General features: G+C 66.3%; 48 protein-coding genes, 1 other RNA gene and 1 pseudogene. 23 read left to right on the top strand and 27 right to left on the bottom strand.

The features are described from left to right. On the bottom strand, positions 1 to 1,554 hold a 1,554-nt coding region (gene dnaX, locus BDO18943_RS34255; RefSeq protein WP_175025755.1), incomplete at its 3' end, for a DNA polymerase III subunit gamma/tau. 127 nt (positions 1,555 to 1,681) lie between these two features. Then, positions 1,682 to 1,780: signal recognition particle sRNA small type (ffs, locus tag BDO18943_RS34250), an RNA gene on the bottom strand. A 405-nt stretch (positions 1,781 to 2,185) separates the two neighbouring features. Here ffs and trxA point away from each other — a divergent pair. The 8 genes from trxA (at position 2,186) to BDO18943_RS34210 (ending at position 10,781) form a co-directional block, all read left to right on the top strand. Beyond that, positions 2,186 to 2,512, top strand: a complete 327-nt coding sequence (gene trxA / locus BDO18943_RS34245; RefSeq protein ID WP_006402348.1) for a thioredoxin TrxA — start codon at positions 2,186 to 2,188, stop codon at positions 2,510 to 2,512. Between the two features lie 193 nt (positions 2,513 to 2,705). Further along, positions 2,706 to 3,968 carry a transcription termination factor Rho gene (rho, locus tag BDO18943_RS34240; RefSeq protein ID WP_006478662.1) on the top strand — a complete coding sequence of 421 codons (1,263 nt, stop codon included), beginning with the start codon at positions 2,706 to 2,708 and terminating at the stop codon, positions 3,966 to 3,968. Positions 3,969 to 4,102: 134 nt separating this feature from the next. Next, a complete protein-coding gene (locus BDO18943_RS34235; RefSeq protein ID WP_175025754.1) occupies positions 4,103 to 4,603 on the top strand; it encodes a MerR family transcriptional regulator in 501 nt (166 codons plus the stop codon). Then, positions 4,600 to 6,156 (top strand): MFS transporter, encoded by a 1,557-nt coding sequence (locus tag BDO18943_RS34230; protein WP_175025753.1) that lies wholly within the window; start codon positions 4,600 to 4,602, stop codon positions 6,154 to 6,156. The genes BDO18943_RS34235 and BDO18943_RS34230 overlap by 4 nt, the downstream gene beginning before the upstream one ends. Before the next feature lie 38 nt (positions 6,157 to 6,194). Continuing rightward, positions 6,195 to 7,028, top strand: coding sequence for a M90 family metallopeptidase (locus tag BDO18943_RS34225; RefSeq protein ID WP_175025752.1), 834 nt, complete (start codon positions 6,195 to 6,197; stop codon positions 7,026 to 7,028). Positions 7,029 to 7,185: 157 nt separating this feature from the next. Next, entirely contained in the window at positions 7,186 to 7,446 is a 261-nt protein-coding gene (locus tag BDO18943_RS34220; RefSeq protein ID WP_006753671.1) for a type B 50S ribosomal protein L31, read from the top strand. 144 nt (positions 7,447 to 7,590) lie between these two features. Further along, a complete protein-coding gene (locus BDO18943_RS34215; protein ID WP_089450618.1) occupies positions 7,591 to 9,423 on the top strand; it encodes an ArnT family glycosyltransferase in 1,833 nt (610 codons plus the stop codon). Between the two features lie 2 nt (positions 9,424 to 9,425). After that, positions 9,426 to 10,781 (top strand): MATE family efflux transporter, encoded by a 1,356-nt coding sequence (locus tag BDO18943_RS34210; protein WP_175025751.1) that lies wholly within the window; start codon positions 9,426 to 9,428, stop codon positions 10,779 to 10,781. Positions 10,782 to 10,792: 11 nt separating this feature from the next. Here the strand turns inward: BDO18943_RS34210 and lipA are convergent, their stop codons facing one another. The 6 genes from lipA to BDO18943_RS34180 form a co-directional block, all read right to left on the bottom strand. Beyond that, positions 10,793 to 11,758: a lipoyl synthase gene (lipA, locus tag BDO18943_RS34205; protein ID WP_175025750.1), complete on the bottom strand. Its 966-nt coding sequence runs from the start codon at positions 11,756 to 11,758 to the stop codon at positions 10,793 to 10,795. Positions 11,759 to 11,760: 2 nt separating this feature from the next. Next, the gene (locus tag BDO18943_RS34200) at positions 11,761 to 12,876 is read right to left on the bottom strand and encodes an acetoin dehydrogenase dihydrolipoyllysine-residue acetyltransferase subunit (RefSeq protein ID WP_175025749.1); all 1,116 of its coding nucleotides are present in this window, start codon (positions 12,874 to 12,876) and stop codon (positions 11,761 to 11,763) included. Between the two features lie 4 nt (positions 12,877 to 12,880). Beyond that, a complete protein-coding gene (locus BDO18943_RS34195; protein WP_175025748.1) occupies positions 12,881 to 13,885 on the bottom strand; it encodes an alpha-ketoacid dehydrogenase subunit beta in 1,005 nt (334 codons plus the stop codon). A gap of 54 nt (positions 13,886 to 13,939) precedes the next feature. Beyond that, positions 13,940 to 14,923 (bottom strand): thiamine pyrophosphate-dependent dehydrogenase E1 component subunit alpha, encoded by a 984-nt coding sequence (locus BDO18943_RS34190; protein WP_175025747.1) that lies wholly within the window; start codon positions 14,921 to 14,923, stop codon positions 13,940 to 13,942. 77 nt (positions 14,924 to 15,000) lie between these two features. Next, positions 15,001 to 15,777, bottom strand: coding sequence for an SDR family NAD(P)-dependent oxidoreductase (locus BDO18943_RS34185; RefSeq protein WP_043188226.1), 777 nt, complete (start codon positions 15,775 to 15,777; stop codon positions 15,001 to 15,003). Between the two features lie 59 nt (positions 15,778 to 15,836). Next, positions 15,837 to 16,895 (bottom strand): ATP-NAD kinase family protein, encoded by a 1,059-nt coding sequence (locus BDO18943_RS34180; RefSeq protein ID WP_175025746.1) that lies wholly within the window; start codon positions 16,893 to 16,895, stop codon positions 15,837 to 15,839. A 536-nt stretch (positions 16,896 to 17,431) separates the two neighbouring features. On the opposite strand from BDO18943_RS34180, the gene BDO18943_RS34175 reads away from it, so the two are divergent. Further along, positions 17,432 to 19,348, top strand: coding sequence for a sigma-54-dependent Fis family transcriptional regulator (locus tag BDO18943_RS34175; RefSeq protein WP_175025745.1), 1,917 nt, complete (start codon positions 17,432 to 17,434; stop codon positions 19,346 to 19,348). 23 nt (positions 19,349 to 19,371) lie between these two features. Here BDO18943_RS34175 and BDO18943_RS34170 read toward each other — a convergent pair whose 3' ends face one another. Continuing rightward, a complete protein-coding gene (locus tag BDO18943_RS34170; RefSeq protein WP_175025744.1) occupies positions 19,372 to 19,821 on the bottom strand; it encodes a carboxymuconolactone decarboxylase family protein in 450 nt (149 codons plus the stop codon). Continuing rightward, entirely contained in the window at positions 19,805 to 20,266 is a 462-nt protein-coding gene (locus BDO18943_RS34165) for a MerR family transcriptional regulator (protein WP_175025743.1), read from the bottom strand. The genes BDO18943_RS34170 and BDO18943_RS34165 overlap by 17 nt, the downstream gene beginning before the upstream one ends. A 286-nt stretch (positions 20,267 to 20,552) precedes the next feature. Between BDO18943_RS34165 and BDO18943_RS34160 the strand changes: the two genes are divergently transcribed. Both BDO18943_RS34160 and BDO18943_RS34155 read left to right on the top strand, forming a co-directional pair. Then, entirely contained in the window at positions 20,553 to 21,164 is a 612-nt protein-coding gene (locus BDO18943_RS34160; RefSeq protein WP_175025742.1) for a ComEA family DNA-binding protein, read from the top strand. Positions 21,165 to 21,252: 88 nt separating this feature from the next. Next, positions 21,253 to 21,690, top strand: coding sequence for a YidB family protein (locus BDO18943_RS34155; protein ID WP_043188214.1), 438 nt, complete (start codon positions 21,253 to 21,255; stop codon positions 21,688 to 21,690). A 103-nt stretch (positions 21,691 to 21,793) separates the two neighbouring features. Here BDO18943_RS34155 and clpB read toward each other — a convergent pair whose 3' ends face one another. Continuing rightward, on the bottom strand, positions 21,794 to 24,391 hold the full coding sequence (gene clpB / locus BDO18943_RS34150) for an ATP-dependent chaperone ClpB (RefSeq protein ID WP_043188212.1): 2,598 nt from the start codon (positions 24,389 to 24,391) through the stop codon (positions 21,794 to 21,796). A 157-nt stretch (positions 24,392 to 24,548) separates the two neighbouring features. Then, complete coding sequence (locus tag BDO18943_RS34145) at positions 24,549 to 25,058, bottom strand: Rrf2 family transcriptional regulator (protein WP_175025741.1); 510 nt, start codon at positions 25,056 to 25,058, stop codon at positions 24,549 to 24,551. Between the two features lie 251 nt (positions 25,059 to 25,309). On the opposite strand from BDO18943_RS34145, the gene BDO18943_RS34140 reads away from it, so the two are divergent. Continuing rightward, entirely contained in the window at positions 25,310 to 25,870 is a 561-nt protein-coding gene (locus tag BDO18943_RS34140) for a group III truncated hemoglobin (RefSeq protein ID WP_175025740.1), read from the top strand. Positions 25,871 to 25,936: 66 nt separating this feature from the next. Here BDO18943_RS34140 and BDO18943_RS34135 read toward each other — a convergent pair whose 3' ends face one another. The 6 genes from BDO18943_RS34135 to BDO18943_RS34110 all read right to left on the bottom strand — a co-directional run bounded on the left by BDO18943_RS34135 (position 25,937) and on the right by BDO18943_RS34110 (position 32,273). Next, positions 25,937 to 26,413, bottom strand: a complete 477-nt coding sequence (locus tag BDO18943_RS34135; protein ID WP_175025739.1) for a molybdenum cofactor biosynthesis protein MoaE — start codon at positions 26,411 to 26,413, stop codon at positions 25,937 to 25,939. 10 nt (positions 26,414 to 26,423) lie between these two features. Next, positions 26,424 to 26,681, bottom strand: a complete 258-nt coding sequence (moaD, locus tag BDO18943_RS34130; RefSeq protein WP_175025738.1) for a molybdopterin converting factor subunit 1 — start codon at positions 26,679 to 26,681, stop codon at positions 26,424 to 26,426. 19 nt (positions 26,682 to 26,700) lie between these two features. Then, entirely contained in the window at positions 26,701 to 27,948 is a 1,248-nt protein-coding gene (locus BDO18943_RS34125) for a molybdopterin molybdotransferase MoeA (protein ID WP_043188201.1), read from the bottom strand. Positions 27,949 to 28,191: 243 nt separating this feature from the next. After that, positions 28,192 to 29,643 (bottom strand): threonine synthase, encoded by a 1,452-nt coding sequence (gene thrC / locus BDO18943_RS34120; RefSeq protein ID WP_175025737.1) that lies wholly within the window; start codon positions 29,641 to 29,643, stop codon positions 28,192 to 28,194. Positions 29,644 to 29,655: 12 nt separating this feature from the next. Continuing rightward, positions 29,656 to 30,984: a homoserine dehydrogenase gene (locus BDO18943_RS34115; RefSeq protein ID WP_043188196.1), complete on the bottom strand. Its 1,329-nt coding sequence runs from the start codon at positions 30,982 to 30,984 to the stop codon at positions 29,656 to 29,658. A 50-nt stretch (positions 30,985 to 31,034) separates the two neighbouring features. Next, positions 31,035 to 32,273: a pyridoxal phosphate-dependent aminotransferase gene (locus BDO18943_RS34110; RefSeq protein WP_043188194.1), complete on the bottom strand. Its 1,239-nt coding sequence runs from the start codon at positions 32,271 to 32,273 to the stop codon at positions 31,035 to 31,037. Positions 32,274 to 32,588: 315 nt separating this feature from the next. Here BDO18943_RS34110 and BDO18943_RS34105 point away from each other — a divergent pair, with 315 nt between their 5' ends. The 9 genes from BDO18943_RS34105 (at position 32,589) to BDO18943_RS34065 (ending at position 40,941) form a co-directional block, all read left to right on the top strand. Then, complete coding sequence (locus BDO18943_RS34105) at positions 32,589 to 32,963, top strand: Mth938-like domain-containing protein (RefSeq protein WP_043188192.1); 375 nt, start codon at positions 32,589 to 32,591, stop codon at positions 32,961 to 32,963. A gap of 124 nt (positions 32,964 to 33,087) precedes the next feature. Next, positions 33,088 to 34,764: a glycosyltransferase family 39 protein gene (locus BDO18943_RS34100; protein WP_175025736.1), complete on the top strand. Its 1,677-nt coding sequence runs from the start codon at positions 33,088 to 33,090 to the stop codon at positions 34,762 to 34,764. A gap of 13 nt (positions 34,765 to 34,777) precedes the next feature. Further along, entirely contained in the window at positions 34,778 to 35,149 is a 372-nt protein-coding gene (locus BDO18943_RS34095) for an SMR family transporter (protein ID WP_059464372.1), read from the top strand. Between the two features lie 129 nt (positions 35,150 to 35,278). After that, complete coding sequence (locus BDO18943_RS34090) at positions 35,279 to 36,430, top strand: DegT/DnrJ/EryC1/StrS family aminotransferase (protein WP_043188188.1); 1,152 nt, start codon at positions 35,279 to 35,281, stop codon at positions 36,428 to 36,430. A gap of 6 nt (positions 36,431 to 36,436) precedes the next feature. After that, positions 36,437 to 37,459, top strand: a complete 1,023-nt coding sequence (locus BDO18943_RS34085) for a glycosyltransferase (RefSeq protein WP_175025735.1) — start codon at positions 36,437 to 36,439, stop codon at positions 37,457 to 37,459. Further along, on the top strand, positions 37,456 to 38,403 hold the full coding sequence (locus tag BDO18943_RS34080; RefSeq protein ID WP_175025734.1) for a formyltransferase: 948 nt from the start codon (positions 37,456 to 37,458) through the stop codon (positions 38,401 to 38,403). The genes BDO18943_RS34085 and BDO18943_RS34080 overlap by 4 nt, the downstream gene beginning before the upstream one ends. Further along, on the top strand, positions 38,400 to 39,455 hold the full coding sequence (locus BDO18943_RS34075; protein ID WP_051890217.1) for a bifunctional UDP-4-keto-pentose/UDP-xylose synthase: 1,056 nt from the start codon (positions 38,400 to 38,402) through the stop codon (positions 39,453 to 39,455). The genes BDO18943_RS34080 and BDO18943_RS34075 overlap by 4 nt, the downstream gene beginning before the upstream one ends. Positions 39,456 to 39,468: 13 nt before the next feature. After that, the gene (locus BDO18943_RS34070; RefSeq protein ID WP_043188182.1) at positions 39,469 to 40,365 is read left to right on the top strand and encodes a polysaccharide deacetylase family protein; all 897 of its coding nucleotides are present in this window, start codon (positions 39,469 to 39,471) and stop codon (positions 40,363 to 40,365) included. 114 nt (positions 40,366 to 40,479) lie between these two features. Then, complete coding sequence (locus tag BDO18943_RS34065; protein ID WP_006756046.1) at positions 40,480 to 40,941, top strand: peroxiredoxin; 462 nt, start codon at positions 40,480 to 40,482, stop codon at positions 40,939 to 40,941. A 192-nt stretch (positions 40,942 to 41,133) separates the two neighbouring features. Here the strand turns inward: BDO18943_RS34065 and BDO18943_RS42820 are convergent. After that, positions 41,134 to 41,378 (bottom strand): annotated as a pseudogene (locus tag BDO18943_RS42820) (hypothetical protein); the annotation flags it as partial. On the opposite strand from BDO18943_RS42820, the gene BDO18943_RS34060 reads away from it, so the two are divergent. Together BDO18943_RS34060 and BDO18943_RS34055 are read left to right on the top strand one after the other, a co-directional pair. Further along, entirely contained in the window at positions 41,274 to 43,076 is a 1,803-nt protein-coding gene (locus tag BDO18943_RS34060) for a PhoH family protein (protein WP_089425590.1), read from the top strand. The pseudogene BDO18943_RS42820 and the gene BDO18943_RS34060 sit on opposite strands and share 105 nt — an antisense overlap. 240 nt (positions 43,077 to 43,316) lie before the next feature. Then, positions 43,317 to 44,411, top strand: coding sequence for an NlpC/P60 family protein (locus BDO18943_RS34055; protein WP_175025733.1), 1,095 nt, complete (start codon positions 43,317 to 43,319; stop codon positions 44,409 to 44,411). A gap of 139 nt (positions 44,412 to 44,550) precedes the next feature. Here the strand turns inward: BDO18943_RS34055 and BDO18943_RS34050 are convergent, their stop codons facing one another. The 8 genes from BDO18943_RS34050 to BDO18943_RS34015 all read right to left on the bottom strand — a co-directional run. After that, positions 44,551 to 45,561: an inorganic phosphate transporter gene (locus BDO18943_RS34050; protein ID WP_044847235.1), complete on the bottom strand. Its 1,011-nt coding sequence runs from the start codon at positions 45,559 to 45,561 to the stop codon at positions 44,551 to 44,553. A 10-nt stretch (positions 45,562 to 45,571) separates the two neighbouring features. After that, positions 45,572 to 46,198, bottom strand: a complete 627-nt coding sequence (locus BDO18943_RS34045; protein WP_175025732.1) for a DUF47 domain-containing protein — start codon at positions 46,196 to 46,198, stop codon at positions 45,572 to 45,574. 139 nt (positions 46,199 to 46,337) lie between these two features. Beyond that, positions 46,338 to 47,720, bottom strand: a complete 1,383-nt coding sequence (locus tag BDO18943_RS34040) for a replicative DNA helicase (protein ID WP_011352313.1) — start codon at positions 47,718 to 47,720, stop codon at positions 46,338 to 46,340. Between the two features lie 144 nt (positions 47,721 to 47,864). Next, positions 47,865 to 48,317: a 50S ribosomal protein L9 gene (rplI, locus tag BDO18943_RS34035; RefSeq protein ID WP_039366989.1), complete on the bottom strand. Its 453-nt coding sequence runs from the start codon at positions 48,315 to 48,317 to the stop codon at positions 47,865 to 47,867. Between the two features lie 27 nt (positions 48,318 to 48,344). Next, positions 48,345 to 48,620 carry a 30S ribosomal protein S18 gene (rpsR, locus tag BDO18943_RS34030; RefSeq protein ID WP_004193360.1) on the bottom strand — a complete coding sequence of 92 codons (276 nt, stop codon included), beginning with the start codon at positions 48,618 to 48,620 and terminating at the stop codon, positions 48,345 to 48,347. Between the two features lie 2 nt (positions 48,621 to 48,622). Continuing rightward, positions 48,623 to 48,922 carry a primosomal replication protein N gene (priB, locus tag BDO18943_RS34025; RefSeq protein WP_069745192.1) on the bottom strand — a complete coding sequence of 100 codons (300 nt, stop codon included), beginning with the start codon at positions 48,920 to 48,922 and terminating at the stop codon, positions 48,623 to 48,625. A 40-nt stretch (positions 48,923 to 48,962) separates the two neighbouring features. After that, positions 48,963 to 49,337: a 30S ribosomal protein S6 gene (rpsF, locus tag BDO18943_RS34020; RefSeq protein ID WP_006402295.1), complete on the bottom strand. Its 375-nt coding sequence runs from the start codon at positions 49,335 to 49,337 to the stop codon at positions 48,963 to 48,965. 308 nt (positions 49,338 to 49,645) lie between these two features. Then, the coding region (locus tag BDO18943_RS34015) for an anti-sigma factor family protein (RefSeq protein WP_407649952.1) at positions 49,646 to 50,199 on the bottom strand (554 nt) is incomplete at its 5' end.

Raw genomic sequence — 50,199 nt, 5'->3', positions numbered from 1 at the left:
GGCGGCACCGCCGGAACGCGCTGCCGGACGCGCGGCGGGCTCGGGCGGCGCAGCGCGCGGCACCGGTTCGGCCGGCACGGCCGGTTCGTCGCTTCGCTGCGCAACGGCAGCAGGCGGCTCGGGTTCCTTGTGGACGGGTGCCGGCCTGTCGCCGGCCGGCTCTGCTTGCGGTGCTGCGGCCGCCTGCGGCTGCGGCGTCTCGATGACGGGCGCGTCAACCGGGGCCGGCGCAGATGCCTGCACGGCAGCCGGCTTCACGGGCGGCTTGCCTGCTTCGTCGCCGGACTGCACCGGCGCTACACGCACAACCGGCGCCGCGGGTGCAGCCGGTGCAGCAGCTTGCGGCCGCGCTGCTTCGACAGGTGCGGCCGATACCGGCTTCGCCGAAGCGGCCGATGCCGCCACCACGCGCGGCCCCGGCACCGCACGCGGCACCGCCGGCTGGCCACCCGGCGCACTGCCGGCGGCAACCGCCGGCTCGAACGCGAGCATCCGCAGCAGCGTCATCGTGAAACCGGCGTATTCGTCCGGCGCCAGGCCGAGCTCGGCGCGACCGACTGTCGCGATCTGATAGAACAGCTGGACCTGCTCGGGGCTCAGCGTCTCGGCGAAGCGGCGCAGGTCGCTCGCTTCGGGCCATTCGTCGAGCACCGAACCCGGCGCGAACTGCGCCCACGCGATCCGGTGCAGCAGGCTCGCGAGGTCCTGAAGCGCGGTCGAGAACGACAGGCTGCGCAGCGACATCTCGTCGGCAATCGCGAGGATTTCCGGGCCGCTGGCCGCGGCAAGCGCGTCGAGCAGACGCACCATGTAAGTCTGGTCGAGCGCGCCGAGCATGCCCGACACGGCCGACTCGGTCACCTCGTTCGCCGAATACGCGATCGCCTGGTCGGTAAGCGACAGCGCGTCGCGCATGCTGCCCTGCGCGGCACGCGCGAGCAGGCGCAATGCTTGCGGCTCGAACGTGATCTGCTCTTCGCCGAGAATCCGTTCGAGATGCGACACGATGTGCCCGGCCGGCATCTGCTTCAGGTTGAACTGCAGGCAGCGCGACAGCACGGTGACGGGAATTTTCTGCGGATCGGTCGTCGCGAGGATGAACTTGACGTGCGGCGGCGGCTCCTCGAGCGTCTTCAGCATCGCGTTGAACGCGTGATTCGTCAGCATGTGCACTTCGTCGATCATGTAGACCTTGAAGCGCGCATCGACGGGCGCGTACACCGCGCGCTCGAGCAGCGCGGCCATTTCATCGACGCCGCGGTTGCTCGCGGCATCCATCTCGACGTAATCGACGAAACGCCCTTCGTCGATCTCGCGACAGGCGCGGCACACGCCGCACGGCTGCGACGTGACGCCGGTTTCACAGTTGAGTGCCTTGGCGAAGATCCGCGACAGCGTCGTCTTGCCGACACCGCGGGTTCCGGTAAACAGATAGGCGTGATGGAGACGCCCGCCGTCGAGCGCGTGCGTAAGCGCCCTGACAACGTGCTCCTGGCCGACGAGCGAAGCGAAATCCTTCGGACGCCACTTGCGTGCGAGAACTTGATAGGTCATCGGGAAATTGTATCAGTAACGCTGCGTCGCGCCGACACGCGAAACGGTACGGAAGACAGGCAACGCGCAGGTAAAAACGGAGTGTGATGCAGAAATAAAAACGCCCGGCGAACGGGGCGAGAAGGAAGGTGACGAGCCCAACCCTCGGCACTGGCGGGAAACGATTGTGGCTGCTTCGTTCCCGACCTGACCAGGTTCACCGCCCCACCATGCGAGGAGGCCCGTCACGACATATTCTATCACCGCTTCCGAACGAATGCGACCGTTTGTTCGCACCAATGCGAATTTGACCAGACAAACCGTCGTGCATCGGGCTGCACGATGGCTGCCCGAATCGAATCGCCTGCGCGCCCACCTCTTGTAATTTGCGGGCCGGCCTCCATCTGCTGGACACAACGGTCGAACGTCGCGTCGTACCCCTACTCGCGTAGCGGCTACTATCGCCGCCCGCAGCAGATAGCAATTTAGGCTAATATGACGCCCGAACGACCCGCGAGCCGCGGCATGCAGCGCTTACACCCCTCCTTTCCGGAGAGCGGAGTGACCTGCCGCAGCGGCCGGCAGCCCACGGCGGCCGGCGCGCCGCAACGCGCAAGCAGGCAGTCCCCGAACCGTAAGAGGTATTGACCCAATGAGCGAACAGATCAAACACATCAGCGACGCATCGTTCGAACAGGACGTCGTCAAGTCCGACAAGCCCGTGCTCGTCGATTTCTGGGCCGAATGGTGCGGCCCGTGCAAGATGATCGCCCCGATCCTCGACGAAGTCGCGAAGGACTACGGCGACAAGCTGCAGATCGCGAAGATCAACGTCGACGACAACCAGGCAACGCCCGCGAAGTTCGGCGTGCGCGGCATCCCGACGCTGATCCTGTTCAAGAACGGCGCAGCCGCTGCGCAGAAGGTCGGCGCGCTGTCGAAGTCGCAGCTCACCGCATTCCTGGACAGCCACCTGTAATACAGGCAGTTCCGCGGACGTGTTGTCAACCGGCAACACGTCCGGCATCAAGCCGCCGATCGCTCGCTCAAGCGCGAATCGGCCTATGCTAGAATTAAAAAACGTCTACAAGACGCATTTAAGTCTCTGAGCGCTTCCGCTCGCCCTCCTCCCTTTATTTCTTTCGTCGTCTCCTCCCTGGCGGGTTCTCCGTATGCATTTATCCGAGCTCAAGTCTCTGCACGTCTCCGAACTGATCGAAATGGCCAATGGCCTGGAGATCGAAAACGCGAACCGCCTGCGCAAGCAGGAGTTGATGTTCGCCATTCTCAAAAAGCGCGCCAAGACGGGTGAGACGATCTTCGGCGACGGTACGCTCGAAGTGCTGCCGGACGGCTTCGGCTTCCTGCGCTCGCCGGAAATGTCGTACCTCGCGAGCACCGACGACATCTACATCAGTCCGTCGCAGATCCGCCGCTTCAACCTGCATACCGGCGACACCATCGAAGGTGAAGTCCGCACGCCGAAGGACGGCGAGCGCTACTTCGCGCTGGTGAAGGTCGACAAAGTCAATGGGCAGCCGCCCGAGGCCTCGAAACACAAGATCATGTTCGAGAACCTCACGCCGCTGCACCCGAACAAGCCGCTGTCGCTCGAACGCGAAATGCGCGGCGAGGAAAACGTCACGGGCCGCATCATCGACATGATCGCGCCGATCGGCAAAGGCCAGCGCGGCCTGCTCGTCGCGTCGCCGAAGTCCGGCAAGACCGTGATGCTCCAGCACATCGCGCACGCGATCAAGCAGAACCACCCGGACGTGATCCTGTTCGTGCTGCTGATCGACGAGCGCCCTGAAGAAGTGACCGAAATGCAGCGCTCGGTCGCTGGCGAAGTGATCGCATCGACGTTCGACGAACCGGCCACGCGCCACGTCCAGGTCGCCGAAATGGTGATCGAGAAGGCCAAGCGCCTCGTCGAAATGAAGCACGACGTCGTGATTCTGCTCGACTCGATCACGCGTCTCGCTCGCGCGTACAACACCGTGATCCCGGCATCGGGCAAGGTGCTGACGGGTGGTGTCGACGCGAACGCACTGCAGCGTCCGAAGCGCTTCTTCGGCGCGGCGCGCAACATCGAGGAAGGCGGTTCGCTGACGATCATCGGCACCGCGCTGATCGAAACCGGCAGCCGCATGGACGACGTGATCTACGAAGAGTTCAAGGGCACCGGCAACATGGAAGTGCACCTCGAGCGCCGTCTCGCGGAAAAGCGCGTGTATCCGTCGATCAACCTGAACAAGTCGGGCACGCGTCGCGAAGAAATGCTGATCAAGCCCGAGATCCTTCAAAAGATCTGGGTGCTGCGCAAGTTCATCCACGACATGGACGAAGTCGAGGCAATGGAATTCCTGCTCGACAAGATCCGCCAGACGAAGAGCAACTCCGAGTTCTTCGACCTGATGCGTCGCGGCGGCTGATCCCCCCGCCCCGCACCAAAAAAACGGCCGCCCGCGCATTCTGCCCGGCGGCCGTTTTTCGGTGCCAACCTGAACGTGAACGTACAGGTTGATCTATAATCGCGTCATCGTCCAGACCAGATCCCCATCGCCCGATGCCGAACGACGCCTCCGCCCCGCTGCTGACCGTGAGCGATGCCGCATCGCGGCTCGGCGTCACGCCACGCACGCTGAAGTATTACGAAGAGCGCGGGCTCGTCACGCCGACGCGCAGCGAAGGCCGCTACCGTCTCTACGACGAAGCCGACCTCGAGCGCTTCGCGCGCATCCTGCGGCTGCGCGCACTCGGCTTCTCGCTGCACGGCATCACCGAGATGCTGAAGCGCCCGCTGGAAGAAACGGGCGACGGCCGGCGCCGCTATTCGGACGCGTCGCTGCGCGACATCCGTACCGGCCTGGCCGAGCAGGTCGACACGCTCGACCGGCGGATCGCGGCCGTCCAGCGCGAACTGAAGGAAGCCGTCGCACTGCGCAAGGAACTGCAGCACGACATCGACTACGTCGAACGGCGTCTTGCCGGCGAAAACGCCGATGCGTTGATCGCGCAGCGGCAGGCCGAAGCCGGCACGCGGCGCACGCGCAAGGATCGCGAATGAACGCGATGCCCGGTCGCCCGCCGCTATGGAGCCGCGCGAACCTGCGTGCGGACCTGTTCCCGTGGGCGCTCGCGCTCGTCACCGGCATCGACTACTTCGACAACGCGATCTTCTCGTTCTTCGCGAGCTACATCGCGGGCGGCATCAACGCGTCGCCCGACGAACTCGTGTGGTCGTCGAGCGCCTACGCGGTCACGGCCGTGCTCGGCATCCTGCAACAGCAATGGTGGGTCGACCGGCTCGGCCATCGCCGCTACGTCGCCGGCTGCATGCTGATGTTCTCGTTCGGCGCGATCGCGGCCGCGCTCGCCGATACGTCGCTCGAACTCGCATTCGCGCGCGGCTTCCAGGGGTATTTCATCGGCCCGATGATGGGTGCGTGCCGGATTCTGATCCAGATCAGTTTCAAGCCGCAGGAACGGCCGCCCGCGACGCGCGCGTTCCTGATCATGATCCTGCTCGGCAGTGCGCTCGCGCCCATCGTGGGCGGCCTGCTCGTCGCGCATTCGACGTGGCGCGCGCTGTTCGCGTGCTCGGCGCCCGCCGGCATCGCGTTCGCGATCCTCGCGCTGCTCACGCTGCCCGATTCGGGCCGGACACCCGACGACGAACGCGGCTCCGGACACTTCTGGCCGTATGTCGTGTTCGCGCTCGCGCAAGGCGCGCTGCAGATCGTGCTGCAGCAGGTGCATTACCAGCTCTACAGCGGCTCGCCGGTGCTCATCCTGCTGACGATCGCGGGGATCGGCGCGCTTGCGTGGTTTGCGTATCACCAGTGGAACCATCCGACGCCGCTCGTGCGGCTGCACGCGTTCCGCGAACGGACATTCCAGGTCGGGCTGCTGCTGTACATGTTCTATTACTACGAGTCGACGGGCTTCAGCTACCTGACGTCACGGTTTCTCGAGGGCGGGCTCGGCTACCCGGTCGAGAATTCCGGGCGGCTGGTGGGCACGATGTCGCTGATCTCGGCCACCGCGCTGTTCGCATACCTGCGCTACGCGAAATTCGTCACGCACAAGAAATGGTTCGTCGTACCGGGGTTCGCGATCGCCGTCACGGCCGCGCTATGGATGACGCGGATGACGCCGCAGGTCGGTGAAGCCGCGCTGATCGTCCCGCTGTTGCTGCGCGGGCTGCTGCTGCTCTTCATCGTGCTGCCGGTGGCCAACCTGACGTTCCGGATCTTCGCGATCGACGAATATACGCACGGCTACCGGCTGAAGAACATCGTGCGGCAACTGACGATCTCGTTCGCGACGTCGTCGGTGATCATCGTCGAGCAGCACCGGCTCGCCGTGCACCAGACGCGGCTCGTCGAGCGCGCGAACGTGTTCGATCCGCTGTTCCAGCAGACCGTCGACACGCTCACGCGCAGCTACGCGGCCGCCGGTCACGCACTGAACGAAGCGCACGCGCTCGCGATCGCATCGATCGCGCGGATGGTCGCGCAGCAGGCGTCGTTCCTCGCGTCGCTCGACGGCTTTTACTTCCTGGCGGGCGTGGCGCTCGTCGGCGGCCTCTTCGCGGCATGGCAAAAAGAGATCGATTGAGTTAAAAGACAGGCTTTGGATTTCCGCGAGCCGCCTTCATGCTCTCGAAACTGACCCGCTGGTTCGACGACCGCCGCCGCGACCGCGCGCTGCGCAGCCACCCGATCCCCGACGCGCTGTGGCAGGACACCGTCGAGCGCCTGCCGTTCCTCGCGGCGCTGGCGCCCGACGCGCTCGGCCAGCTGCGCGAACTGACGAGCCTGTTCATCGCGAAGAAATCGTTCTCGACCGCGCACGGGCTCGAACTGACCGACGCGATGATCGTCGCGATCGCCGCGCAGGCCTGCCTGCCCGTGCTGAATCTCGACCTGTCGCTGTACGACGGCTGGGTCGGCGTCGTCGTGTATCCGGGCGAATTCGTGATCCGCAAGACGGTGCAGGACGAGGACGGTGTCGTCCACGAAGTCGAGCAGGATGCGAGCGGCGAAGCCTGGGAAGGCGGCCCCGTGATCCTGTCCTGGGAAGACGCGCAGATGACGGACGGCCGCGACGCGTACAACGTCGTAATCCACGAGTTCGCACACAAGATCGACATGCTCAACGGCGCGGCCGACGGCTATCCGCCCCTTTTTCGCCGCTGGCACGCGCCGCACCTCGACGCGCAGGCCTGGGCCGACGTGTTCGAGCACGCGTACGACCAGTTCTGCGCGCGCGTCGACGCGGTGCCGGACCGCGCGTGGGCGCGCTTCGAGCGGGACTCGCTGATCGATCCGTATGCGGCCGACCATCCGTCGGAATTCTTCGCGGTATGCAGCGAAGCGCTGTTCGTGCGGCCAAAAGCATTCGAGTCCGAATTTCCGGAGCTGTACCGGCTGCTCGCGCGCTACTACCGGCAGGATCCGGCCGGCACCGGCGCGCTCGACGCACCCTGAAAATTATTCGTCAACCATCTGATTTTCTGGCATAATCGCCGTTTTTCGACCTTAGGCAAGTGGCTCGCGCCGGGCTTGGCGTCGTCTGGTTTGCGCAATCTGCGCGTTCCGGCACGGCAAGCGGCGGGTTGGCTACCGCTCTCACCAAGGAAAGACCATGAAAGAAGGCATCCACCCGAACTACCGCGAAGTCGTCTTCCAAGACATGTCGAACGGCTTCAAGTTCATCACGCGCTCGACGATCCAGACGCGCGAAAACATCGAACTCGACGGCAAGACCTACCCGCTCGCCAAGATCGAAGTGTCGTCGGAATCGCACTCGTTCTACACGGGTCAGCAAAAGATCATGGACACGGCAGGCCGTGTCGAGAAGTTCAAGAACAAGTTCGGCGTTCGCGCCAGCGGCAAGGCGAAGTAAGCTTCGCATTGCATCCGGTGGTTGCAACCCACCGGTGTCGCACAAAAGGGCAGCCCAGGCTGCCCTTTTTTGTCTCTGCTCGCCCGGCAGGCGCCAGCCGGCGCCCGGGCAACGACCTGACGCGCAACAGCGGGCGCGTCTACAATGCCGGATGCTCGAAACCGGCTCGACCGCGCGCATCCGCGCCGGCCACCCGCCCATAACAAATCGCTCATCTGCATGAAGCCTGTCGTCCGTCTCACCGCCTCCGCCACGCGCGCGCTGCCGCGCTGGCTGCTGCTCACGCTCTGCTTCGTCTACGCAGCGTTCGGCCTGTTCGGCCGCGACCCGTGGAAGAACGAGGACGCGGCGGGCTTCGGCGTGATGTGGACGATGGCCAAAGGCGGCTGGCACGACTGGCTGCTGCCGAACCTGGTCGGCAAGTACATCACGACCGACGGGCCGCTCAGCTACTGGCTCGGTGCGCTGTCGATCCGCGGCCTCGGCCCGTGGGTCGACGCGAGCAACGCGTCGCGTGTCGATACCGGCGTGCTGTTCTGCGTCGCGTGTGCATTCGTCTGGTACGCGGCCTACCTGCTCGGCCGGCGCGCCGAGGTCCAGCCGTTCAAATACGCATTCGGCGGCGAACCCGAGCCGCGCGACTACGGCCGCACGCTCGCCGACGGCGCGCTGCTGGTGCTCGTCGCCTGCTTCGGCCTCGCGGAGCGCGGCCACGAAACGACACCTCAGCTTGCGCAATTCGCGTGGATCGCGATGCTCGTCTACGGGATCGTGCGCGGCATCGACAAGCCGATGCAGGGCGCGCTGTGGTGGGGCCTCGCAATCGGCCTCGTCGCGCTGTCCGGCAACCCGGTGCTGGTCGTCGCCCTGCTCGCCGGTACGGCCGTCCTGTGGCTCGTTACGCCCGAGATGCGCAACCTGCGCCTGCCGCTCATCGGCGTGCCGCTCGCGGCCGCGATCTTCGCGCTGTGGCCGCTGGCAGCGTTCGTCGCGGCGCCCGACGACGCCGCATGGTTCTTCAACCAGTGGATCCACGGCAGCCTGATGCGCTTTTCGGGCCCGCCGACCACGGTGCTCGGCTATGCGGCGAAGAACCTGCCGCTGTTCACGTGGCCTGCCTGGCCGCTCGCGATCTGGGCGTGGTGGAGCTGGGCCGGCATGCGCCGCCGGGCGCACATCGCGATTCCGCTGTCGGTCGCCGTGCCGCTCGTCGCACTCGTGATCCTGCAGAGCCAGCAGTCGAACCGCATGTACATGCTGCTGCTGCCGCCGCTCGCAGTGCTCGCGACGTTCGCGCTGCCGACCCTCAAGCGCGGCGCGATCAACGCGATCGACTGGTTCGCGGTGCTGAGCTTCACGATCCTCGGCACCTTCGTGTGGCTCGTGTGGCTCGCGTCGCTCACGGGCTTCCCGCATCCGCTCGCGCGCAACCTCGCCCGCCTCGTGCCCGGCTACGAGCCCCACTTCAAGATCCTGTCGTTCATCTGCGCGGTGATCGCCACCGTGTGCTGGTGCTTCCTCGTGCGCTGGCGCATCTCGCGGCATCCGAAGGTGCTGTGGCGCAGCGTCGTGCTGTCGGGCGCCGGTACCACGCTGATGTGGGTGCTGCTGATGACGCTGTGGCTGCCGATCGTCAACTACGGCCGGACCTATCGCGATGTCGCCCAGCAGATCGCCGTGCACCTGCCGTCCGACTACGAGTGCATCTCGCCCGTGCGGCTCGGTGACGCGCAGATCGCGACCTTCGCGTATTTCGGCAACATGCGCTTCGATTTCTCCGGCGACTGCGACTTGATCCTGCGCCAGGACCATGCGGACTTCGGCGAGCCGAGCTCGATGTCGCAATACGTGTGGCGTCTCGTGTGGGAAGGCCGCCGCGTCGCCGACCGCGACGAGCGCTTCCGCCTGTACGAGCGCATCGAACGGCCGAAGACTCCCGTCAAGCGACGTCCGCCGCGCCGCCAGCCGGCCGATTGACGATGTTCGGCGACATCCGCCGGATCGTCGGTCTCGCGTGGCCGGTGCTCGTCGGCCAGCTCGCGATCATCGCGTTCGGCGTGATCGACACCGCGATGGTCGGGCGCTACTCGGCCGTCGACCTGGCCGCGCTCGGGCTCGGCTCGTCGATCTACATATCGATCTATATCGGCCTGACGGGCATCCTGTCCGCGCTGCAGCCGATCACCGGACAACTGTACGGCGCGCGGCGCTATGCCGAGATCGGCGAGGAAGTGCGCCAGGCGCTGTGGCTCGCGCTGCTGCTCGCGGTGCCCGGCTTTCTCCTGCTGCATTTTCCCGAGCCGCTGCTGCGCGTCGCGCACACGCCCGCCGCGCTGCACGACCGCACCGTCGACTACCTGCGCATCCTGTCGTACGGGCTGCCCGCCAGCCTCGTGTTCCGCATCTACAACGCGCTGACCAACGCGGCCGGCAAGCCGCGCCTCGCGATGATCCTGCAGATCGGCGCGCTGCTGCTCAAGTTTCCGCTCAACGTGTGGTTCATCTTCGGCGGGTTCGGCGTGCCCGCTCTCGGCGGCCCGGGCTGCGGGCTCGCGAGCACGCTGATCAACTGGGCGCTCGCGCTGATCGGCTACACGCTGCTCGCGAAGCTCGACGTGTTCGCGCCGCTCGCGATCTTCTCGCGCTTCTGCTGGCCGGTCTGGGAACGCCAGAAGGCAATCCTGAAACTCGGCGTGCCGATGGGCCTGTCGTACCTGATCGAGGTCACGTCGTACACGTGCATGGCGCTGTTCATCGCGCAATTCGGCACGACGACGCTCGCCGGCCACCAGATCGCCGGCAACATCGGCGCGGTGCTGTACATGACGCCGCTGTCGATCGGCGTGGCGGCGTCGACGCTGGTCGCGCGTGCGCTCGGCGCCGGACGGCCCGAGGAAGCCCGGCTGCTCGGCCGGCACAGCGTGATCTTCGCGTGCGGCATTGCCGCAACCTACGGCCTGCTCGTGTTCGTGCTGCGACCGCTGATCATCGGCGGCTATACGCCGAACCCGGCCGTCGCCGCGGCCGCGATGCCCCTCGTCGCGATCGTCGCGTGCTACCACGTCTTCGACGCGGTGCAGGTCACGTCGGCGTTCGTGCTGCGCGCCTACAAGGTCGCGGTCGTGCCGACCGTGATCTATGCGGTCGCGCTGTGGGGCGTCGGGCTCAGCGGCGGCTACGCGCTCGGCTTCGACGTGGGCGGCATCGCGCCCGCGTGGCTGACCGGCGCGCGCGGCTTCTGGTTTGCGAACACGATCAGCCTGGTGCTCGCGGGCGCCGGGCTCGTGCTGTATCTGCGCCACGTCAGTCGTGCGCATGCCTCCGCATCCGCCTGACGCGCCGCCCGTTACGTCTCCTCCAGCACGTCGGCCGCGTGATACGACGACCGCACGAGCGGGCCGGCGACGACTTCCCTGAAGCCGAGCAACAGCGCCTCGTCGCGCCACGCGGCGAATGCGTCCGGGCTCACGTAGCGCCGCACGGGCAGATGGTGCGCGGACGGCGCGAGATACTGGCCGAGCGTCAGCACGTCGACGTCATGCGCACGCAGGTCGCGCAGCGTGTCGCGCACTTCGTCGTCGCACTCGCCCAGCCCGAGCATCAACCCCGATTTCGTCACCAGCCCCGGCCGCACCCGCTTCGCCTGCGCGAGCAGTTCGAGCGAGCCGCGATAGTCGGCGCCCGGCCGCGCCGCACGATACAGCGATGGCACCGTCTCGATGTTGTGGTTGAACACGTCGGGCCACGCCGTCGACAGCGCCTCCAGCGCGCGGGCCACGCGGCCGCGGAAGTCCGGCGTCAGCACTTCGACGCCGATGCCCGGCACGCTCGCGCGCACCGCTGCGATACACGCGGCGAAATGCGCGGCGCCGCCGTCGCGCAGATCGTCACGGTCGACCGACGTGATCACGACGTAGCGCAGCCCGAGCGCTGCGGCCGCATCGGCCAGCCGCGCCGGCTCGTCGGGATCGAGCGGCTCGGGACGGCCGTGCGCGACGTCGCAGAACGGGCAGCGCCGCGTGCACAACCCGCCCATGATCATGAAGGTCGCGGTGCGCTGCGCGAAGCATTCGCCGATGTTCGGGCACATCGCCTCCTCGCAGACGGAATGCAGCCGATGGTCGCGCAGCACGGCCGCCATGTCGGCGACCGCCGCGCTCATCATCGGCCGCGCGCGCAGCCACGGCGGCTTCGGCAACGCCGCGCCGGTCGCGGGCTCGACGCGCACCGGAATGCGCGCGAGCTTGTCGCGGCTTCGCGCGCCCGGTTGGCCGAGCGCCGTGAGGCTGGGTCGTTCGAGCGCGGCGGCCATCGTCAGCCTCCGAGAAACGCGACGATCAGGCGGTTCACGTCAGCGGCCGCCTCCATCTGCACCATGTGCCCGCTGCCGGCGATCACCTCGGCACGCACGCCGTCCGGCAGGCCCTGCGCGTGCTGCGCGGGGATCACCTGGTCGCGCTCGCCCCAGATCACGAGCGTGCGCGGCGCAAGTGCCGCGAGCCGGTCGCGGAACACACGCCGCTGTGCGGCGCCATCGAACGCGGCATGCGCGATCTTCTCAAGCGCGGCCTGCACGCCTTCGAGCCGCTTGTACTTGACCAGATCCTCGACGAGTTGCCGCGTGACCAGCGCGTTGTCCGCGAACAGCGCGCCGAGGTGCGGCTTCAGCGTGTTGCGGCTGTTGCCGGCGACGAAGCCGTCGATGTAAGCGCGGTTGATGTCGGTGCCGAGCCCCGCGCTCGCAATCAGCGTCAGCGACGCGACGCGTTGCGGTGCGCGCTCGGCCGCCGCCATCGCGACCGCGCCGCCCATCGAATGGCCGATCAGGTGGGCTTGGTCGATGCCCTTCGCATCGAGCAGCGCGAGCACCGCGTCGGCCAGTTCGTCGAGGCTGCCCGTCTCGACCACCTTGCCCGATTCGCCGTGACCGGGCAGGTCGAGCGCCCACACCGGCCGGTGCGCGGCGAGATCCGCGTGATTGAACAGCCAGTTGTTCAGGTCGCCGCCGAAGCCGTGGATCAGCACGGCGGGCATGCCGTTGCCTTCGCCAAGCTTCAGGAAACGCACCGTCCGGCCGCCGATCTGCGCCTTTTCGGGCTGCGGGCCTGCCGCTTCGTCAGTGGCCGCGCTCGGCACGAAATCGCGCTGGAAATCGGCGATTGCCGCATCGATGTCCGCATCGCTCGCGTCGGTGGCCGCGACGACGCCGAGCAGCGCGCCGACCGGCAGCGTCTCACCTTCCTGCGCGACCTGCCGGCGCAGCGTGCCGTCGAACGCGCATTCGACGCCCGACGAGATCTTGTCGGTCTCGACGTCGAGCACTTCGTCGCCCTTCGTCACGCGTTCGCCGATCGCCTTCAGCCAGCCGTTGACCTGCCCCTGCTCCATCGACAGCCCCCACTTGGGCATCGTGATCATGTGAATCGACATCGTGTCAGCTCCTCGTCTTCAGGACCGCCTGCGCAATCGCATCGGCGGACGGGATATACAGGTCTTCCAGCACGCTCGCGAACGGCGTGGGCGTATGCGGCGCGGTCACCAGCTCGATCGGCGCCTTCAGCGCATGGAACGCGCGTTGTGCGACGAGCGCGGCGATGTCGGTCGCGATCGAGCAGCGCGGGTTCGCTTCGTCGACGACCACCACACGCCCGGTGCGCTCCGCGCTTTCGAGGATCGTTTCCTCGTCGAGCGGCGACGTCGTGCGCAGGTCGATCACGTCGACCTGGATGCCGTCCTTCGCGAGCTTCACGGCCGCGTCCATCGCGAGGTGCACCATGCGGCCGTAGGTGACGATCGTCGCGTCGTCGCCGTCGCGCATCACGTTCGCTTCACCGAACGGAATCGCATAGGACTCCTCCGGCACATCGCCTTCGCGGGTATAGAGCAGCTTGTGTTCGAGGAAGATCACCGGATCGTTGTCGCGGATCGCCTGGATCAGCAGCCCCTTCGCGTCGTACGGCGTCGACGGGCACACGACCTTCAGCCCCGGAATGTGCGTGAACAGCGACGTGAGCATCTGCGAATGCTGCGCGGCCGCGCGCAAGCCGGCGCCGTACATCGCGCGGATCACGACCGGCGTCACGGCCTTGCCGCCGAACATGTAGCGGAACTTGGCGGCCTGGTTGAAGATCTGGTCGAAGCACACGCCCATGAAATCGATGAACATCAGCTCCGCGACGGGCCGCATCCCGCACGCGGCCGCGCCGACCGCCGCGCCGATGTAGCCGCCTTCGGACAGCGGCGTATCGAGCACGCGGCCCGGAAATTTGTGGAACAGCCCCTTCGTCACGCCGAGCACGCCGCCCCACGCGTCGTCCTCGCCCGGCGCGCCCGCGCCGCCTGCATTGTCTTCGCCCATCACGATCACGCTGTCGTCGCGTGCCATTTCCTGCGCGAGCGCCTCGTTGATCGCCTGCGAATAAGTGATCTTCCTTGCCATGTCTGTCTCCTGGAATGTTCGGTTCGCCGTGTCGGCCGCGGTGTCAGACCGCGCTCACGGGTACGACACGTAGACGTCGGCCAGCAGGTCGGCCGCGTCGGGCAGCGGCGCAGCCTTGGCCTGCGCGACCGCATCGTCGATCAGCGACTTCACCTGCGCATCGACCGCGCGCAGATCGGCGGTCGTCAGCGCTTCGGCACGCACGACGCGCGTTTCGAAATGCTTCAGGCAGTCCTTCTCGTCGCGCAGCCTCTGCACCTCGCCGGGTGCACGATACGTTTGCGCATCGCCTTCGAAGTGGCCGAAATAGCGCGTGAGCTTCACCTCGACGAGCGTCGGGCCGCCGCCGTTGCGCGCGCGCTCGACGGCCTCGCCGAGCGCTTCGTGCACCGCGAAGAAGTCGAAGCCGTCGACGATCACGCCCGGCATCCCGAACCCGTTCGCGCGATCGGCGATGTTGTCGGTCGCGACCGACCAGCTCGACGACGTCGCTTCCGCGTAGCCGTTGTTTTCGGCAACGAAGATCGCGGGCAGCCGCCACACCGACGCGAGGTTCATCGATTCGAAGATCACGCCCTGGTTCGACGCGCCGTCGCCGAAGAAGCACACGCCGACCCCGCCGGTCTTCTTGTGCTTCGCCGCGAGCGCCGCGCCGCAGACGAGCGGGCCGCCCGCACCGACGATCCCGTTGGCGCCGAGCATCCCCATCGACAGGTCGGCGATGTGCATCGAGCCGCCCTTGCCGTGGCAGACGCCCGTCTTCTTGCCGTAGATCTCGGCCATCATCCCGTGCACGTCCACGCCCTTCGCGATGCAATGGCCGTGGCCGCGGTGGGTGGTCGCGACGTAGTCGTCGAGGCCGAGGTGCAGCATCGTGCCGACCGCGGACGCCTCCTCGCCCGCGTATAGGTGAACGAAACCGGGGATCTCGCCGGTCGCGAATTCGACGTGCAGGCGTTCCTCGAATTCGCGGATCGTGCGCATCAGCCGGTAGGCGTCCAGCAGCTTGTCCCTGCTGAGCTGTGTCGAAGCTGTCATGTGTGTCTCCTGGGTAGGTCTGACTGCGAATGCCGCCTCGGCCGGGCCGCGGCGACGGATTGTTCGGCCCGCGGCCGTCAGTGGAACGTGAAGCCGCCGTCGACGTTCACGGCCTGGCCCGTCACGTTGTCCATCGTCGCGAAGAACAGCGCGAGCCGGCCCATGTCTTCCGGCGTCTGCGCGCGGCCCTGCGGGATCAGCGTCAATTGGTGCCGCTGCCACGACTCCTCGACCGATTCGCCGTCGGTCTTCCATTCGTCGGACAGCCGGTCCCACATGTAGGTGCGCACGATGCCGGGGCAGATCGCGTTGACGGTCACGCCGTCGCGCGCGAGCTCCTTCGCGAGCGCGTTCGTGAAGCCGACGACCGCGAATTTCGACGCGCTGTAATGCGCGAGATTCGGAAAGCCTTCCTTGCCGGCGATCGACGCGACGTTGATGATCCGGCCGCGACCCTGCGCCTTCAGATGCGTGAGCGCCGCGCGGCAGCCGAGGAACGTGCCCTTCGCGTTCACGTCCATCACGAAATCCCAGTCGCGCTCGGTCAGCTCGGCAACCGGATGAATGCTGATCACGCCCGCGCAGTTCACTAGGATGTCGAGCCGGCCGAGGTCGGCGAGCGCCTGTGCGACCATCGCGTCGACCTGTGCGGCTTGCGTGACGTCGACTTTCGCGACCGTCGCCCGGCGGCCGAGCGCACGTATCTCGCGCGCGGTGGCGTCGAGTGCGTCGTCGAGCAGATCGGCCAGCAGGATGTCGGCGCCCGCGCCGGCGAGCGTCAGTGCAATGCCTCGGCCGATACCGCGCGCGCCGCCCGTGACGATGGCGACCTGTCCTTCGAGTGAAGCTGTCATGGCGATGTCTCCTTGATGATCGTTATGGATGCCGAAATTCCTCTCGGCAAAATGGTGTCTCAATAGCGCCACTCGCCGGCCTCGCGCAGCAATTGGCGTGACGACGCGTAGCGCAGCGTGCGGCCGACGTCGACCGTCAGCGGCCCACGCCAGTCGAGCGAGATCTCGTAGCGATCGCCACGCGCGACTTCGATCTCGCGTTCGCCGTCGAACGCGAGCGTGCCGCGCTCGAACGGGATCGTCTGCCACGCGCCAGGCTCGAGCCGCTCGCAACTGCGCATCACGACGCGATCGACACGGCCCGGCGCAATCGGCGCGACGAGCGGCGTGCCGGCCGTCTTGCCTTCGGCCGCGAAGCGCATCGCGAGCCCGTGCGGCGCGCTGCGTTCGAGCGGCGCCCACGCGCCGCCGAGCGCGGACAGGCCGATCCCGTCCGGTTCCGCAAACGTCAGGTAGAGCGAATCGATGTCGTCGGATCCCGAGATCGCGCGGGCACCGATGAAGCGCTGTCGCGCGGCGCACACGTCGACGAGCGCGATCTCCTCGCGCCCCGGCTGCGCGCCCGCCACGCAGCGCACGACGAGCCGCTTGTTGCGCGTGAACGCGACTTCGGCCGGCACGGCGCCGGTCGCGGCGAGCCCTGCCGCGACGCCCGCGACGGTGGCTTCGCGATGTTCGGGAAACGCGTTGTTGGTGCCGGTGGACAGTGCGACGAGCGGCGTCGCGCCGCAGTGCGCGGCAACCGCGCGATGGGTGCCGTCGCCGCCGAGCACGACGATCAGCGCGACTTCCATCCGGTGCAGGTACGCGGCGCCGGCCTGTGTATCGGCGACGGTATCGGTGATCGGCAGGTCGACGAATTCGACCTCGGGCCAACGCTCGTGCGGCGCGACCGCACGATGCGTGTCGATCGCGCGCAGCAGCAGCGTCGCGATGCCCGTGCGGTCGCGCAGCGTCAGCACGCGCTCGACGCCCATCGCGCCGAGGCCGGCCAGCAGGCGCACGATCATGTTCGCCTTCTCCGCCGTGGGAAACACGGAGGCATGCGTCGTGAGGCGGCGGATGTCGCGCCCCGATGCGGGGTTCGCGATCACACCGACGGTAACGGGCGTCGTCACGGGTTCGTCTCCATCCAGTTGGCCGGCCGCGGTGCATAGGCGTGCGCCGCGGCCCTGCCTGTCTCGTCCGCTGCCATCGCCGGGCGGCGGATCGTCGTCATCGACGCGACCGCGCCGACTTGCCCGTGATCTCTGCAAGCGGCGTGCCATCGTGCATGCGATGAACGTGAAACCCTTGTGAATGCTGGAGCGGCCGGTATGCACGCGTTCTTGATTCGATGCTGGAAGGACGGCGTGCGCGGCAATTCGGCCTGTTCGTCTCACATCGCCGATGCGACCAAACGACCACCGCGGCGCCAGTGCAAGCGCACCGTTCCGCCCGCAAGCCCCGCCATATCGCGGCGCCGCGCATGCCGCGTCATGCCCGACGACCGCCACGTGTCGCAGATGAGCGCGTCTCAACGACACGAGACGGCCCGCGATACCGGTGAGACGAACGTCTCACGCCCGCTGCGTGCTGCGATGCAATGTGATCCGCCGAGCGGGATGTGCTACAAGAACATCGCATTCCCCGCAGTACGGAACCGGAGCCGACCATGCCCTACGCCGTCCCCCAGGCCCAGCACGCCGACCGTGTGCTCGGCGCGCTCGCCGGACGCCTGCCCGCGCCGGCCGATTCCACGCGCCTCGTGTCGTCGTGGCAACGATCGCTGGAGCGCTACCGTCTCGACCCCGCTTCGTCGATCGGCCCGCGCGTGCTGACCGCGGCCGAGCTGCGCGAAGTGCGCGACAAGGAGGAAGCCTTCCTGCGCGCGTCGGGCCAGTGCCTGACGCGGCTGCACGACATGATTCGCGTCGCCGACTACTGCGTGATGCTGACCGATGCGCATGGCGTGACGATCGACTACCGGATCGACCGTGAACGCCGCAACGACTTCCGCCACGCGGGGCTGCACATCGGCTCGTGCTGGTCGGAAAGCGAGGAAGGCACCTGCGGTGTCGCGAACGTGCTGACCGATCTCGCGCCGATCACCGTGCACAAGACCGATCACTTTCGCGCGGCGTTCACGACGCTCACCTGCAGCGCGGCGCCGATCTTCTCGCCGTGCGGCGAACTGATCGGCGTGCTCGACGCGTCGGCCGTTCATTCGCCCGACGGCCGCGACAGCCAGCGTCTCGTCTATCAGCTCGTGCGGCAGAGCGCGGCACTGATCGAGGACGGCTACTTCGTGCACAGCACCGCGCAGCACTGGATCCTGTTCGGGCATCCGAATCGTCACTACGTCGAAGCGCAACCCGAGTGGCTGATCGCGTTCGACGAATGCGGCAATATCGTCGCCGCGAACCGGCAGGCGCGCGACGCGCTGCCGGCACTGCGCGAACCGCGCCATATCGACGAGATCTTCGACGCAACCGAGATGCCGCTGCGCGATGCCGCGCGGCTCGATACCATCGTCGCGCTGCGGCTGCGCGCGACCGGCGCGCCGCTCTATGCGCGGCTGCGTGCGCCGCTACGGCGCATCGGCCGCGAACCCGGCACGGCCACGCGCCGCCCGGGCACCGCGCAACGCCACGTCGGCGCGCTGACGCCGTTCCTGAACAGCAGCGACTCACATATCGCGCAGCAAGCCGAACTCGCACTGCGGGTCGCGAGCAAGCGGCTGCCGATTCTCGTGCTCGGCGAAACCGGTGCGGGGAAGGAAGTGTTCGCGCGCGCGATCCACGACGCCGGTGCGCGGCGCGCGCGGCCGTTCGTCGCGGTCAACTGCGGCGCGCTACCGGAAGCGCTGATCGAGAGCGAATTGTTCGGCTATGCGGCCGGCGCGTTCACCGGGGCGCGCAAGCACGGCGCGCGCGGCAAGATCGCACTCGCCGACGGCGGCACACTGTTCCTCGACGAAATCGGCGACATGCCGCTCGCGCTGCAGACGCGCCTGCTGCGCGTGCTCGCCGACGGCGAAGTCGTGCCGCTAGGCAGCGATACGCCCGTACGTGTCGATCTCGACGTGATTTGCGCGACGCACCGCGATCTCGCGCAGATGGTGGCCGACGGCACGTTCCGCGAGGATCTGTACTACCGGCTGAGCGGCGCGACGTTCGAACTGCCGCCGCTGCGCGAGCGCGCCGACGTGCGCGACGTGATTGCCGCCGTGTTCGCCGAGGAGGCGCAGGCCACCGGCCACGTGCTGACGCTCGATGCAACGCTCGCCGAACAGCTTGCCGCGTACCCGTGGCCCGGCAACGTGCGGCAGTTGCGCAACGTGCTGCGCTATGCGTGCGCGGTGTGCGACGCCGCGCGCGTCACGCGGCATGACCTGCCGGCCGATATCGCCGCGCAACTCGGTGGCATGGCGCCCGGCACGCTGCCCGACGACGAACGCGGCCGTATCGTCGCGGCGCTCACCGCGCACCGCTGGCGGCCCGACGCGGCCGCGCAGGCACTCGGCATCTCGCGCGCGACGCTGTACCGGCGTATCGCGAAACACCGGATCGTCGCGCCGCACCGCGCGTGACGCGCCGCCGGCGCGTCTACCGCTCATGACGCATGCGCCGCCGCTTCACGCGCGTTCGCGGTGTCACCCGACTTGCTGGCCGCTTCGGCTTCGTCGCGCCGCACGAACACCTCGTGCGCGGCGAACAGCGCGTTGAGCGCGGCCGGAAAACCCGCATAGACAGCCATCTGCATGAACACCTCGACGATCTCGTCGCGCGTGCAGCCGACGTTCAGCGCAGCCTCGATATGCACTTTGAGTTGCGGCTGCGCGTTGCCGAGCGCGGCCAGCGCCGCGATCGTCGCAATTTCGCGCGCTTTCAGGTCGAGCTGCGGCCGGCTGTAGATGTCGCCGAAACCGAATTCGACCAGCAGCCGCCCGAAGTCCGGCGCGATCGGCGCGAGCGCCGCGATCACGCGCTCGCCCACTTCGCCGTCGATTTCCTTCAGTTTGTTCCAGCCGCGCGTGTAGCGGTCTTCAAAGAGTCGTTCCATTGTGTCCGTCCTGTTCCGAGGGAGAGTGAGAAGGTTTCGCCCGTCGCGCCGCATCCCGCTCCTGTGCCTCGTAGTAAGCGATCTTGTCGCTGATGACGTCGAGGCTCGCCTGCAGCTCCGCGATATGCGCGCGCACCGCGTCGCGATGCGTGACCAGCAGGTCGCGCCGCGCACCGAAGGTCGGCTCGCCTTGCGCGCGCAGCGCCGCGAATGCCTGCATCTGCGCGATCGGCATGCCGGTCGCCTTCAGGCGCATCACGAAGGCCAGCCAGTCAAGGTCGGCCGGTGCATAGAGCCGGTGCCCGGCCGCCGTGCGCGAAATCGCGCGCAGCAGGCCGGCCTGCTCGTAGTACCGCAGCGTATGCGTCGACAGGCCGGTCATTTCGGCGACCTGGCCGATCGTCAGCGGGCCGGCGGAGGAAGGTTGGGATACGGTTTTCGACATGGCAGGAACAAGGTTAGGAGTTAGAGTTCACTCTAAGTCAAGCCCTGTCGAACAGCCAGTGCGACGATCATCGGCGACACCCCGGCGACACCGTAAACAATGGTCAAAATCGCCGCGCGGCGCGGGCTTCGGTCTTTACAGCGCCGCAAGCCTTCAGCAAGATTCGGTCAGCCTGTCTTAAAAAGGGCACGCATTTGTCCTATGCTTAACGGCGACGCCCGGCCGCGCCTCGTCCCGCCGTCCGTTGCAACAGCCATTCATCCGTCAGAACCAGGGAGCCTTTGCCATGCTGAAGAAGCTGCTGATGCTGTTCGTCGCGCTATCGCTGTCGCTCGCCGCAGGCCTCGCCGCGGCCGTCGAAGTCAACTCGGCTGACCAGGCCACGCTCGAATCCGTGAAGGGTCTCGGGCCCGTGAAGTCGAAGGCGATCATCGACGAACGCACCAAGAACGGCCCGTTCAAGGACGCGGACGATCTCGCGAACCGCGTCAAGGGCCTCGGCACGAAGTCGGTCGGGCATCTCGAAGAAAACGGTCTGACGATCGGCGGCTCGTCGACGCCGCCGAAGGGCGTGAAGCTGTCGAAGCCGGCCGCAACGACCTCGGCGACCACGTCGGCCACGACGTCGGCGGGCACCGCGTCGACCTCCACGACCGCGACGGCCGGCACGACGGCCACCGCACCGGCACCGGCGGCAAGCGCGCCGGATACGGCGGCGAAGCCGGCCAAGGCCAAGCGCATGACGAAGAAGGAAAAAGCGGCTGCAGCAGCGGCAGCATCCGCCGATGCGGGTGCGAGCGCACCGGCCGCAGCATCGTCGACGAAAGCGACGAAGGGTTCCAAGAAGAAAAGCAAGAAGGACAAGGCAGCCTCCGCCGCCGCGGCGTCGGGCGCCTGATATGCGCCGCGCGCGCGACGGCGTGCGCGCGGCATTCGTTCAACGGGCGCCCACTGCGTGGCGCCCTTTTCAGTAAAGGTGAAGAACCATGGGTCTCCTCGACATCGTTGGCGGTCTGATCGGCGGCCAGGCCGGCGGCAACTCGCAAAGCGCGCTGATCACGACCGCGCTCGAATTCATCAACAACCAGCCGGGCGGCCTGAACGGCCTGATCGAGAAGTTCAAGGCCGGCGGCGCCGGCGACATCATCGGCTCGTGGGTCGGCAACGGCCAGAACCAGCCGATCTCGCCGGACGCGCTGCAGAACGTGCTCGGCTCGGACGCGATCGGCGCGCTCGCGAGCAAGTTCGGTGTCGATCCGTCGATGGCCTCGACCGTGCTCGCGCAGGTGCTGCCGCACGTCGTCAACCACGCGACGCCGGACGGCGCCGTGCCGGCCGACGGCCAGGCGCAGGTCGACCCGTCGAACGTGCTCGGCTCGCTGTCGCAGATCGCCGGCATGTTCGGCGGCAACAAGCAGGGCTGACGCGCCGCGTCGTTGCGACGCTCCATAGGCAAACACCCCGCCGAGGCGGGGTGTTTGTTTTTGCGCGCCCGGTGCGAACCGGGCGGCGGCCAATGACCTGCGATCAGTGAACGACGCGGTCGAACACGAACTTGCCGTCGTGGACGTCGACCGGAATCACGTCCTTCGGACCGAAGCGGCCCGCGAGGATGAGCTTCGCGACCGGGTTCTCGATCTCCTGCTGGATCGCGCGCTTCAGCGGACGCGCACCGAACAGCGGATCGTAGCCGACCTTGCCGATCTGTTCGAGCGCCGCTTCCGACACGTCGAGCGCCATGTCGAGCTTCGCGAGCCGTTCGTGCAGGCGCGCGAGTTGGATCTTCGCGATCGATTCGATGTTGCTGCGGTCGAGCGCATGGAACACGACGACGTCGTCGATCCGGTTCAGGAACTCGGGGCGGAAATGCTGCTTCACCTCGAGCCACACCGCGTCCTTGATCTCTTCCTGCGGCGCACCCGTCATCGCCTGGATCACCTGCGAGCCGAGGTTCGACGTCATCACGATCACCGTGTTCTTGAAGTCGACCGTGCGCCCCTGCCCGTCCGTCATGCGGCCGTCGTCGAGCACCTGCAGCAGCACGTTGAACACGTCCGGATGCGCCTTCTCGATCTCGTCGAGCAGGATCACGCTGTACGGCTTGCGGCGCACGGCTTCCGTCAGGTAGCCGCCTTCCTCGTAGCCGACATAGCCCGGCGGCGCGCCGATCAGCCGCGCAACGCTGTGCTTCTCCATGAACTCGCTCATGTCGATGCGGATCAGGTGCTCTTCCGAATCGAACAGGAACGACGCCAGCGCCTTGCACAGCTCGGTCTTGCCGACACCCGTCGGGCCGAGGAACAGGAACGAGCCGTACGGACGGTTCGGATCGGCGAGACCCGCACGCGAACGGCGGATCGCATCGGCCACCGCACTGATCGCCTCGTGCTGGCCGACCACGCGCTCATGCAGCTTTTCCTCGATGTGCAGCAGCTTCTCGCGCTCGCCCTGCATCATCCGCGACACCGGAATCCCGGTCGAACGCGACACGACTTCCGCGATTTCCTCGGCGCCGACCTGCGTGCGCAGCAGACGCGGACGCGTCGGGTTGTGCTGCTCCTGCTCTTCGGCCTGCGTAACCTGCTTCAGTTGCGCCTCGAGCTGCGGCAGCTTGCCGTACTGCAGCTCGGCAACCTTCTCCAGCTTGCCGTCACGCTGCAGCCGCGCGATGTCCGCACGCACCTTCTCGATTTCTTCCTTGAGCTGCGCGCTGCCCTGCACCGCGGCCTTCTCGGCGGTCCAGATCTCCTCGAGGTCCGCATATTCGCGGCCGAGGCGGTCGATCTCTTCCTCGATCAACTGCAGGCGCTTCTGCGACGCTTCGTCCTGCTCCTTCTTCACGGCTTCGCGCTCGATCTTCAGCTGGATCAGACGACGGTCGAGCTTGTCCATCTCTTCGGGCTTCGAATCGATTTCCATCTTGATCTTCGAAGCGGCTTCGTCGATCAGGTCGATGGCCTTGTCGGGCAGGAAGCGGTCGGTGATGTAGCGGTGCGACAGCTCGGCCGCGGCGACGATCGCCGGGTCGGTGATGTCGACGCCGTGGTGCAGTTCGTACTTCTCCTGCAGCCCGCGCAGGATCGCGATCGTCGCCTCGACGCTCGGCTCGTCGACGAGCACCTTCTGGAAGCGACGCTCGAGCGCGGCATCCTTCTCGATGTACTTGCGGTATTCGTCGAGCGTGGTCGCGCCGATGCAATGCAGCTCGCCGCGCGACAGCGCCGGCTTCAGCATGTTGCCCGCATCCATCGCGCCTTCGGCCTTGCCCGCGCCGACCATCGTGTGGATTTCGTCGATGAAGACGATCGTCTGGCCTTCGTCCTTCGCGATGTCGTTGAGTACCGCCTTCAGGCGCTCCTCGAATTCACCGCGATACTTCGCGCCTGCGAGCAGTGCGGCCATGTCGAGCGACAGCACGCGCTTGCCCTTCAGCGTCTCGGGCACTTCGCCGTTGACGATCCGCTGCGCGAGCCCTTCGACGATCGCGGTCTTGCCGACGCCCGGCTCGCCGATCAGCACCGGGTTGTTCTTGGTGCGGCGCTGCAGGATCTGGATCGACCGGCGGATTTCGTCGTCGCGGCCGATCACCGGATCGAGCTTGCCCGCACGGGCGCGCTCGGTCAGGTCGACCGTGTATTTCTTCAGTGCCTCGCGCTGGCTTTCCGCGTCCTGGCTGTGCACCTGCGAGCCGCCGCGCACTGCGGCGATCGCGGCTTCCAGCGCCTTGCGCGTGAGGCCGTGCTGGCGCGCGAGTTTGCCGGCGTCGCCCTTGTCGTCGGACACGGCGAGCAGGAACATCTCGCTCGCGATGAACGTGTCGTTGAGCTTCTGCGCTTCCTTGTCGGCCTGGTTCAGCAGCCCGGCCAGTTCACGGCCGATCTGGATGTCGCCGCCCGTGCCCGTCACTTGCGGCAGGCGCGAGATGGCCTCGTTCAGCGCGCCTTGCAGCGCCTGAATGTGAACGCCCGCGCGCGACATCAGCGAGCGGGCGGAGCCGTCCTGCTGCGCGACCAGCGCCGCGAGAACGTGAACGGGTTCGATGTATTGATTGTCGCGGCCTGCCGCGAGGCTTTGCGCGTCCGCGAGTGCTTCCTGGAACTTGGTGGTGAGCTTGTCGATTCTCATTTAGTCGAGACCTCCAATTTTCGATTAACACCAAGATGAGGATGGTTATGCGGCTTTCAAGCGAAATTCGGGTTGATTCAGCGCAAAAATCGATGGATGTCCCTGAAGCGGCCTTGGGACGGACCACGGCCGGATCGCAACGCGCGGCGCGTGCTTGTCAGCCCGCCGTCGACGGCGGCTCGACGGATGCGGCCGCTTCTTCCGTCACGACACGCACGCGCACGGCCGGACGGATGCCGAGCAATGCGACGAGCGGCTCAGCGTGTTCGACCAGCTCGCCGAGCGTGTGACGGTCGAGTTCGGCGAAGAACGCATCGCGCGCGGCCGCCAGCACACCCTTCAGGCGGCACTGCGGCTCGATCACGCAGCCGCGCGACTCGCCCTCGGCCGCGAAGCAGCCGACCAGCGCGAAATCGTTCTCGGTCGCGCGCACGACCTGGCCGACGGTCAATTGCAGCGATTCGGGGAACAGCCGCAGCCCGCCGTTGCGGCCGCGAACGGTGTCGACCCATCCGAGCTCGCCGAGCTGCTGCACGACTTTCATCAGATGGTTCTTCGAGATGCCGTAGGCATCCGAGATCTCCTGGATCGTCGCGAGTCCGTCGCCGCGCACGGCAAGGTACAGCATCACGCGAAGCGAATAGTCGGTGTAGTCGGTGAGTCTCATTGGCGAATACGGAAAAGATCGATCATGCCCCGATTACGTGAGCCGGGCCGATCGGGATGCGCACGGGGCCGACTAGCGGCCCTGTTCCGCGGCCCCGGGTTGCCGGGATGGCGCGCGCGCAATAAGATTCATGACATCTACACGTTTTTCAGGGGGTGTTGGACGCTATTTTGCGTCAAAATCCGGCCGGCGTCCTCCACGATGCCCGCGCCGCCACCCCGTCGTTGCCCCTCTCTCCCGGCCCTTTTGCCATGACCGTCCTGCCCGCCTCGCCCGATACCGCACCGGCCCGCCCTCGCGACACCGAGCCGACCGAAGAGAACATTCGCGATCTCGTCTACGCGTTCTACGACCGCGTACGCGCCGATCCGCTGCTCGGGCCCGTGTTCGACGCGAAGCTGGCCGGCCGCTGGGACGACCACCTGCCGAAGATGGTCACGTTCTGGTCGAGCCTCGTGCTCGGCACCAAGGGCTATCGCGGCAACGTGCAGCAGGCGCACCAGCCGCTCGACGGGATCGAGCCGGCCCATTTCAGCCGCTGGCTGTCGCTGTTCCTGAAGACCGTCGAGACGCGCTACGCGCCGCCCGCGGCGATCCGCTTCATGGAACCCGCACTGCGGATCGCGCAGAGCCTGCAGTTGAGCCGGTTCGGCTGGGACTACCAGATTCCGCCCGAGCAGCAGGCGCTGCTCGACGCGATCGCGCCGCGCCGTCGCGACGCGGGCGACGATCCGCACGCGTTGCCGTCGCGTGCCCGCGGCGAGCCGTTTCCGACGAAGATCATCGGGCGCAGCACCGACCCGGACGCGTAACGGGTAGCCGCCACGCGCGACCCTTGCGCGCATGTGGCATCTCGCCGCACGACGCAGGCGCCACGCTCAGCGCCGCGTGTTGCCCGATTCGATGCCCCAGCGCGCGAGCGCGGCATCGTCGGTGCTGCGCGCATCGACCCAGCGCTCGCCATCCGGCGTGGTTTCCTTCTTCCAGAACGGCGCTTCGGTCTTCAGGTAGTCCATCACGAACTCGCACGACGCGAACGCATCGCCGCGGTGCGACGCAACCGTCGCGACCATCACGATCTGGTCGAGCGGCAAAAGCCTGCCGACGCGATGCACGATCGCGACGTCGGTGCCCGGCCAGCGCCGGCCGGCCTCGGCGGCGATCTTCTCGAGCGCCTTCTCGGTCATTCCCGGATAGTGCTCGAGCTCCATCGCGGCCACCGAATCGCCTTCGTTCAGGTCGCGCACCGTGCCGACGAAGCACGCGACCGCGCCGATCTTCGGGTTGCGCGCGCGCAATGCCGCGACTTCGGCGTTCAGATCGAAGTCGTCCGTCTGGATTCGTACCGTTGCCATCGCCGGTGCCTCAACCGCCCGTCACCGGCGGAAAGAACGCGACTTCGCAGCCCTCGGTGAGCCGCGTGTCGGGATCGGTCATCTCGTGATTGCACGCCATGCGCAGGGCGCGCCCTTCCGCGAGCGTCTCGGCCCACGCACCGCCGCGCACGCGCAGCCACGCGCGCACGTCGCCCACGGTCGTGACGCTGTCCGGCACTTCGGCCTGTTCGTCGGCAACACCCAGTGCCTCGCGCACGCTTGCAAAAAATTTCAGCTGAATCTTCATGGTTCGGGAAGCCGCCGGGTTACGACAGCAGTTCGGAAAACGGAATGAAACGCACGGTCTCGCCGGCGCTGATCGCGTGCTGCGGCGGATTGTCGATCAGACCATCGCCCCACACCGTCGACGTCAGCACCGCCGAGCTCTGGTTCGGGAACAGGTCGAGGCCGCCCGCCGCGTTCACGCGCGCACGCAGGAATTCGTTGCGCCGGTCGCCCTTGCTCTGCGAGAAATCGGCGCGCAGCGACAGCGCGCGCGGCGCAACGTCGCGCACGCCGGACAGGCGCAGCAGGAACGGCCGCACGAACAGCAGGAACGTGACGAAGCTCGACACCGGATTGCCGGGCAACCCGATGAAATGCGCATCGGGGCGTTCATCGCCGCGGCGCACCGCGCCGTATGCAAGCGGCTTGCCGGGCTTCATCGCGATCTGCCACAGCGCGAGCCGCCCTTCGGCCTCGACGGCCGGCTTCACGTGATCCTCATCGCCGACCGACACGCCGCCGCTCGTCAGGATCACATCGTGATCGCGTGCGGCCTCGCGCAGCGTATCGCGCGTCGCGGCGAGCGAATCGGGCACGATCCCGTAGTCGGTCACGTGGCAGCCGAGCCGCTCCAGCAGCCCGCGCAGCGTGAAGCGGTTCGAGTTGTAGATCGCGCCGGGCTTCAGCGGCTCGCCCGGCATCGTCAGCTCGTCGCCGGTGAAGAACACCGCGACGCGAATCCGCCGCGCGACCGGCAACTGCGCACAGCCGACCGATGCGGCCAGGCCGAGCGCCTGCGGCGTGAGCCGCGTACCGGCCGGCAGGATCACCGAGCCCTGCCGGATATCCGCGCCCTGCGCGGTGATCCATTCGCCGGCCTTCGGCGTGTGCAGGATCTCGACCGCATCGCCGTCGGCCGACGCCTGCTCCTGCATCACGACGGCGTCGGCGCCGGGCGGCACCGTCGCGCCGGTGAAGATCCGTGCGGCCGTGCCGGCTGCGAGCGGCGCGGCCGGATGCCCGGCCGGAATACGCTGCGACACCGGCAGGCGCCGATCGCCATGCAGCAGGTCGGCGACGCGCACTGCATAGCCGTCCATCGCACTCGTATGCATCGGCGGCACGTCGAGCGGCGAGCTCACGTCGGCCGCCAGCACGCGGCCGAGCGCGTCGAGCGTAGCGACGGTTTCGGTGCCGGGCAACGGCTTCGCGGCCTCGAGCAGTGCGGCGAGCGCCTCGGCGGTCGACAGCATCGGCGCGCGCGGCGCCGCGGGATTCGGGTTCGACATCGATGGAATCGGGGATCGTGGGATGCAATACGTCATTGTAGCGACGCCGTCGCGCGGGCGCGCGATATGGCGGACATGCGGAAACTGTGATTCGCGCGAACGCGCGGGTCTGGCACTTGTTTCGCGCGCGGTACGGCGGCAATCGCGCGGCAGCGACCAAACGAAACGGCCGGAACCCCGATCCGTTCGACGAATCGGCATTCCGGCCGTCCTGCGCAGCCGGGCCCGCGGCCCGGCCGTGCGTCATGCGCCCGTATGGGTCGCGATGAAGTCCTTCACCTGCTGCGCGTCGGCCTTCACGACCTCGAAGCGCTGCGGCAGCGCCTCGAGCCCGTCGAATGCAGCCGGACGCTCGGCTTCGCGATCGAGCGCTTCACGGATCGTCTCGCCGAACTTGATCGGCTGCGCCGTCTCGAGCACGACCATCGGCACGCCTGCGTCGAGATGCTCGCGCGCGACCTTCACGCCGTCGGCCGTGTGCGTATCGATCATCGTGTCGTAGCGCGAGAACACGTCGCGGATCGTCGCAATGCGGTCGATGTGGCTGCTGCGGCCCGACACGAAGCCGAACTCGGCGACGCGCGCGAAATCGCCGCTCGCCGCGAGATCGAAGCCGCCCTTCTCCTCGACGTCGCGGAACAGCTGCATCACGCGCGCCGGATCGCGGCCGAGCAGGTCGAACACGAAGCGCTCGAAGTTCGATGCCTTCGAGATGTCCATGCTCGGGCTGCTCGTGTGATAGGTGTTCTCGGCGCTGCGCACGCGGTATGCGCCGGTGCGGAAGAACTCGTCGAGCACGTCGTTCTCGTTGGTCGCGACCACCAGCTTCGCGATCGGCAGCCCCATCATCCGCGCGATGTGGCCCGCGCAGACGTTGCCGAAGTTGCCCGACGGCACCGTGAACGACACGCGCTCGTCATTGGATTGGGTCGCCGCGAAGTAACCCTTGAAGTAGTACACGACCTGCGCGACGACGCGCGCCCAGTTGATCGAGTTGACCGTGCCGATCTTCTGCTGCGCCTTGAACGCGTGATCGTTCGACACGGCTTTGACGATGTCCTGGCAATCGTCGAACACGCCTTCGACCGCGAGGTTGAAGATGTTCGGATCCTGCAGGCTGAACATCTGCGCCGTCTGGAACGCGCTCATCTTCTTGTGCGGCGACAGCATGAACACGCGCACGCCGGCCTTGCCGCGCATCGCGTATTCGGCCGCGCTGCCGGTGTCGCCGGACGTCGCGCCGAGAATATTCAGCGTTTGCCCGTGCTTCGCGAGCGTGTACTCGAACAGGTTGCCGAGCAGCTGCATCGCCATGTCCTTGAACGCGAGCGTCGGGCCATTCGACAGTTCGAGCAGCGAGATCGGCGCGCCGTTTTCGGTCCCGAGCGTCTTCAGCGGCGTGATGTCGGCTGCATTCTCGCCGTGGCGCGTGTTGCTGTACACGTCGGCCGTGTACGTGCGGCGCGTGATCGCGCGCAGGTCGTCGGCCGGCACGTCGTCGCAGAACTTCGACAGGATCTCGAACGCGAGATCCGCGTACGACAGCGTGCGCCAGCGTGCGAGCTCGTCGGCGGACACCTGCGGATACTCGGTCGGCAGGTAGAGCCCGCCGTCCTTCGCGAGACCGCCGAGCAGGATGTCGGAGAACGTGTGGCGCTCGCCGATGCCGGCGCCGCGCGTGGAGATGTAGTTCATGTCGTCCTCAGCTCAGTTCAGCGCTTCCATGCGCAGCTTCGTCACCTTCGATACCACCGTCTCGAGGCTCTCGATTTGCGCGATCGCCGCATTCACGTTCTTCTCGAGCGTGACGTGCGTGATCAGGATGATGTCGGTTTCGCCGTTCGCGTCGTCGACCTGCTCCGATTCCTTCTGCAGCAGCGCGTCGATCGAGATGCCCGACGCAGCAAGGATGCGCGTGATGTCGGCCAGCACGCCCGTCTGGTCGGCGACGCGCAGGCGCAGGTAATAGCCGCTCGTCACTTCCTCGATCGGCAGGATCGGCGTGTTCGACAGGCTGTCGGGCTGGAACGCGAGATGCGGCACGCGGTGCTCGGGGTCCGCCGTGTGCAGGCGCGTGACGTCGACGAGATCCGCGACCACGGCCGATGCGGTCGGCTCCGCGCCCGCGCCCTTGCCGTAGTACAGCGTCGTGCCGACCGCGTCGCCGTGCACGACGACCGCGTTCATTGCACCCTCGACGTTCGCGAGCAGGCGCTTCTCCGGGATCAGCGTCGGGTGCACACGCAGCTCGATGCCGTTTTCGGCACGGCGCGTGATGCCGAGCAGCTTGATCCGGTAGCCGAGCTCTTCCGCGTAGCGGATGTCGGTCGCGTCGAGCTTGCTGATGCCCTCGACGTACGCGCGGTCGAACTGCACCGGCACGCCGAACGCGATCGCGCTCATGATCGTCGCCTTGTGCGCGGCGTCGACGCCTTCGATGTCGAAGGTCGGATCGGCTTCCGCGTAGCCGAGCTCCTGCGCGGCCTTCAGCGCGGTCGCGAAGTCGAGCCCGCGGTCGCGCATTTCCGACAGGATGTAGTTGGTCGTGCCGTTGATGATGCCCGCGATGTACTGGATGCGGTTCGCGGTCAGGCCTTCGCGCAGCGCCTTGATGATCGGGATGCCGCCGGCGACGGCCGCTTCGAACGCGACCATCACGCCCTTCGCGCGCGCGGCCTCGAAGATCTCGGTGCCGTGCACCGCGAGCAGTGCCTTGTTGGCCGTCACGACATGCTTGCCGTTCGCGATCGCGCGCAGCACGAGCTCGCGCGCGATGCCCGTGCCGCCGATCATCTCGGCGACGATTGCGATCGACGGATCATCGACGACTGCGTTGAAATCGTCGGTGATCTGCGCGGCGCCGGCGTCGCCGCCGAGCGCAGCCAGCGCCTTGGCCGGGTTGCGCACCGCAATGCGCGTCACCTCGATGCCGCGCCCCGCGCGTCGCTTGATTTCTTCCTGGTTGCGGCCCAGCACCGTGAAGGTGCCGCTGCCTACCGTGCCGAAGCCCAACAGGCCAACTTTGATCGGTTCCATGCTGCGTGTGATCGATGAGTAAAAAGAATAGGTTTCGTCCGGGCTGCCGCTTACGCCGTATGGCGCTTGCGATAGCCGTCGAGGAAGCGTGCGATCCGGTTGATCGAATCGGTCAGATCGTCGAGGTTCGGCAGGAAGACCACGCGGAAGTGGTCCGGCGTCGTCCAGTTGAAGCCCGTGCCCTGCACGAGCAATACGCGCTCCTCGAGCAGCAGGTCGAGAATGAACTGCTGGTCGTTCTGGATCGGATAAAGCTTCGGGTCGAGGCGCGGGAACATGTACAGCGCGGCCTGCGGCTTCACGCAGGTCACGCCCGGGATCGACGTGAGCATGTCGTACGCGAGTTCGCGCTGCTTGTACAGGCGCCCGCTCGGCACGATCAGCTCGTTGATGCTCTGGTAGCCGCCGAGCGCCGTCTGGATCGCGAACTGCCCGGGCACGTTCGCGCACAGGCGCATCGACGACAGGATGCCGAGCCCCTCGAGATAGTCCTTCGCGTGCCGGCGGTTGTCGCCGCCCAGGCCCGACACGGCCATCCAGCCCGCGCGGTAGCCGCACGAGCGATAGCTCTTCGACAGGCTGTTGAACGTGACGGTGATCACGTCCTCCGACAGCGAGCCCAGCGCCGTGTGCTCGAGGCCGTCGTAGACGATCTTGTCGTACACCTCGTCGGCAAACACGATCAGCCCGTGCTGGCGCGCGATCGCGAGCAGTTCGAGCAGCAATTCGTCTGAATAAAGCGCACCCGTCGGGTTGTTCGGGTTGATCACGACGATCGCCTTCGTGTTCGGCGTGATCTTGCGGCGGATGTCGTCGAGATCGGGCATCCACGCGTTCTGCTCGTCGCAGATGTAATGCACCGGCGTGCCGCCCGACAGGCTGACCGCCGCCGTCCACAGCGGGTAGTCGGGCGCGGGCAGCAGCACTTCGTCGCCGTCGTTCAGGAGCGCCTGGGTCGCCATCACGATCAGCTCGGACGCGCCGTTGCCGATGTAGATGTCGTCGAGGCCGACGCCCACGACGCCCTTTTCCTGCGTGTAGTGCATCACGGCCTTGCGCGCCGAGAACACGCCCTTCGAATCCGAATAGCCGGACGACGTCGGCAAATTGCGGATCATGTCCTGGATGATCTCGTCCGGCGCGTCGAAACCGAACGGCGCGAGGTTGCCGATGTTCAGCTTGATGATGCGGTGGCCTTCTTCCTCGAGGCGCTTCGCGTGCTCGAGCACCGGGCCACGGATGTCGTAGCAGACGTTGAGCAGCTTGTTCGACTTCTGAATCGGTTTCACGACGACACGGTTCCTGGGTTGGCCTTGCGGCCGGGGGGACGGGATCAAAACTGGAAAGCGGCCGGTCTGTGCGCGCTGTCTAGACTGGGAAAAAGCGGGCGGTCGGGCGCGGCTTGTGGCGACGCGCGACGCAAGTGGCGCCCGGGGGCGACCAAAAAGTTATAATTTAGCGGATTTTGGCCGACTTTCGCAATGCACCATAGCCGCGCCGGGGCCGCGCCGTCAGGCGCCCCGCGTGCTCAGGCAAGCGAAACCGGCCATCCGGGCCCGTGTGGCCCTGCACCACATTCCCCTACGGAACCGCGGAATACCGATTTGAAATTGCACCAGGACGCGAGCGGCGCGCTCAACACCGTCACCGGCTACGGCCCCGATTATGTCGACGTCAATCTCGAACGCCATGAAACGAGCGTCATCGTACTGCCCGGCGCGCCGGTCCAGGTATGGCCCGTGTCGTCGTTCGACGCGCTCGCGCCCGAGCATTTCGCGATGCTGCTCGACCCGACGCCCGAACTCGTGATCTTCGGCAGCGGCGCGCGGCTGCGCTTCCCGCACCCGCGGCTCGTCGCGGCGCTCACCGCGAAGCGGATCGGCGTCGAGACGATGGATTTCCAGGCTGCCTGCCGCACCTACAACATCCTGATGGCCGAAGGCCGCAAAGTCGCCGCCGCGCTCTTAATTGAACGTTAATCCCCGATGCGGTAAAACTCGGGCCGGCGCAGCGGGTCGATCCTCCGGATCGGCCCGGCCAGGCCGCCCGCCCCCGGCGCAACCCGCCGGCGGCCCGTCACAATAACCAACAGGCTGAAAATCCATGAACGATACGCCGTCGAGGCTACCGCTCAATCGCATCACGCTCGTCCTCCTCGTCATCGCGCTCGCGATCGTCTGGTTCGCGCCGCTCGGGCTGCGCCACCTGATCCCGAGCGACGAGGGCCGCTACGCGGAAATGGCGCGCGAGATGTTCGTCACCGGCGACTGGATCACGCCGCGCTACAACGGCTACAAGTACTTCGAGAAGCCGCCGCTGCAGACCTGGATGAACGCGCTCACGTTCGCGTGGTTCGGCATCGGCGAATGGCAGGCCCGCCTCTACACAGCTGTCGCCAGCTTCGCCGGCATCCTGCTGGTCGGCTTCACCGGCGCGCGCCTGTTCAACCCGCTGTCGGGCTTCCTTGCGGCCGTCGTACTCGCGTCGTCGCCGTACTGGAACCTGATGGGCCACTTCAACGCGCTCGACATGGGGCTGGCGTTCTGGATGACGCTGTCGCTGTGCTCGCTGCTGCTCGCGCAGCGGCCCGGGCTGCGCCCGGCCGCGGCGCGCGGCTGGATGTGGGCATGCTGGGCCGCGATGGCGTTCGCCGTGCTGTCGAAGGGCCTCGTCGGCCTGATCCTGCCGGGCGCCGTGCTGGTGCTCTACACGCTGATCGCGCGCGACTGGGCGCTGTGGAAGCGCCTGTACCTGGTGAGCGGCCTCGTGATCTTCTTCGCGATCGTCACGCCGTGGTTCGTGCTCGTCCAGCAGCGCAACCCCGAGTTCTTCAACTTCTTCTTCATCGTCCAGCAGTTCCGCCGGTATCTGACCCCGGAACAGAACCGCCCGGGCCCGCTCTACTACTTCGTGCCCGTGCTGCTGGTCGGCTTCCTGCCGTGGCTGTCGGTCGCGTGGCAGAGCATCCGCCATGCGCTGCGGATGCCGCGCCAGCCGAACGGCTTCTCGCCGATGCTCGTGCTGCTGATCTGGAGCGCATTCATCTTCCTGTTCTTCAGCGCGTCGCATTCGAAGCTGATCTCGTACGTGCTGCCGGTGGCGCCGGCCCTCGCGCTGATCATCGGCGCGTACCTGCCGCTGATGAGCGCCGACCGGTTCCGCCGCCACCTGCTCGGCTACCTCGTGTTCCTCGTCGTCGCGGCATTCGGGATCATCGCCCTCGCGTACCTGGGCGATGCCCGCACGCCGAACGCGCTGTACCGCGCGTTCCAGATGTGGCTGTACGCAGGCCTCGCGGTCGCGGCCGCCCTGACGCTCGCGGCCGCATGGCTGAACCGTCGCGCGAGTGTGGCTGCCGCGCTCGCCGTGTTCGGCGCCGCCTGGTTCGCGTTCGGCACGATCGGCGGCACCGGCCACGACGAATTCGGCCGCTACAGCTCGGGCGCGCTGCTCGCGCCCGCGGTACGCGCCGAACTCGCGAAGCTGCCGGCCGACACGCCGTTCTACTCGATCGAGATGCTCGATCACACGTTCCCGTTCTATATGGGCCACACGACGATCATGGTCCAGCGCCAGGACGAGCTCGCGTTCGGGATCTCGATGGAGCCGAACAAGTGGGTTCCGACCGTCGACGAGTGGATCACGCGCTGGAAACAGGAAACCCATGCGCTCGCGATCATGCCGCCCGGCCAGTACGACACCCTGGTCAAGCAAGGCGTGCCGATGCGCGTGATTGCGCGCGACAACCGCCGCGTGATCGTCGAGAAACCGCAATCGTAAGGACGCCTGCCGCATGAATCCCGTTTCGTTCGTCTGCATCATCACCGGCGTGATGCTCAACGCCTGTGCGCAACTTCTGCTGAAAGCCGGCGTCAACGCTGTTGGACACTTCGAATTCAGCCGTGCGAACATCATCCCGGTCGGCCTGAAGATCGCGACCCAATTGCCGATCATCGGCGGCCTCGGCTGCTACGTGCTGAGCGTCGTGGTCTGGATCCTCGGGCTGTCGCGGGTCGACGTGTCGATCGCGTACCCGATGCTGTCGCTCGGCTACGTCGTCAACGCATTCGCGGCCTGGTACCTGTTCGGCGAAGTGCTGTCGGTCCAGCGGCTCATCGGCATCGGCATCATCCTGATCGGCGTACTGGTGCTCGCGCGAAGCTGAGCAGGCCCGCCGCGTTAAGCGCCCGCCTACAAAAAATCACGGTGCGATTCCGCCAACCGGTGTCTAATGCCGGTTTCGGCCGGGACCGCCCGACCCTTTTATTACACGCCATTACAGGCCAAAGCGTACATGAGCCAGACTACCGCTCCGTTTCTGCCGTTCACCCGCCCCGAGATCGATGAGGAAACCATCCAGGGCGTCGTCGAAGTGCTGCGCTCGGGCTGGATCACCACCGGCCCGCAGAGCCAGAAATTCGAAGCGGCGCTGTCCGAATACTGCGGCGGCCGTCCGGTCCGCGCGTTCAACTCGGGCACCTGCACGCTCGAGATCGGCCTGCGCATCGCGGGCGTCGGTGCCGGCGACGAGGTGATCACGACGCCGGCGTCGTGGGTCTCGACCAGCAACGTGATCATCGAAACCGGCGCGACGCCCGTGTTCGCCGACATCGATCCCGTCACGCGCAACATCGACCTCGACAAGCTCGAGCAGGCGATCACGCCGCGCACGAAGGCGATCATCCCCGTGTTCCTGTCCGGCCTGCCGGTCGACATGGACCGCCTGTACGCGATCGCACGCGCACACAAGCTGCGCGTGATCGAGGATGCGGCGCAGGCGTTCGGCTCGACGTGGAACGGCAAGCGCATCGGCGCGATCGGCGACATCGTGTCGTTCAGCTTCCACGCGAACAAGAACCTGACGACGATCGAAGGCGGCGCCCTCGTGCTGAACAACGAGGAAGAAGCGACGCTCGCGCAGAAATACCGGCTGCAGGGCATCACGCGCACCGGCTTCGACGGGATGGACTGCGACGTGCTCGGCGGCAAGTACAACCTGACCGACGTCGCCGCGCGCGTCGGCCTCGGCCAGTTGCCCCACCTCGAGCGCTTCACCGCGCAGCGCCGCGCGCTCGCGCGCGCGTATTTCGCCGCGTTCGACGGCAGTGCGGCCGTGAAGCTCGGCGTCGGCCTGCCGATCGCCGAATTCGAGAACGGCAACTGGCACATGTTCCTGATCACGCTGCCGCTCGAACGGCTGACGATCTCGCGCGCCGAGTTCATGGCGCAGCTGAAGGAACGCGGCATCGGCACCGGCATCCACTACCCAGCGATCCATCTTTTTACGCTGTACCGTGCGCGCGGCTTCAAGGAGGGCATGTTCCCCCACGCCGAACGGTACGGCGCGTCGACCGTCACGCTGCCGCTCTTCACACAGATGACGGAAGGCGACGTGCGTCGCGTGGTCGACGCCATCAACCAGATTTGCGAACAATACGGAAAATAAGCGTACATGAGTCACCTTGAAGCACGCGCCGGGCATCCGGTCGCCGGGCAGCCCGAAGTATCGGTCATCATCCCCGTGTACAACGAGGAAGACGGCCTCGCTGCGCTGTTCGCGCGGCTGTATCCGGCACTCGACGCACTCGACACGTCATACGAAGTGATCCTGATCAACGACGGCAGCCGCGACCGCTCGGCCGCGATGCTCGCCGATCAGTTCCACGTACGGCCCGACACGACGCGCATCGTGCTGCTCAACGGCAACTACGGCCAGCACATGGCGATCCTCGCCGGCTTCGCGCAATCGCGCGGCGAGATCGTCATCACGCTCGATGCCGACCTGCAGAACCCGCCCGAGGAAATCGGCAAGCTGATCACGAAGATGCGCGAGGGCTACGACTACGTCGGCTCGATCCGCAAGCAGCGCCAGGACAGCCTGTGGCGGCGCAAGGCGTCGCAGATGATGAACCGTCTGCGCGAGCGCATCACGCGCATCAAGATGACCGACCAGGGCTGCATGCTGCGCGCGTACAGCCGCCGCATCATCGACACGATCAACGTGTGCGGCGAAGTCAACACGTTCATCCCCGCACTCGCGTATACGTTCGCGCAGAACCCGACCGAGATCGAGGTTGCGCACGAGGAGCGCTTCGCCGGCGAGTCGAAGTACTCGCTGTACAGCCTGATCCGGCTGAACTTCGACCTCGTGACGGGCTTCTCGGTCGTGCCGCTGCAGTGGCTGTCGTTCATCGGCGTGATCCTGTCGATCGGCTCCGCCGCGCTGTTCGTGCTGCTGCTCGTGCGCCGCTTCATCGTCGGCGCGGAAGTGCAAGGCGTGTTCACGCTGTTCGCCATCACGTTCTTCCTGCTCGGCGTGATCATCTTCGCGCTCGGCCTGCTCGGCGAATACGTCGGCCGCATCTACCAGCAGGTGCGCGCGCGGCCGCGCTACCTGATTCAGGCCGTGCTCGAACAGCACGACGGCGTGCCGGCGGTGCCGGCCGGCGCAAACCGCTCGGGGGCCACGCAATGAAGCCACGCGCAGTCGTCTTCGCCTATCACAACGTCGGCGTGCGGTGCCTGCAGGTGCTGCTCGCGCGCGGTGTCGACGTCGCACTCGTCGTCACGCACGAGGACAACCCGAACGAGAACATCTGGTTCGGCAGTGTCGCGTCCGTCGCGGCCGAGCACGGGATTCCGGTCGTCACGCCGGCCGATCCCGCCGATCCGGCGCTGCGCCGCGCGGTATCCGACGCGCAGCCCGACTTCATCTTCTCGTTCTATTACCGGCACATGCTGCCGGTGGACCTGCTCGCGATCGCACCGCGCGGTGCGTACAACATGCATGGTTCGATGCTGCCGAAATACCGGGGTCGGGTACCGACCAACTGGGCGGTGCTGAACGGCGAAACCGAAACCGGCGCGACGCTGCACGAGATGGCCGCCAAGCCCGACGCGGGCGCAATCATCGGACAAACCGCGGTGCCGATCCTGCCGGACGACACGGCCACGCAGGTGTTCGACAAGGTCACGGTTGCCGCCGAACAGACGCTCTGGCGCGTACTGCCCGCACTGCTCGCAGGCGAGGCGCCGCACCTGCCGAACGATCTCGCCACCGGCAGCTACTACGGCGGGCGCAAGCCCGAGGATGGCCGCGTCGACTGGTCGAAGCCGGCCGTGCAGGTCTATAACTTGGTGCGCGCGGTCGCGCCCCCGTATCCGGGCGCGTTCACGGACGTCGACGGCACGCGTTTCGTGATCGCGCGCGCGCGCCTCGCGGCACCCGGCAGCGCGGCGGCGGCCGCCGCCGCGGATTTGCCGCCCGGCCTGCACGTAAGCGATAATGCGCTATTCGGCGTCTGCGGCGACAGCCGCGCCCTATCCATTCTCGAGCTGTGGCAGCAGCGCGACGGCAGCGAAACCGTCGTGACGCCCGCGGAATTCGCGCAGTTCATTCATTCTTCCCGTCATTCATGAAAGCAAAAAAAGTCCTGATCCTGGGTGTGAACGGCTTCATCGGCCATCACCTGTCCAAGCGCATTCTTGAAACCACCGATTGGGAAGTGTTCGGCATGGACATGCAGACCGATCGACTGGGTGACCTCGTCAACCACGAGCGGATGCATTTCTTCGAAGGCGACATCACGATCAACAAGGAGTGGGTCGAGTATCACGTGAAGAAGTGCGACGTGATCCTGCCGCTCGTCGCGATCGCGACGCCCGCCACCTACGTCCAGCAGCCGCTGCGCGTGTTCGAACTCGACTTCGAGGCGAACCTGCCGATCGTGCGTTCCGCCGTCAAGTACGGCAAGCACCTCGTGTTCCCGTCGACCTCCGAGGTCTACGGCATGTGCTCGGACGAGCAGTTCGACCCGGATGCGTCGGCCCTCACCTACGGCCCGATCAACAAGCCGCGCTGGATCTACGCGTGCTCGAAGCAGCTGATGGACCGCGTGATCTGGGGTTACGGGATGGAAGGCCTGAACTTCACGCTGTTCCGCCCGTTCAACTGGATTGGCCCGGGCCTCGACTCGATCTACACGCCGAAGGAAGGCAGCTCGCGCGTGGTCACGCAGTTCCTCGGCCACATCGTGCGCGGCGAGAACATCAGCCTCGTCGACGGCGGCTCGCAGAAGCGCGCGTTCACCGACATCGGCGATGGCATCAGCGCACTGATGAAGATCATCGAGAACAAGGACGGCGTCGCGTCGGGCAAGATCTACAACATCGGGAATCCGAAGAACAATTTCTCGGTTCGCGAACTCGCGCACAAGATGCTCGAGCTGGCGGCCGAATTCCCGGAGTACGCCGATTCGGCCAAGCAGGTGAAGCTCGTCGAGACGACGTCCGGCGCCTACTACGGCAACGGCTACCAAGACGTGCAGAACCGCGTGCCGAAGATCGAGAATACGATGCAGGAACTCAGCTGGGCGCCGCAAGCGACGTTCGACGACGCACTGCGCAACATCTTCGAAGCGTATCGCGGCCACGTCGCCGACGCGCGCGCGCTCGTCGAACAGCAAGGCTGATCGGGACGCTCGCTTGGCTCGTATCGTCCTCAAGATCGACGTCGACACGCTGCGCGGCACGCGCGAAGGCGTGCCGAACCTCGCGCGCATCTTCGACCGTTTCAGTGCGCGCGCGACCTTCCTCTTCAGCCTCGGTCCGGATCACACGGGCTGGGCGCTGCGGCGCGTGTTCCGCCCCGGCTTCCTGAAGAAAGTGTCGCGCACGTCGGTGGTCGAGCACTACGGCGTGAAGCAGCTGATGTACGGCGTGCTGCTGCCGGGCCCCGACATCGGCCGCCGCGCGATCGCCGACATGCGCGCGATTCACGAAGCCGGCTTCGAATGCGGGATCCACACATGGGATCACGTGTACTGGCAGGACAACGTCCGCGTGCGCGACCGCGACTGGACCGCACGTGAAATGCAGAAGAGTCACGCGCGCTTCATCGATATCTTCGGCGCGCCGCCCGTCACGCACGGCGCAGCGGGCTGGCAGATGAACGATTCCGCATTCGAGCAGATCGACGCTTGGGGGATGCGCTATGCGTCCGATGGTCGCGGCCACTCGCCGTACCTGCCGGTCGTCGATGGCCGCACGCTGTCGCACGTGCAGATGCCCACCACGCTGCCGACGCTCGACGAAGTGCTCGGCATCGACGGCGTCGACACGCACAACGTCGCCGCGCACATCCTCAAGTTCACCGAAACCAATCCGCACGACCAGGTGTTCACGCTGCATGCGGAACTGGAAGGCCAGAAGCTCGCGCCCGTGTTCGAGCAACTGCTCGCCGGCTGGCGCGCGCAAGGCCACACGTTTGCGACGATGGGCGACTATCACGCGACGCTGGACCGCGACTCGCTGCCATCGTACCCTGTCACGTGGGGCGAAATCCCCGGCCGCTCCGGCGAACTGATCGTCCAGCCCGACTGAGTTCGTCCAGGCGCACGCCGGCGCCGCTCTCCAGACCTTCCCGCACAGTTGCCGCCGCGCGCCACCCGCGCGCATCGCGGCGGCTGTGCGCCTCCATAACAACAGGAGAAACACGTGTCCGTCGAAGTTGACCGTCAAGTTCCCGATTTCACCGCACCGGCCACGGGCGGCGACATTTCGCTGTCCGACCTGAAGGGCAAGAAGCTCGTGCTGTACTTCTATCCGAAGGACAACACGCCGGGCTGCACGACCGAAGGGCTGCAGTTCCGCGATCTCTATCCGAAGTTCAAGAAAGCCGGTGCGGAAGTCATCGGCGTGTCGCGCGACAGCCTGCGCTCGCATGACAATTTCAAGGCAAAGCTCGAACTGCCGTTCCCGCTGATTTCCGATGCCGATGAAGCGCTGTGCGCGCTGTTCGATGTCATCAAGATGAAGAAAATGTATGGCAAGGAAGTACGCGGAATCGAGCGTTCCACGTTCCTGATCGACGCCGACGGCGTGCTTCGCCAGGCATGGCGCGGCATCAAGGTACCGGGTCATGTGGACGACGTGCTAAGTGCTGTACAAGCGCTTTGAGGCGCGTTATATTGGGCCGCAATGAATGCCAGTTCGCCCCATATTTCTCGTAGCTGCGCCGGTGCTCGTCGCGATGCTTGCCGGCACCTGACGCGCATTACGACGGTATCAGCCGAGCCGCATGCCTCTTTCGACGAGGCAGCGGCTTTTTTTATGGATCGCGCGCCGGCCCCCGGTCCGGCCCTCACCGCGTCAAGGAGCTGACCGACACCTAGGCGAACCGGCTAGACGAACTTCCTGTGCGCCACCGCGCGCAAACTGCATGCGTCTACGTCACGCAGGATGCGATCAGCGGCGCACGCCATGCGACACGATTCCTCCCGAGGGACACCATGCCTTTGCCTACTCCCCCCAGCAAGCTCGGCAGCCTGCTGCCGCCCGACGAATACAAGGCGAAAGCGCGGCCCGCGAAAGCCGCGAAGAAATCCGCCGAAGGGGACGCATCCACAGCCGGTGACTTTGGTCCGGCTAGCGTGGCCCAACCGATGACCGAAGCCGCAAACACGGCCGCGCCGCTGCGCGCCGTCGCATCTTCGGCGCAAGATGCCGCGAGCGCACCCGCACGCGGCCGCAAGACCAAACAGACGGCTGCCCTGCTGCAGCCGATGCCGGCGCCCGCCGAACCCGCGGCACCGGTCGTTGCACGCAACGACAAACCGGCTGCCGACAAACCGGCCGCCGCCCCCGCGCGCGACACCGGCGCCGCGACGAAATCGCGCAGCCGCAAGCCCGCCGAAGCCGAACTGCAGAAACTGTTCGTGCTCGACACCAACGTGCTGATGCACGACCCGAGCAGTCTCTTCCGCTTCGAGGAACACGACGTCTATCTGCCGATGATGACGCTCGAGGAACTCGACAACCACAAGAAGGGGATGTCCGAAGTCGCGCGCAACGCACGCCAGGTCAGCCGCACGCTTGACGCGCTCGTCGCCGATGCCGGCCCGATCACGGCCGGCATCCCGCTGTCGCGCCTCGGCAGCCGCGAGGCGCTCGGCCGCCTGTACTTCCAGACGAAGCTTGCGGACATCGCGCCCGTCGAAGGCTTGCCCGAAGGCAAGGCCGACAACCAGATCCTCGGCGTCGTGCGTGCGCTGCAGCGCGACCGGCCCGATCGCCAGGTCGTGCTGGTGTCGAAAGACATCAACATGCGGATCAAGGCGCACGCGCTCAGCCTGCCCGCGGAAGACTACTTCAACGACCAGGTGCTCGAGGATAAAGACCTCCTGTACAACGGCGTGCGCGAACTGCCGCAGGATTTCTGGACCAAGCATGCGAAGGGCATGGAGAGCTGGCAGGACACGAAGACGGGCACCACGTACTACCGCGTGACGGGTCCGCTCGTCGCGTCGATGCTCGTCAACGAGTTCGTCTATCTCGAGCCGCAGAACGGCGAGCCGACGTTCCATGCGATCGTCCGCGAACTGAACGGCAAGACGGCGCTGCTGCAGACGCTGCGCGACTACAGCCACCACAAGAACAACGTGTGGGGCATCACCGCGCGCAACCGCGAGCAGAACTTCGCGCTGAACCTGCTGATGAACCCCGAGATCGACTTCGTCACGCTGCTCGGCCAGGCCGGCACCGGCAAGACGCTCGTCGCGCTCGCGGCCGGCCTCGCGCAGGTGCTCGACGACAAGCGCTACAACGAGATCATCGTGACGCGCGCGACCGTGCCCGTCGGCGAGGACATCGGTTTCCTGCCGGGCACCGAGGAAGAGAAGATGCAGCCGTGGATGGGCGCATTCGACGACAACCTCGAAGTGCTGCAGAAGACCGACGACGCTGCCGGCGAATGGGGGCGCGCGGCGACGCAGGAACTGATCCGTTCGCGCCTGAAGGTCAAGAGCATGAACTTCATGCGCGGCCGCACGTTCGTCGACAAGTACCTGATCATCGACGAAGCGCAGAACCTGACGCCGAAGCAGATGAAGACGCTCGTCACGCGCGCGGGCCCCGGCACGAAGATCGTGTGCCTCGGCAACATCGCGCAGATCGATACGCCTTACCTGACCGAAGGCAGCTCGGGCCTCACGTACGTGGTCGACCGCTTCAAGGGCTGGGGCCACAGCGGCCACGTGACGCTCGCGCGCGGCGAACGCTCGCGGCTCGCCGACTACGCGTCGGACATCCTGTAATCACGCGTTGAGCCGGCCCGTCGGCCGGCACCCGACGCCTCGCGGCGCTCCGTTTCCGGAGCGCCGTTTTTATTTGGGGTCGAAATCACAAGTCATACATCGTCACGCAACACCCCGGTTTACGCGCGAAACTTCAAGTAAATTCTCAAGAATGGTTGCTTAAGCCCCGCCGGAGCGTCTACCATCGGGTCTGTCTGTTGTCATACGATTCGCGAGCGTGTCGCGCTCGCCCGCCTTGCCATGCTTCGAATCTGGGTTCCCGTTGCTGTCGTTTCACTGCTTGCGGCCTGCTCCAGCGTGCCGCCGCAGTCGGCATCGCGCCCCGCCTCGGGCATGAAGATCACGACGCCGCGCGCATTCCCCGCCCCCGCCAACTTCCCGAAGTTCGTCGATCACAGCGTCGGCCAGGAAGAAATCTCGATCCAGGCGATGAGCCTCGTCGGTGTCCCGTATCGCTGGGGCGGCAACACGCCGACAAGCGGCTTCGACTGCAGCGGGCTCGTGCGCTACGTGATCGGCCGTGCGGCCGACGTGAACCTGCCGCGCACGACCGCCGACATGAGCGGCCGCGGCGTGTCGATCGATCCCGACCAGGTCGCACCAGGCGACCTGATCTTCTTCAATACGACCGGACGGCCGCATTCGCACGTCGGCATCTATGTCGGCAAGCTGCGCTTCGTCAACGCGCCGTCGACGGGCGGTACCGTACGGCTCGACTACTTGACGAACCCATACTGGGCCAAGCGATTCGACGGCATTCGCCGCGTCGCGCCGCCGCGCGGGGCACCTACGCCGTTCGATGCGCCGACCTACGAGGCGAAGCGTGACGAGCCGCGCAGCGCGCCGGCGGTCGCACCTGCCCCGGTGGTCGTGACTGCCGCCGCGCCGCGACAGCCAGCCTATGCGCCGCCTCAACCTGCCGCGACCCAGGCACCCGCACCAGTCATGCCGGCCACGCAGGTCGCATCGACCGCAGCGGTTGCCCCCACAGCCGCGTCGGCCGACCCGTATGAACCGCCGCCGCCGCGCATGCAGGCCGCTCAACAGCAGGCAACGTCCGTGAATGACGGCACGGGCACCGCCGCCGTGGCGGCGAATACCGCGCCGGTCGGCCCAGCCGAGGTTGGCACACGGATTCCGACGACGGCCCTGACGGCTGCCCAGGCCGCCGCATTCGATGCGGAACCGCCGCCCGCCGTCGCAGCGACGTCACCGCGCAGCGCCGAGCCCGCCCCTGTCCAGGTATTGCGCGCGTCGACGCAATCCGCCCCCGCCAGCCCGCGCACCGCCACCGCAGACGATCCGATTGCACGGTTCGCGAACGGAAGTTACTGACCCGCTTCGCCAGCCACGCCGGCCACCTCGGCCCGCATCCGTCGCTCATCGTCCGCCACGAATACCCAGTTCCAAAAGAAAATGCGCCGCAGCCTTTCGGCTTGCGGCGCATTTCATGTCGATCCGTCAGCGTCGGCGATCAGAAGATCTGGTGGCCGAGCCACCATCCGCCGGCCGCAAACAGCGCGGCCGCCGGCAGCGTCAGCACCCACGCCCACACGATGTTGCCGGCGACACCCCAGCGCACGGCCGACAGCTTCTGCGTCGCGCCGACACCGACGATCGCGCCGGTAATCGTATGCGTGGTCGAGACCGGAATGCCGAGGAACGACGCGATGAACAGCGTGATCGCCCCGCCGCTTTCCGCGCAGAACCCGCCGACCGGCTTGAGCTTCGTGATCTTCTGGCCCATCGTGCGCACGATGCGCCAGCCGCCGAACAGCGTGCCGAGGCCCATCGACAGGTAGCACGCGCCGATCACCCACGCAGGCGGCGCATCGGACGTCGCCGACGCATAGCCCGACGCGATCAGCAGCATCCAGATGATGCCGATCGTCTTCTGCGCGTCGTTGCCGCCGTGGCCGAGGCTGTACAGCCCGGCCGACAGCAGTTGCAGCCGGCGGAAGCGCCGGTCGACCTTGCTGGGCGCGGTACGGAAATACAGCCACGACACGCCGAGCATGAACAGCGAGCCGAGGATGAAGCCGAGCAGCGGCGAAATGAAGATGAACGCGATGGTCTTCAGCAGCCCGTCGATGTTCAGCGAACTCCAGCCGGACTTCGCGAGCGCTGCGCCGACCAGGCCGCCGATCAGCGCATGCGACGAGCTCGACGGAATCCCGTAGTACCACGTGATCACGTTCCAGCCGATCGCACCGACCAGCGCACCGAACACGACGTAGTGGTCGACGATCTCGGGGTCGATCGTGCCTTTACCGACGGTTTGCGCGACTTTCAGGTGAAAGATGAAATACGCGATGACGTTGAACGCCGCCGCGAACACGACGGCCTGCTGGGGTTTCAGCACCCCGGTGGACACGACGGTGGCGATCGAGTTCGCCGCGTCGTGAAAGCCGTTCATGAAGTCGAATACGAGCGCGACGAGCACCAGCGTCGCGACCATCCAGAGGGCGAGTTGTATCGAATGCATCGTGATCCGCTCAGGCGTTTTCCAGCACGATGCCTTCGATGATGTTCGCGACGTCCTCGCACTTGTCGGTGATCTCTTCGAGCAGCTCGTAGATCGCCTTCAGCTTGATGAGCGTCTTCACGTCGTCTTCCTCGCGGAACAGCTTCGACATTGCCGCGCGCAGCACCCGATCGGCCTCCGACTCCCAGCGGTCGATCTCCTCGCACGCCTTGAGGATCTGCGCCGACTGCTTCATGTCGGACAGCATGCCGACGGCCTGCTGCACGTGCTGCGCCGACTGCGTGACGATGTGCGCGAGCTGGCTCGCTTCGGACGTGACGGCACGCACGTCGTACAGCGACACGGCCGTCGCGACGTCCTCCATCAGGTCGAGGATGTCGTCCATCGTCGTGATCAACTTGTGGATCTCGTCGCGATCGAGCGGCGTGATGAAGGTCTTGTGCAACAGATCGATCGTTTCGTGCGTGAGCTTGTCTGCGGCCTTTTCGGCCGTCTGCACGTTTTGCTTGTGAATCTCGGCGTTGGCGAGATTGTCGATCAGCAGTTCGAGCTCGCGGCCACCGGAAACGATGTACTTCGCGTGCGCATTGAAAAGTTCAAAGAACTTGCCCTCGGTGGGCATGAATCGACCGAACATGGGATTCCTGAGAGATTGTCAAACTACTGTCACGAAAACGGGCGACATTGTACCGTTTTCGGTCGCGACGCGACGCGCGCACATGCGCGCGCCGGGATTGGATACAACGTTTGGCGATTTAGGGCTTTACAAACCGGCGTTACTCGCCGTAGAAGGTCTGCGCCCCTGCAAAGTTGTCGAACTTCGTGTATTGCCCCAGGAACGTGAGTCGAACGGGCCCGATCGGACCGTTACGCTGCTTGCCGATGATGATCTCGGCCGTGCCCTTGTCGGGGCTGTCCGGGTTGTAAACTTCGTCACGGTAAATGAACAGGATCACGTCCGCATCCTGTTCGATTGCGCCAGATTCACGCAAGTCCGACATCACCGGGCGCTTGTTCGGGCGTTGTTCGAGGCCGCGGTTCAGCTGCGACAGCGCGATCACCGGCACGTCGAGTTCCTTCGCGAGGCTCTTCAGCGATCGCGAGATTTCCGAAATTTCCGTCGCGCGGTTCTCGCCCTGCGACGAACCCGACATCAGCTGCAGGTAGTCGACGATGATCAGGCCGAGCTTGCCGCATTGCCGCGCAAGACGCCGCGCCCGCGAGCGCAATTCCATCGGGTTCAGGCCGCCCGTTTCGTCGATGAAAAGCTGCGCCTCGCTCATCTTCTGCACCGCATGCGTCAGCTTCGGCCAATCTTCGTCCGTCAGGCGGCCCGTCCGCATCCGGTGCTGGTCGAGCCGGCCGATCGAGCCGAGCATACGCATCACGAGCTGGGTGCCCGGCATTTCCATCGAGAACACCGCCACCGGCAGCCCGTACTCGACCGCGACGTATTCGCCGATGTTCATCGAGAAGGCCGTCTTACCCATCGATGGGCGCCCCGCGACGATGATCAGTTCGCCGCCATGCATCCCGGACGTCATCCTGTCGAGGTCGACGAAGCCCGTCGGCGTGCCCGTGACGTCGCTCGGGTTCGCGGTGTGGTACAGCGTGTCGATGCGCTCGACGACCTGGGTCAGCAGCGGGCCGATCTCGAGGAAGCCCTGGTTGCCACGCGCGCCATCTTCGGCGATCGAGAACACCTTCGACTCGGCTTCGTCGAGCAGCTGGCGGACTTCCTTGCCCTGCGGGTTGAACGCATCGGCCGAGATTTCGTCGGCGACCGACACGAGCCGGCGCAGCACCGCGCGGTCGCGCACGATTTCCGCATAGCGGCGGATGTTCGCGGCGCTCGGCGTGTTCTGCGCGAGGGCGTTCAGGTACGCGAGCCCGCCGACGTCATCGGCCTTGCCGGACGTGGTCAGCGCTTCGTACACGGTCACGACGTCGGCCGGGCGCGTCGACGCGATCAGGCGGCCGATGTGCTCGTAGATGATCCGGTGGTCGTAGCGGTAGAAATCGCCCTGCGACAGGAAGTCGGCAATCCGGTCCCAGGCCGCGTTGTCGAGCAACAGGCCGCCGAGCACCGATTGTTCGGCTTCGACCGAGTGCGGCGGGACTTTCAGCGATTCGATTTGAGGATCTTGCGGCGCGTTCATGGGTTGGGATTATCGCGAATAACCTACGACGACGCCAGCGAGAGGCAGTCGCCGGCGAGCGGGCAATAAAAAAGGCAGGCCCCGGTTTCCCGGGCGCCTGCCCTTGTCCGGACGGCGGAAGCCGCCCGGAAAGCTTGCGTACGCTTACGCGTGGTCGCCGATCACGTTGATCGTGACGTCGACGACGACGTCCGTGTGCAGCGCGACCTGGACGCTGTGCTCGCCGATCATCTTCAGCGGGCCTTCCGGCATGCGAACTTGCAGCTTCTCGACTTCGAAACCTGCCTTCTTCAGCAGTTCCGCGACGTCGCCGTTCGTGACCGAGCCGAACAGACGGCCGTCAACGCCCGACTTCTGCGTGATTTCGAACGACTGGCCGTTCAGCTTCTCGCCGACTGCCTGCGATGCTGCCAGCTTTTCAGCGGCGATCTTTTCGAGTTCAGCGCGGCGAACTTCGAATTCAGCGATCGCTTCCTTCGTTGCACGGCGAGCCTTGCGGTTCGGGATCAGGAAGTTGCGAGCGTAACCGTCCTTGACCTTGACGATATCGCCGAGGTTGCCCAGATTGGCGACTTTTTCCAACAGAATGATTTGCATTCGAATTCTCCTTATTGCGTCGCCTGATTACGCCTTGTGCTGATCGGTGTACGGCAGCAGCGCGAGGAAACGCGCACGCTTGATTGCCGTGTCCAGCTGACGCTGATAGTGCGCCTTCGTACCCGTCAGACGAGCCGGCGTGATCTTGCCGTTTTCGCCGATGAAGTCCTTCAGCGTTTCCGTGTCCTTGTAGTCGATCTGCTCGACGCCGGCTGCCGTGAAGCGGCAGAACTTCTTGCGCTTGAAGAGCGGGTTTTGTTGCTGACGACGCTTGTCGAATTTCTTACCAGTGGGGCGGGCCATGTTCAGTCCTTTCCAATGTCCTGCAATGCTGTGATGTGAAACACCAAGGTTCTCGCGTTGCGGCTTTTCTTTGCCAGGAAGCCCGTGAACAGCGTCTCGACGCCCATTTCACGGCTTTCCAGCTTGCCGCTCGCCTCACCGGCCGCCACCGCCTCGATCGTCATTTCGACCTGACGGGGAATGCCTGCTTCGACGACTTCCGTGCGGTGATGCAACGTGGCGCTTGCGATCGGAACACCTGCCGGCGTATATCGCACCGGTGCGCGTTCGACGACGCTTGCCTTCAATTGCAACCTGTTCACGTGAGTGGCGCGCTCCTTGATGGCTTAAATAACGACGAACTTAAGCCTGCGCTTCGGTCGGCTGAGCTGCAGCCGCCTTCTTGGCTTCTTCGCGCTGAACTTCCTTCATCATCGGCGACGGGCCGGTTTCGGCCTTCTTCATCTTGACGATGAGGTGACGCAGCACGGCGTCGTTGAACTTGAACGCGTGTTCGAGTTCGTCGAGCGTCGTCTGGTCGCACTCGATGTTCATGCAGACGTAGTGAGCCTTCGCGAGTTTCTCGATCATGTAGGCCAGCTGGCGACGGCCCCAGTCTTCGACACGGTGGATCTGGCCGCCGTGCGACGTGATCGTGGTCTTGTAACGCTCGATCATCGCGGGCACTTGCTCGCTCTGATCGGGGTGCACGATGAATACGATTTCGTAATGACGCATACACACTCCTTATGGATTAAAGCCACCCGGGCGTCTGAACCGGTGTGGCAAGTGAGAAGCCGAAGATTCTAACCCGGATACGGGGCATGTGCAAGGTCGATCGACGATTTCCCGCCGGATTCGGCCGTGTTTTCAACGACTTGAGCTGCGTGCGGCGCCGAAACGGCCGACGAGCGGTCGTTTCACGTTCGGGGTCGGATCGTTTGCCGGTGCGATCCGCACCGGCTGCCCGCCTTCCGGCGCGCCCGACGCAGGTGCCCATGCCCGCGCGTCTCGCCCCCGCGGCGATGCAGGCGCCAGCCCTGCCGCTATTCGCTGCGCGCCCCCGCGAGCCGCGCGTCGAGCGCGATCCTGAACGCGGTCAGTGCCGGCGCTTCGGCGTCGGTCACGGCCCACCACGTCATCCCCGCGGCGTCCCAGCGGTCGAGCGCGTAGCCCTGCGACACGGTTGCGTACGGCGCCTGCGCGTTGCCTTCGCCGGCCGGCCGCACGTAGACGTCGATCACGTGCTGCCGATAGCGGTACACGAGCACCGCGACGCGGCGATGCCCGACGTAATCGAGCCGGCCGCCGACCAGCGCGAAGCCGCTCGCGGCGAGATCCTCGACCGGCGGTGCATAGTCGAGCCGGCCGTTGAACCACGGCTTCACCGTGTGCCGGTCGGTCGAGATCACGTCGATGTCGCGCGCCGACAGGCCCGCCCGCACGTGGCTCGCCACGAGTTCGTCGACCGTGCGATCGGTTTCGGCGTGGTGTGCAGTGAGCGCCATCCCGGCCGCCGCGGCCAGCGCGACCATCAGCGCCACGCCCCAGCCGAGCCCCGGCAGCGCCGCCACGCGCGGCCCCGGGCCGGCGGGCGCCG

This window comes from Burkholderia aenigmatica (genome assembly GCF_902499175.1).
Taxonomy (GTDB): Bacteria; Pseudomonadota; Gammaproteobacteria; order Burkholderiales; family Burkholderiaceae; genus Burkholderia; species Burkholderia aenigmatica.
Note: the sequence above shows the minus strand (reverse complement) of the source record. Positions and strands in the feature narration are given on the sequence as shown.

Bases quoted from the DNA above. Each gene is read 5' to 3' on its own strand.
- trxA (WP_006402348.1), top strand. From the start codon at position 2,186: ATGAGCGAACAGATCAAACACATCAGCGACGCATCGTTCGAACAGGAC.
- rho (WP_006478662.1), top strand. From the start codon at position 2,706: ATGCATTTATCCGAGCTCAAGTCTCTGCACGTCTCCGAACTGATCGAA.
- BDO18943_RS34235 (WP_175025754.1), top strand. From the start codon at position 4,103: ATGCCGAACGACGCCTCCGCCCCGCTGCTGACCGTGAGCGATGCCGCA.
- BDO18943_RS34230 (WP_175025753.1), top strand. From the start codon at position 4,600: ATGAACGCGATGCCCGGTCGCCCGCCGCTATGGAGCCGCGCGAACCTG.
- BDO18943_RS34225 (WP_175025752.1), top strand. From the start codon at position 6,195: ATGCTCTCGAAACTGACCCGCTGGTTCGACGACCGCCGCCGCGACCGC.
- BDO18943_RS34220 (WP_006753671.1), top strand. From the start codon at position 7,186: ATGAAAGAAGGCATCCACCCGAACTACCGCGAAGTCGTCTTCCAAGAC.
- BDO18943_RS34215 (WP_089450618.1), top strand. From the start codon at position 7,591: ATGCCGGATGCTCGAAACCGGCTCGACCGCGCGCATCCGCGCCGGCCA.
- BDO18943_RS34210 (WP_175025751.1), top strand. From the start codon at position 9,426: ATGTTCGGCGACATCCGCCGGATCGTCGGTCTCGCGTGGCCGGTGCTC.
- lipA (WP_175025750.1), bottom strand. From the start codon at position 11,758: ATGGCCGCCGCGCTCGAACGACCCAGCCTCACGGCGCTCGGCCAACCG.
- BDO18943_RS34200 (WP_175025749.1), bottom strand. From the start codon at position 12,876: ATGTCGATTCACATGATCACGATGCCCAAGTGGGGGCTGTCGATGGAG.
- BDO18943_RS34195 (WP_175025748.1), bottom strand. From the start codon at position 13,885: ATGGCAAGGAAGATCACTTATTCGCAGGCGATCAACGAGGCGCTCGCG.
- BDO18943_RS34190 (WP_175025747.1), bottom strand. From the start codon at position 14,923: ATGACAGCTTCGACACAGCTCAGCAGGGACAAGCTGCTGGACGCCTAC.
- BDO18943_RS34185 (WP_043188226.1), bottom strand. From the start codon at position 15,777: ATGACAGCTTCACTCGAAGGACAGGTCGCCATCGTCACGGGCGGCGCG.
- BDO18943_RS34175 (WP_175025745.1), top strand. From the start codon at position 17,432: ATGCCCTACGCCGTCCCCCAGGCCCAGCACGCCGACCGTGTGCTCGGC.
- BDO18943_RS34170 (WP_175025744.1), bottom strand. From the start codon at position 19,821: ATGGAACGACTCTTTGAAGACCGCTACACGCGCGGCTGGAACAAACTG.
- BDO18943_RS34165 (WP_175025743.1), bottom strand. From the start codon at position 20,266: ATGTCGAAAACCGTATCCCAACCTTCCTCCGCCGGCCCGCTGACGATC.
- BDO18943_RS34160 (WP_175025742.1), top strand. From the start codon at position 20,553: ATGCTGAAGAAGCTGCTGATGCTGTTCGTCGCGCTATCGCTGTCGCTC.
- BDO18943_RS34155 (WP_043188214.1), top strand. From the start codon at position 21,253: ATGGGTCTCCTCGACATCGTTGGCGGTCTGATCGGCGGCCAGGCCGGC.
- clpB (WP_043188212.1), bottom strand. From the start codon at position 24,391: ATGAGAATCGACAAGCTCACCACCAAGTTCCAGGAAGCACTCGCGGAC.
- BDO18943_RS34145 (WP_175025741.1), bottom strand. From the start codon at position 25,058: ATGAGACTCACCGACTACACCGACTATTCGCTTCGCGTGATGCTGTAC.
- BDO18943_RS34140 (WP_175025740.1), top strand. From the start codon at position 25,310: ATGACCGTCCTGCCCGCCTCGCCCGATACCGCACCGGCCCGCCCTCGC.
- BDO18943_RS34135 (WP_175025739.1), bottom strand. From the start codon at position 26,413: ATGGCAACGGTACGAATCCAGACGGACGACTTCGATCTGAACGCCGAA.
- moaD (WP_175025738.1), bottom strand. From the start codon at position 26,681: ATGAAGATTCAGCTGAAATTTTTTGCAAGCGTGCGCGAGGCACTGGGT.
- BDO18943_RS34125 (WP_043188201.1), bottom strand. From the start codon at position 27,948: ATGTCGAACCCGAATCCCGCGGCGCCGCGCGCGCCGATGCTGTCGACC.
- thrC (WP_175025737.1), bottom strand. From the start codon at position 29,643: ATGAACTACATCTCCACGCGCGGCGCCGGCATCGGCGAGCGCCACACG.
- BDO18943_RS34115 (WP_043188196.1), bottom strand. From the start codon at position 30,984: ATGGAACCGATCAAAGTTGGCCTGTTGGGCTTCGGCACGGTAGGCAGC.
- BDO18943_RS34100 (WP_175025736.1), top strand. From the start codon at position 33,088: ATGAACGATACGCCGTCGAGGCTACCGCTCAATCGCATCACGCTCGTC.
- BDO18943_RS34095 (WP_059464372.1), top strand. From the start codon at position 34,778: ATGAATCCCGTTTCGTTCGTCTGCATCATCACCGGCGTGATGCTCAAC.
- BDO18943_RS34090 (WP_043188188.1), top strand. From the start codon at position 35,279: ATGAGCCAGACTACCGCTCCGTTTCTGCCGTTCACCCGCCCCGAGATC.
- BDO18943_RS34085 (WP_175025735.1), top strand. From the start codon at position 36,437: ATGAGTCACCTTGAAGCACGCGCCGGGCATCCGGTCGCCGGGCAGCCC.
- BDO18943_RS34080 (WP_175025734.1), top strand. From the start codon at position 37,456: ATGAAGCCACGCGCAGTCGTCTTCGCCTATCACAACGTCGGCGTGCGG.
- BDO18943_RS34075 (WP_051890217.1), top strand. From the start codon at position 38,400: ATGAAAGCAAAAAAAGTCCTGATCCTGGGTGTGAACGGCTTCATCGGC.
- BDO18943_RS34060 (WP_089425590.1), top strand. From the start codon at position 41,274: ATGCCTTTGCCTACTCCCCCCAGCAAGCTCGGCAGCCTGCTGCCGCCC.
- BDO18943_RS34055 (WP_175025733.1), top strand. From the start codon at position 43,317: ATGCTTCGAATCTGGGTTCCCGTTGCTGTCGTTTCACTGCTTGCGGCC.
- BDO18943_RS34050 (WP_044847235.1), bottom strand. From the start codon at position 45,561: ATGCATTCGATACAACTCGCCCTCTGGATGGTCGCGACGCTGGTGCTC.
- BDO18943_RS34045 (WP_175025732.1), bottom strand. From the start codon at position 46,198: ATGTTCGGTCGATTCATGCCCACCGAGGGCAAGTTCTTTGAACTTTTC.
- BDO18943_RS34040 (WP_011352313.1), bottom strand. From the start codon at position 47,720: ATGAACGCGCCGCAAGATCCTCAAATCGAATCGCTGAAAGTCCCGCCG.
- rplI (WP_039366989.1), bottom strand. From the start codon at position 48,317: ATGCAAATCATTCTGTTGGAAAAAGTCGCCAATCTGGGCAACCTCGGC.
- rpsR (WP_004193360.1), bottom strand. From the start codon at position 48,620: ATGGCCCGCCCCACTGGTAAGAAATTCGACAAGCGTCGTCAGCAACAA.
- rpsF (WP_006402295.1), bottom strand. From the start codon at position 49,337: ATGCGTCATTACGAAATCGTATTCATCGTGCACCCCGATCAGAGCGAG.